52 protein-coding genes (2 of these 52 running past the window's edge) are annotated in these 56,313 nt (G+C 66.8%); 31 read left to right on the forward strand and 21 right to left on the reverse strand.

Annotation, left to right across the window (positions count from 1 at the left end):
• From ABIC94_RS15110 to thiL, 8 genes are all read left to right on the forward strand, one after another.
• A protein-coding gene (locus tag ABIC94_RS15110) for a two-partner secretion domain-containing protein (protein ID WP_354373818.1) crosses the window boundary here: on the forward strand, positions 1–7,693 show its 3' portion. The gene continues 1,304 nt to the left of window position 1, outside the view; the window shows 7,693 of its 8,997 coding nt (coding positions 1,305–8,997); the start codon falls outside the window, past its left edge; the stop codon is at positions 7,691–7,693.
• Between the two features lie 2 nt (positions 7,694–7,695).
• Complete coding sequence (locus ABIC94_RS15115; RefSeq protein WP_354373819.1) at positions 7,696–7,932, forward strand: hypothetical protein; 237 nt, start codon at positions 7,696–7,698, stop codon at positions 7,930–7,932.
• 186 nt (positions 7,933–8,118) lie between these two features.
• Positions 8,119–8,427 carry a hypothetical protein gene (locus ABIC94_RS15120; RefSeq protein ID WP_354373820.1) on the forward strand — a complete coding sequence of 103 codons (309 nt, stop codon included), beginning with the start codon at positions 8,119–8,121 and terminating at the stop codon, positions 8,425–8,427.
• A gap of 119 nt (positions 8,428–8,546) precedes the next feature.
• A complete protein-coding gene (locus ABIC94_RS15125) occupies positions 8,547–9,149 on the forward strand; it encodes a hypothetical protein (protein ID WP_354373821.1) in 603 nt (200 codons plus the stop codon).
• A 41-nt stretch (positions 9,150–9,190) separates the two neighbouring features.
• Positions 9,191–10,948, forward strand: a complete 1,758-nt coding sequence (locus ABIC94_RS15130) for a ShlB/FhaC/HecB family hemolysin secretion/activation protein (protein ID WP_354373963.1) — start codon at positions 9,191–9,193, stop codon at positions 10,946–10,948.
• Between the two features lie 111 nt (positions 10,949–11,059).
• Positions 11,060–11,425: a hypothetical protein gene (locus tag ABIC94_RS15135; RefSeq protein WP_354373822.1), complete on the forward strand. Its 366-nt coding sequence runs from the start codon at positions 11,060–11,062 to the stop codon at positions 11,423–11,425.
• A 99-nt stretch (positions 11,426–11,524) separates the two neighbouring features.
• Positions 11,525–12,478 (forward strand): hypothetical protein, encoded by a 954-nt coding sequence (locus tag ABIC94_RS15140; RefSeq protein WP_354373823.1) that lies wholly within the window; start codon positions 11,525–11,527, stop codon positions 12,476–12,478.
• Between the two features lie 172 nt (positions 12,479–12,650).
• Positions 12,651–13,610 carry a thiamine-phosphate kinase gene (gene thiL, locus ABIC94_RS15145; RefSeq protein WP_354373824.1) on the forward strand — a complete coding sequence of 320 codons (960 nt, stop codon included), beginning with the start codon at positions 12,651–12,653 and terminating at the stop codon, positions 13,608–13,610.
• Here the strand turns inward: thiL and ABIC94_RS15150 are convergent, their stop codons facing one another.
• Entirely contained in the window at positions 13,611–14,321 is a 711-nt protein-coding gene (locus ABIC94_RS15150; protein ID WP_354373825.1) for a DUF3053 domain-containing protein, read from the reverse strand. It lies immediately after the preceding gene.
• 77 nt (positions 14,322–14,398) lie between these two features.
• Positions 14,399–15,262: a LysR family transcriptional regulator gene (locus ABIC94_RS15155; protein WP_354373826.1), complete on the reverse strand. Its 864-nt coding sequence runs from the start codon at positions 15,260–15,262 to the stop codon at positions 14,399–14,401.
• Between the two features lie 134 nt (positions 15,263–15,396).
• Between ABIC94_RS15155 and ABIC94_RS15160 the strand changes: the two genes are divergently transcribed.
• Together ABIC94_RS15160 and ABIC94_RS15165 are read left to right on the forward strand one after the other, a co-directional pair.
• Positions 15,397–16,410 carry a Bug family tripartite tricarboxylate transporter substrate binding protein gene (locus ABIC94_RS15160; protein ID WP_354373827.1) on the forward strand — a complete coding sequence of 338 codons (1,014 nt, stop codon included), beginning with the start codon at positions 15,397–15,399 and terminating at the stop codon, positions 16,408–16,410.
• Between the two features lie 14 nt (positions 16,411–16,424).
• Positions 16,425–18,128, forward strand: a complete 1,704-nt coding sequence (locus ABIC94_RS15165; RefSeq protein ID WP_354373828.1) for an FAD-dependent oxidoreductase — start codon at positions 16,425–16,427, stop codon at positions 18,126–18,128.
• Between the two features lie 39 nt (positions 18,129–18,167).
• On the opposite strand, the gene ABIC94_RS15170 is transcribed toward ABIC94_RS15165, so the two are convergent.
• Positions 18,168–19,637: an MFS transporter gene (locus ABIC94_RS15170; protein WP_354373829.1), complete on the reverse strand. Its 1,470-nt coding sequence runs from the start codon at positions 19,635–19,637 to the stop codon at positions 18,168–18,170.
• A gap of 133 nt (positions 19,638–19,770) precedes the next feature.
• Here ABIC94_RS15170 and ABIC94_RS15175 point away from each other — a divergent pair, with 133 nt between their 5' ends.
• Genes ABIC94_RS15175 through ABIC94_RS15190 form a run of 4 tightly spaced genes read left to right on the forward strand, consistent with a single transcriptional unit; the run spans position 19,771 to position 21,744 of the window.
• Positions 19,771–20,352, forward strand: coding sequence for a phosphatidylglycerophosphatase A family protein (locus ABIC94_RS15175; protein ID WP_354373830.1), 582 nt, complete (start codon positions 19,771–19,773; stop codon positions 20,350–20,352).
• 5 nt (positions 20,353–20,357) lie between these two features.
• The gene (locus tag ABIC94_RS15180; protein ID WP_436318020.1) at positions 20,358–20,876 is read left to right on the forward strand and encodes a CinA family protein; all 519 of its coding nucleotides are present in this window, start codon (positions 20,358–20,360) and stop codon (positions 20,874–20,876) included.
• 56 nt (positions 20,877–20,932) lie between these two features.
• Positions 20,933–21,439: a nuclear transport factor 2 family protein gene (locus ABIC94_RS15185; protein WP_354373832.1), complete on the forward strand. Its 507-nt coding sequence runs from the start codon at positions 20,933–20,935 to the stop codon at positions 21,437–21,439.
• Positions 21,436–21,744 carry a GNAT family N-acetyltransferase gene (locus tag ABIC94_RS15190; RefSeq protein ID WP_354373833.1) on the forward strand — a complete coding sequence of 103 codons (309 nt, stop codon included), beginning with the start codon at positions 21,436–21,438 and terminating at the stop codon, positions 21,742–21,744. Before ABIC94_RS15185 ends, ABIC94_RS15190 begins: the two co-directional genes overlap by 4 nt.
• On the opposite strand, the gene ABIC94_RS15195 is transcribed toward ABIC94_RS15190, so the two are convergent.
• Positions 21,734–22,921 carry an MFS transporter gene (locus tag ABIC94_RS15195; RefSeq protein ID WP_354373964.1) on the reverse strand — a complete coding sequence of 396 codons (1,188 nt, stop codon included), beginning with the start codon at positions 22,919–22,921 and terminating at the stop codon, positions 21,734–21,736. The two genes, ABIC94_RS15190 and ABIC94_RS15195, sit on opposite strands and share 11 nt — an antisense overlap.
• Positions 22,922–22,967: 46 nt before the next feature.
• A complete protein-coding gene (locus ABIC94_RS15200; protein WP_354373834.1) occupies positions 22,968–23,750 on the reverse strand; it encodes a UPF0149 family protein in 783 nt (260 codons plus the stop codon).
• Positions 23,751–23,806: 56 nt separating this feature from the next.
• Here ABIC94_RS15200 and ABIC94_RS15205 point away from each other — a divergent pair, with 56 nt between their 5' ends.
• Positions 23,807–25,504: an FMN-binding glutamate synthase family protein gene (locus ABIC94_RS15205; RefSeq protein WP_354373835.1), complete on the forward strand. Its 1,698-nt coding sequence runs from the start codon at positions 23,807–23,809 to the stop codon at positions 25,502–25,504.
• Positions 25,501–26,418, forward strand: coding sequence for a hypothetical protein (locus tag ABIC94_RS15210; RefSeq protein ID WP_354373836.1), 918 nt, complete (start codon positions 25,501–25,503; stop codon positions 26,416–26,418). Before ABIC94_RS15205 ends, ABIC94_RS15210 begins: the two co-directional genes overlap by 4 nt.
• Here ABIC94_RS15210 and ABIC94_RS15215 read toward each other — a convergent pair.
• Positions 26,415–26,819 (reverse strand): putative toxin-antitoxin system toxin component, PIN family, encoded by a 405-nt coding sequence (locus ABIC94_RS15215; protein WP_354373837.1) that lies wholly within the window; start codon positions 26,817–26,819, stop codon positions 26,415–26,417. The two genes, ABIC94_RS15210 and ABIC94_RS15215, sit on opposite strands and share 4 nt — an antisense overlap.
• Positions 26,820–26,980: 161 nt before the next feature.
• On the opposite strand from ABIC94_RS15215, the gene ABIC94_RS15220 reads away from it, so the two are divergent.
• The gene (locus ABIC94_RS15220) at positions 26,981–27,406 is read left to right on the forward strand and encodes a surface-adhesin E family protein (protein ID WP_354373838.1); all 426 of its coding nucleotides are present in this window, start codon (positions 26,981–26,983) and stop codon (positions 27,404–27,406) included.
• An 18-nt stretch (positions 27,407–27,424) separates the two neighbouring features.
• Here the strand turns inward: ABIC94_RS15220 and ABIC94_RS15225 are convergent, their stop codons facing one another.
• Positions 27,425–28,678: a THUMP domain-containing class I SAM-dependent RNA methyltransferase gene (locus tag ABIC94_RS15225; RefSeq protein WP_354373839.1), complete on the reverse strand. Its 1,254-nt coding sequence runs from the start codon at positions 28,676–28,678 to the stop codon at positions 27,425–27,427.
• 106 nt (positions 28,679–28,784) lie between these two features.
• Here ABIC94_RS15225 and ABIC94_RS15230 point away from each other — a divergent pair, with 106 nt between their 5' ends.
• Positions 28,785–29,429 carry a LysE family translocator gene (locus ABIC94_RS15230; protein ID WP_354373840.1) on the forward strand — a complete coding sequence of 215 codons (645 nt, stop codon included), beginning with the start codon at positions 28,785–28,787 and terminating at the stop codon, positions 29,427–29,429.
• A gap of 64 nt (positions 29,430–29,493) precedes the next feature.
• On the opposite strand, the gene rpoN is transcribed toward ABIC94_RS15230, so the two are convergent.
• From rpoN to argS, 6 genes are all read right to left on the reverse strand, one after another.
• A complete protein-coding gene (gene rpoN, locus ABIC94_RS15235; RefSeq protein ID WP_354373841.1) occupies positions 29,494–31,092 on the reverse strand; it encodes an RNA polymerase factor sigma-54 in 1,599 nt (532 codons plus the stop codon).
• Positions 31,093–31,109: 17 nt separating this feature from the next.
• Positions 31,110–31,904, reverse strand: coding sequence for an LPS export ABC transporter ATP-binding protein (gene lptB, locus ABIC94_RS15240; protein ID WP_354373842.1), 795 nt, complete (start codon positions 31,902–31,904; stop codon positions 31,110–31,112).
• Positions 31,901–32,629 (reverse strand): lipopolysaccharide transport periplasmic protein LptA, encoded by a 729-nt coding sequence (lptA, locus tag ABIC94_RS15245; RefSeq protein ID WP_354373843.1) that lies wholly within the window; start codon positions 32,627–32,629, stop codon positions 31,901–31,903. The genes lptB and lptA overlap by 4 nt, the downstream gene beginning before the upstream one ends.
• A gap of 191 nt (positions 32,630–32,820) precedes the next feature.
• Positions 32,821–33,468: a thiol:disulfide interchange protein DsbA/DsbL gene (locus tag ABIC94_RS15250; protein ID WP_354373844.1), complete on the reverse strand. Its 648-nt coding sequence runs from the start codon at positions 33,466–33,468 to the stop codon at positions 32,821–32,823.
• A gap of 167 nt (positions 33,469–33,635) precedes the next feature.
• Positions 33,636–34,388 carry an SPOR domain-containing protein gene (locus ABIC94_RS15255; RefSeq protein ID WP_354373845.1) on the reverse strand — a complete coding sequence of 251 codons (753 nt, stop codon included), beginning with the start codon at positions 34,386–34,388 and terminating at the stop codon, positions 33,636–33,638.
• A 7-nt stretch (positions 34,389–34,395) separates the two neighbouring features.
• Complete coding sequence (argS, locus tag ABIC94_RS15260; protein ID WP_354373846.1) at positions 34,396–36,081, reverse strand: arginine--tRNA ligase; 1,686 nt, start codon at positions 36,079–36,081, stop codon at positions 34,396–34,398.
• Between the two features lie 130 nt (positions 36,082–36,211).
• Between argS and ABIC94_RS15265 the strand changes: the two genes are divergently transcribed.
• Complete coding sequence (locus ABIC94_RS15265; RefSeq protein ID WP_354373847.1) at positions 36,212–36,592, forward strand: PsiF family protein; 381 nt, start codon at positions 36,212–36,214, stop codon at positions 36,590–36,592.
• Between the two features lie 97 nt (positions 36,593–36,689).
• Here ABIC94_RS15265 and ABIC94_RS15270 read toward each other — a convergent pair whose 3' ends face one another.
• The 5 genes from ABIC94_RS15270 to ABIC94_RS15290 form a co-directional block, all read right to left on the reverse strand.
• The gene (locus ABIC94_RS15270) at positions 36,690–38,753 is read right to left on the reverse strand and encodes a fused MFS/spermidine synthase (protein ID WP_354373848.1); all 2,064 of its coding nucleotides are present in this window, start codon (positions 38,751–38,753) and stop codon (positions 36,690–36,692) included.
• Between the two features lie 6 nt (positions 38,754–38,759).
• The gene (locus ABIC94_RS15275; protein WP_354373849.1) at positions 38,760–39,212 is read right to left on the reverse strand and encodes a DUF2214 family protein; all 453 of its coding nucleotides are present in this window, start codon (positions 39,210–39,212) and stop codon (positions 38,760–38,762) included.
• 64 nt (positions 39,213–39,276) lie between these two features.
• Positions 39,277–40,221 carry a LysR family transcriptional regulator gene (locus ABIC94_RS15280; protein ID WP_354373850.1) on the reverse strand — a complete coding sequence of 315 codons (945 nt, stop codon included), beginning with the start codon at positions 40,219–40,221 and terminating at the stop codon, positions 39,277–39,279.
• Between the two features lie 40 nt (positions 40,222–40,261).
• A complete protein-coding gene (locus ABIC94_RS15285) occupies positions 40,262–41,452 on the reverse strand; it encodes a CaiB/BaiF CoA transferase family protein (protein WP_354373851.1) in 1,191 nt (396 codons plus the stop codon).
• Positions 41,445–42,386 (reverse strand): hydroxymethylglutaryl-CoA lyase, encoded by a 942-nt coding sequence (locus ABIC94_RS15290; protein ID WP_354373852.1) that lies wholly within the window; start codon positions 42,384–42,386, stop codon positions 41,445–41,447. The genes ABIC94_RS15285 and ABIC94_RS15290 overlap by 8 nt, the downstream gene beginning before the upstream one ends.
• Positions 42,387–42,511: 125 nt before the next feature.
• On the opposite strand from ABIC94_RS15290, the gene ABIC94_RS15295 reads away from it, so the two are divergent.
• From ABIC94_RS15295 to ABIC94_RS15310, 4 genes are all read left to right on the forward strand, one after another.
• The gene (locus ABIC94_RS15295; protein ID WP_354373853.1) at positions 42,512–43,252 is read left to right on the forward strand and encodes an IclR family transcriptional regulator; all 741 of its coding nucleotides are present in this window, start codon (positions 42,512–42,514) and stop codon (positions 43,250–43,252) included.
• Between the two features lie 188 nt (positions 43,253–43,440).
• Positions 43,441–45,615 (forward strand): malate synthase G, encoded by a 2,175-nt coding sequence (locus ABIC94_RS15300; protein ID WP_354373854.1) that lies wholly within the window; start codon positions 43,441–43,443, stop codon positions 45,613–45,615.
• A 229-nt stretch (positions 45,616–45,844) separates the two neighbouring features.
• Complete coding sequence (locus ABIC94_RS15305) at positions 45,845–46,147, forward strand: proteophosphoglycan ppg4 (protein WP_354373855.1); 303 nt, start codon at positions 45,845–45,847, stop codon at positions 46,145–46,147.
• Positions 46,131–46,814, forward strand: coding sequence for a L,D-transpeptidase (locus ABIC94_RS15310; RefSeq protein ID WP_354373856.1), 684 nt, complete (start codon positions 46,131–46,133; stop codon positions 46,812–46,814). Before ABIC94_RS15305 ends, ABIC94_RS15310 begins: the two co-directional genes overlap by 17 nt.
• A 13-nt stretch (positions 46,815–46,827) precedes the next feature.
• On the opposite strand, the gene ABIC94_RS15315 is transcribed toward ABIC94_RS15310, so the two are convergent.
• On the reverse strand, positions 46,828–47,046 hold the full coding sequence (locus ABIC94_RS15315; RefSeq protein WP_354373857.1) for a hypothetical protein: 219 nt from the start codon (positions 47,044–47,046) through the stop codon (positions 46,828–46,830).
• Positions 47,047–47,443: 397 nt separating this feature from the next.
• On the opposite strand from ABIC94_RS15315, the gene ABIC94_RS15320 reads away from it, so the two are divergent.
• A complete protein-coding gene (locus ABIC94_RS15320; protein ID WP_436318022.1) occupies positions 47,444–48,016 on the forward strand; it encodes a fasciclin domain-containing protein in 573 nt (190 codons plus the stop codon).
• Between the two features lie 30 nt (positions 48,017–48,046).
• Here the strand turns inward: ABIC94_RS15320 and ABIC94_RS15325 are convergent, their stop codons facing one another.
• Positions 48,047–48,982, reverse strand: a complete 936-nt coding sequence (locus ABIC94_RS15325; RefSeq protein ID WP_354373858.1) for a LysR substrate-binding domain-containing protein — start codon at positions 48,980–48,982, stop codon at positions 48,047–48,049.
• An 82-nt stretch (positions 48,983–49,064) separates the two neighbouring features.
• Here ABIC94_RS15325 and ABIC94_RS15330 point away from each other — a divergent pair, with 82 nt between their 5' ends.
• From ABIC94_RS15330 to ABIC94_RS15355, 6 genes are all read left to right on the forward strand, one after another.
• Positions 49,065–49,388, forward strand: a complete 324-nt coding sequence (locus ABIC94_RS15330; protein WP_354373859.1) for a DUF2917 domain-containing protein — start codon at positions 49,065–49,067, stop codon at positions 49,386–49,388.
• A gap of 130 nt (positions 49,389–49,518) precedes the next feature.
• On the forward strand, positions 49,519–50,697 hold the full coding sequence (locus ABIC94_RS15335; RefSeq protein WP_354373860.1) for an acetyl-CoA C-acetyltransferase: 1,179 nt from the start codon (positions 49,519–49,521) through the stop codon (positions 50,695–50,697).
• On the forward strand, positions 50,697–51,500 hold the full coding sequence (locus ABIC94_RS15340; protein WP_354373861.1) for an enoyl-CoA hydratase-related protein: 804 nt from the start codon (positions 50,697–50,699) through the stop codon (positions 51,498–51,500). The genes ABIC94_RS15335 and ABIC94_RS15340 overlap by 1 nt, the downstream gene beginning before the upstream one ends.
• A 4-nt stretch (positions 51,501–51,504) precedes the next feature.
• On the forward strand, positions 51,505–52,668 hold the full coding sequence (locus ABIC94_RS15345) for an acyl-CoA dehydrogenase family protein (RefSeq protein ID WP_354373862.1): 1,164 nt from the start codon (positions 51,505–51,507) through the stop codon (positions 52,666–52,668).
• Between the two features lie 65 nt (positions 52,669–52,733).
• Entirely contained in the window at positions 52,734–53,990 is a 1,257-nt protein-coding gene (locus tag ABIC94_RS15350; RefSeq protein WP_354373863.1) for a 6-phosphofructokinase, read from the forward strand.
• A 5-nt stretch (positions 53,991–53,995) separates the two neighbouring features.
• A complete protein-coding gene (locus ABIC94_RS15355) occupies positions 53,996–54,226 on the forward strand; it encodes a cysteine-rich CWC family protein (RefSeq protein ID WP_436318024.1) in 231 nt (76 codons plus the stop codon).
• Here the strand turns inward: ABIC94_RS15355 and ABIC94_RS15360 are convergent.
• Entirely contained in the window at positions 54,217–55,554 is a 1,338-nt protein-coding gene (locus ABIC94_RS15360) for a zinc-binding metallopeptidase family protein (RefSeq protein WP_354373864.1), read from the reverse strand. The genes ABIC94_RS15355 and ABIC94_RS15360 overlap by 10 nt on opposite strands.
• Before the next feature lie 132 nt (positions 55,555–55,686).
• On the opposite strand from ABIC94_RS15360, the gene ABIC94_RS15365 reads away from it, so the two are divergent.
• On the forward strand, positions 55,687–56,313 hold the beginning of the coding sequence (locus tag ABIC94_RS15365) for an MFS transporter (protein WP_354373865.1). Its footprint extends 858 nt past the window's final position; 627 of the gene's 1,485 nt are visible here — the first part of the coding sequence; it begins with the start codon at positions 55,687–55,689; its stop codon lies beyond the right edge, outside the window.

Raw genomic sequence — 56,313 nt, forward strand, 5'->3', positions numbered from 1 at the left:
GCGCATCACTGCCGCCGGTACCATTTTGAACGACGGCGGCAAGATCTACGCCGGCGGCCCCATCACGCTGCAAAGCGCCAACCTGATCAACAACGGCGGTACGTTGAGCGTCGCCAGCATGGCGGTGAGCCAGCCGACCTTCGACAACCACGGCGGCACGCTGAACGTCAGCAACGGCTTCAGCGCGAACGTCGAGCGCTTCGACAACACCGGCGGTACGCTCAATGCGGGCAGCCTGAACATCGTCACCACAGGCGATCTGATCAACGTCGATGGCAAGCTGACCAGCGCCACCGACGCCACCCTGGCGGTGGGCGGCCAGGCCGACAACACGCGCGGGACGATCTCGAGCGCGGGTGCGCTGATGGCCAATGTGGCGGGCGCGGTGAACAACACCGCCGGCACGCTGGCCTCGAACCAGAGCCTGACCGTCACCGGCCAGTCCCTGAACAACAGCCAGGGCACGATCCAGTCGGCCGGCGGCAACGTCCAGGCCACCATCGGCCAGCAGCTGTTGAATACCGACGGTCACATTGCGAGCGGTGCGAACCTCACCATCCAGACCGGCAGCCTCGAGGGCACCAAGGGATCGCTGCAAAGCACGGGTGATCTGAAGGTCACGGCGGCTCAAGGGTTGACCTCCACAGGCACCAACGCCGCCGGCGGCAACGCCACGCTGCAAGGCGCCTCGGTTGATCTCTCGGGCAGCCAGACCGGCGCCACCCACATCGCCATCACGGCCACGCAGGGCAACGTCACCACCAGCGGCGCGACCGTGGTCACGCCCGGCACGCTCGCCATCACCGCCAACAGCAACCCAGCGCAAACCCTCGTCAACGCGGCCGGGCAACTCAACGCCGGCCAACTGCAGATCAACGTCTCGAACCTCGCCAACACCAATGGCGGGGAGATCGTGCAGACCGGCACGGGGGCGACGGTCATCGCCACCAGCGGCACCCTGAACAACGACGGTGGCCGCATCGCGAGCAACGGCCAGAACCTCACGCTGCAAGGCGCAACCATCACCAACGCAGCCGGCAAGATCGAGCATGCCGGCACCGGCACGCTCGCCATCGCGGGCGGCAGCTACAGCGGCATCGATGGCCAGATCACGACCAACGGTGCATTGACGGTCGCCATATCGGGCGCCTTCAGCCAGGATGGTGCCAAGGCCGCGATCAGCGCCAAGCAGATCACCATCGACGCCGGGTCGCTCGGCAACCGCGCCGGCGCCCAGATCGTGCAGACCGGCGCCGATGTCACGCGCATCACGGTGGTGGGCGCCATGGACAACAGCGGCGGGACGCTGGCCAGCAACGGCAACACGACCATCGCGGCCGGCAGCCTGGCCAACCAGGGCGGCACCATTCGGGCTGCCGAGACCTCCGACCTCGGCCTGGCCGTGGGCGGCTTGCTCGACAACAGCAACCAGGGCGTGATCGGCGCGGGCGGCAGCACCACCATCGTGACCGGCAGCCTGAACAACAACGCCGGCAGCGTGACGGCGGCCGGCGACCTGAGCGCCACCATCGGCGGCACGGCCTCGAACGTGGGCGGCACCCTGGCGGCCAACGGCAACACGACGTTGACGGCCGCCAGCCTGGACAACAGCGGCGGCACGACCGCGGCCGTCACCGGCAACCTGAATGTCACGACCTCCGGTGCGACGACGAACAACAGCGGCACCTTGCAGGCCGGCGGCGCGACCACCTTGAGCAATGGCGGCCTGGTCAACCAGTCGGGCAAAGTCTTCGGCAACAGCCTAGTGGTGGACACGCGCGGCAATGCACTGGACAACAGCGCGAAGGGCACGTTGGCAGCGACCACCACCGTCGACGTGAGGTCCGGTGCGCTGAACAACGACACAGGCCTGCTGCAAAGCGGCACCGCCATGACCATCAATACGAATGGTCAGGTGCTCACCAACACCAACGCGACCGGCTACACCAACGGCCAGGGCGGCATCACCAGCGGCGACACGCTCAGCCTGACCACCGGCGCGGTCAACAACAGCGCTGGCTTCATCGGCGCGAAGAACGCATTGGTCGCCGACACGCAGGGCTTCTCCAACACGGGTGGAGGCCAGGTGCTCGGACAGTCCACGGTGGCGATCGATACCAACGGAGCAGGCTACGACAACAGCGGCGGCCAGACCTTGGCCATGGGTGACCTGGGTATCAATGCCGGCAGCATCACAAACACCAGCGGCCTGATCCGCTCGGCGGCCACGACGACCCTGAACGCCGGCAGCGTCACTAACACCAATACCCTCGGCACCAACCAAGGCATCGAGGGCCAGAACGTCGCCATCGGCGCGGGGAACCTTGACAACACCTCGGGCGCCATCCGTGCCGACGTCAACGCCACTCTCACCAGCGGCGGCACCGTCAACAACACGAATGGACTGATCTCTGCCGGCAACGAACTTGGCATCCTCGATCCGAATCGCGCCAACCCCGGCGCCAAGACACTGAACCTGGTGAACACCGGCGGCACGCTGGTCGCCGACAAGAGCCTGCAGATCGATGCCGCGACCTTCAGCGGCGACGGCCGGGCCGTCTCGGGCCAGGACCTGGGCATTGCGCTCACGCAGGACATCGTGAACAACGGCGAGGTGGCCGCCAATGGCAACCTGACCTACACCACCACCGGCAACTTCACGAACAACGGCAAGCTGCTCGCGGGCCAGACGCTCACGGTGGGCGGCAACAACGTCGACAATACGGCCAATGCGGAGATGTCGGGAACGGATACGGTCGTCAACGCCAGCGGCACGCTGACCAACCGCGGTCTGATCGACAGCACGGGGAAGACCCAGATCAATGCAGGCACGCTGAACAACATCGGCACGGGCCGCATCTATGGCGATGCGATTTCCATCGCCGCCGGCACACTCAACAACGACGCCGAGACGGTCAATGACGCGAGCGGCACCGGCGTGACCAAGGCCGGCACCATCGCCGCACGCGACACCCTGGACATTGGCGCAGGCACCATCAACAACCGCGAGCACGCGCTGCTCTTCAGCGCCGGCGACATGTTCATCGGCGGGGCGCTCGATGCCAATCGCTATGTCACCGGCAAAGGCGGCACGCTGAACAACGAGAGCGCCAGCATCGAAGCCCTGGGGAACATGTCCATTGCGATGGGCAGCATCAACAACATCGACACGCATCTGAAGGTTGCGACCACCAGCAACACGGTGCTGACGCCCAGCATCATCACGATGGACGGCAAATCGTGGGCCCCCTACGATGCCCAGGGCAATCTCATCACATGGGGCGATCCCAGTACGCGGCTGGTCTACCACAAGGCCGCTGACGGCACTATCAGCATCATCGGCAAGGGCTGGACCAATGCGGTCACCAACGTCACGATTACCGAAGACTCGGTAGTTCCCGGGACGGCCGATCCGGCGCGCATCGTCGCCGGCGGCAACATGCGCCTCGACGGTCATGTCTACAACCGCGACAGCCAGATCATGGCGGGTGGCGAGCTGGATGCGCCGGACGTGGACAACCAGGCGACGCCAGGCAAGCGAGATACCACGGTGAGCGCCATATGGATTGGCTACAACCCCAATCGCCCCGGCGAAGCGCCGGAAGCTCCGATCTACATCCTTCCGACGACGACGACCGCCACCTACAAGCTCACGGATTACCAGCCACAAGAGCATCTCAATGCCACCCAGGGCTACAACGCCGGCGTTGCCCCCGTGGGCGGCGCCACGGGCAGCGCGGGTGGCACCGGCGCGGTGGGCGGCAAGGGCCAAGCCAGCATCGTGGAAGTGGCGGCGAACGTTGGTGGCGTGGCGCAAACTTCGGGCACCGCAGCAGGCGCGGCCGGCGGTGCACAGGGCGCAGGCACCCAGACCGTCCCCATGGTCGTGCGCACCAGCGTACCGAACACGAGCATTCCCAATGCCAGCCTGTTCAACATCCATGCGGGTCCGGGCCGCTACCTGATCGAGACCGACCCGCGGTTCGCGAACTATCGCCAGTGGCTCAGCAGCGATTACCTGCTGAACAACCTCGGCCAGGATCCGAACAACATCCTCAAGCGCCTGGGCGACGGCTTCTACGAGCAGAAGCTCATCCGCGAGCAGGTGGCGCAGCTCACGGGCTACCGCTACCTGGACGGGTTCAACAACGACGAAGACCAGTACACCGCGCTGATGAACGCCGGCGTGACCTTCGCCAAGGAATACGGTCTGCGTCCTGGCGTCGGCCTGAGTGCGGCGCAGATGGCGCAACTCACCAGCGACATCGTGTGGCTGGTGGAGCAGACGGTGACCTTGCCGGACGGCAGCACCCAAAAGGTTCTGGTTCCGCAGGTCTATGTTCGGGTGCGGCCCGGCGACATCAATGGCAACGGCGCGGTGCTCAGTGCCGACACGCTCAAGATCAAGGGCACAGGCGACCTCGTCAATACCGGCACCATCGCGGGACGCAGCCTGGTGAAGATCGATGCCGACAACATCCACAACCTGGGCGGTCGCATCAGCGGCGGCAGCGTGGACCTGAAAGCCACCACCGACGTGAACAACATCGGCGGCACCATCGATGCCCGCGACAGCCTGACGATCGAAGCCGGGCGCGACATCAACGTGCGCACCACCACGCAGACGAACGGATTCATCACGAATGTCGACCGCGTTGCGGGCCTGTATGTGACGAACCCGGGCGGCACGCTGGTGGCCAGCGCGGGGCACGATGTCAACCTGATCGGCGCAATTGTCGCGAATCAAGGAACAGGAAGTTTCACTTCGATTCAGGCGAAGAACGACATCAACCTCGGCACCGTCACCGAGCGGCGCGGCTCCGTCGGCATCGGCGCCAGTACGTCGCTGGCGACGGCGAGTTCCACGGAGCTGGGCAGCACGATTGCGACCAACGGCACCACGCTGCTGTCAGCCGGCCGCGATGTCAATGCACGACAAGCCACCGTGGATGCGGGCGAGGGCTTGCTCAGTGTGCGCGCCGGTCGCGACATCAACATCGCCTCGGGCCAGGCCACCGTGGCCGGCAACTATTCTGCGCAATGGTCTGACAAAGGCACCTTCAGCCGCACCGACAACAAGTTCTCGGGAAGCTTCGACAGCAGCACGAGCGTGGGCAGCAGCTTCTCCGGCGGAACCGTGCTCATGGGCGCCGGAAGAGACATCCTTATCGAAGGCTCGAGCGTCAGCGGCACCCAGGGGGTTGCGATCAGTGCGGGCAGGGACTTGGCGGTGGTCGAGGGCCGCAACACCTCGAACGCCAGCGCCGAGTTCGACAAAGACAAGCGGGGCATCGGAGGCATCGGAGCGGCATTCGGCACGGCGCTACTCGGCACCCCACCCATGCCCATACTGCCTTACGGCAAGAGCAGCACCATCGGCGCCGAAATCCACTCGGACACGGCCTCGGCCAGCAAGATCAGCAGCAGCCAGGGAGGCGTGTTGCTGCAGGGGGGCAACAGCGTCTTCCTCCAGGGCGTGCAGGTCGACGCGGCCAAGGACATCAACATCAAGGGCGGCAATGTCGTCATCCAGGCCGCGACCAACAGCAGCTCGGTCACGGGATCGACCGGCTTCCGCACCAAGGGCATCGAGCCGGGCCAGATCCTGTGGCACGACCCGAGCACGGGCATCAATGCGCGCAAGACCACCGAGACCACGGTCGAAGACAGCACGCTGACGCGCACCACCCTCAACGGGGCGAATGTGTCGATCGAAGCCGTCGAGACGCTGGCGATGGCCGGCACCACGGTCAACACCCCCGGCACCCTGACCCTGAGCGCCGACAACCTCATCCTCGGCACCCAGACCACCGAGCACAGCACGCAGACCACCAGCCAGGGCCGCGACCTGGCTTATCAAAAGTTCAAGGACAAAGGGCAGAGCGACCAGACCACGAACTACAACCAGTTCAATGTGGGCAATCTCGCGGTCAATGCGAACCGCGTGCAGGCCGGGTTGGGGGCGCTCGACAGCGTCGAGGCGCTCGCCAAGCAGCCGGGCATGGGTTGGGTGCAGCAGATCACCAACGATCCGAAACTCAGCGGCAAGATCGACTGGCAGCGCGTCGAAGAGGCGCACAAGAAGTGGGACCACGACCAGCAGGGCTTGACGCCGGAGGGGGCGGCCATCGTGACGATCGTGGTGGCGTACTTCACTGCGGGGGCGGCTTCCGAGCTCGGGGCCGCTGCCGGCGGCGCGGCGGGTGACACTGCCGCGATGGCCGTCGGTCAGGGCGTTGTCATCGAAGGCTCTGTCTTCGCAGCGGGCAGCACCGTTGGGGCAGGCGTCGGAACCTTCGTCAGCGGGGCCGTCACGGCCGGCCTGACGACGCTTGCGACGCAAGCGTCCATTGCGCTCATCAACAACCAGGGCGACATTGGCGGCGCATTGCACGATTTGGGCAGCAGCGCGAACGTGCACAGCCTGCTGACGGCCATCATCACGGGCGGCGTGCTGAGCGGGCTCAGCATGAATCCGTCTGGGCTGCCGACGGTGGACGGTGGCACGCAGGGTGTCATGGCACAACTGCAACAGAACCTGACGGCAGGCGCTGCAAGAGCAGTCATCGGCACGGCAATCAATGGCGGCAGCTTCGAAGACAACCTGAGGGAAGGGCTGAAAGGCGCAATTCTGGACACGATTGCCGCGCAAAGCGCGAACTGGATTGGTCAGAATGGCCCTCAAGGTGAAGCGTCGCTCAATGCATTTACCGCGGAAGTGGCGCATGCGGTCGCTGGCTGTGCAATCGGCGCAGCAAGGGGCGGAGGCACTGCGGGGGAAGGATGCGCCGCCGGAGCGCTGGGCGCTGTCGTCGGCCACCTTGCGGCTCAGTTCATCGATCCCAATGCCGTTGGCGGCAATCAGACCGTACAGTTCGCAAATATGATGTCTGGTATCGCAGCTGCGATTACGGGCCAGGATGCGAACAGCATCAATATTGCAGCCGGCGCGGGTGCCAACGCGGCAGCGAACAACTGGCTCCAGCCCAAAGAAGCGGAACTCAGGCGCCAAGCCGCGCAAGCTTGTAGCAGCAGTCCTGCGACGAATGCAAAGGCGTGTGGAATCGTCCAGGCCTTGAACCAACTCGATGCCGCCCGTGAAGCGGGAAACAACGGCACGCTCTACAAAGGGGTGTCAAGCGGCCTGATCGCGCTCTTGATGTCGCCGGTAACGGTGCCCGTAGAGTTGATCAACAGCCTCTCGGAAAATGGGGGCTCAGAGACCGCCATTGCCATCCTCAAAGGCATCGCCCTATTGCCGACGAACATCGCTCTGGGCCTGAAGAGTGACAACTCAGAGGTGCAAGGGAGGGCATTGGTTGATGCGTTGGCAACTAGTGTCGGTGTTGCCGCATTGACTCGCGCAGGCTTTGTAGCTTGGGAGGGCGCCGCGAGTGATGCATGGGCGCTAAGCGCTGCCAGTCAGCCATTTCGCGAGACTGGCCTGTCTCAAGCCGCTCGTGCTTGGGACAAACACGATCTCTCGAGGCCCGGAGGTACGTACCCTCCGCTGACCGGCAATACGGCGGCCAAGAACGAGGCCGCTGCTCAGTTCGTAGTTTCTGTACTAAAAAATCCTGATGTCAAGGTTACTGCTTTAAGCAGAGGGGGAACGGAGTATCGTCTGCCAAATGGGCAAGGATTCAGAGTGGAGCCCAACGGACAATTTAACTTGGTCGATCCAAAGAGGTAAAAATGAAGTTTGAGAACTTAGAGACGGTATTTTCAAGTGCCCCCTTGGAATATGATAATTTGACCATCGAAATTTTACTGAATGGCGAGCCTATCGCTCGCATTGACAGGGAGGAAGGGCTCGAAGCATTGAAGGTGGAGTTGTTGGGAACTGATGAAAAACTCCAGGTCCGAGTTTCTCTGGATGCATTAATTGCAGCGCTGCAAGATGCGAGAGAAGGGATTTTGAGTCGAGTTTAATTTTTATGAAGAGGGTTGGGCTTTCTTTTGGATTGGGGATTATTGCCCTTGAGAGCTTGATTGCACGCGGGCGCGCTGTTCTCAGCGCTTAACTTAGCCATTCTTCTGAGAATTGATATAAGCCTTCAAAATCCAGTGCCAGCTGTTCGAAGTGTACCCAGCATAGCTCCTCCAAGAAAAATGAAAATGATGAGTTACCTCATGTATGGTTACGCCAATGGGATTCAGTCTGCAAAATTAAAAATAGAATCTGCCTTCCAAGTGCATTTCGAAGAGCGGCATAGCTCCTATTGGGGGAATTATTTCCTCTATGGAAGCGTCAGTCAGTTGCTTTTGGAGATCAAGAAAAATATTGATCAGATTGACGGAGAGGCTCTGGAGCGTCAATTTCCTCAGTATCCAACCCTTCTCTATATTTCCGCGCCGGACGATTTCTCTGTAATTGCCAATAAATTACCTCACGAATTTCTACTGCTAAGAAAAGAGATCTTTTGATAGGCCTAGGCCTACTGACTCAGCGCTAGGGGTTTCCTCGACGACGCAGGAGGGGCTGGCCGCGCTTGAAACAGCCCAGTTATGAACCCGGACAAAACCGGAACTACAACAAGAGAACCATGAAGCTGTCACACATTTCCCCTCACCGCATCGCTGCGAGCGCCGCCCTCGCGGCAGGCCTCCTCCTCTTGTCCGGCTGCGCCACCAAGCTGACCCAGCCCATCACCGGCTACACCTGCTGCAACCTGCGCCCCGACTACGGCTGGGTCTCCAGCACCAACATGCTGGGCGGCCCCATCGTGCCGTTCGGCGAACCGGCGGTGCTCGACACCATGAAGCGGGACCGCTACCTCTACGGCACCATCGGCAGCGACTACGTCTCGCTGCGCGACGACACATCGCGCAGCAGGGACGACATGCTGCGCTGGGCGCGCCAGATCGTGGTGTCCGCCGACCCCAAGCTGACGCTCGCCAGCTGGAGTCCCGAGGTGCAGAAGGCCGTCTACTCCGCCAAGGTCATGGTCGGCATGACCCGACCCCAGGTACTGATGGCGCTGAGCTATCCCTCGCGCAACGACACCAAGGACCTGAACACCAATACCTGGCGCTACTGGACGGTGCAGGAAGACGAGCCGGTCGATGTGCTCTTCGGCGCCGACGGTACGGTCAGCGGCTTCTCGGGCAAGCCGTCGGCGGTTCGCACGGTCGAATTCCGGCGCTGATCACCATGGTGCATTCCTCGGTCGTGCCTCGGCGCACGCGCATGGCGCTGGCCGTGGCCCTCGCCGCTTCTCCGTTGTGGGCGGTCGCGCAGCAAACGCCGACGACGCCTCAAGCCTTCGTCGAACAACAACGCCAGCAGGAACGCGAACGCGCCCTGCGCGAGCAGAACGAGCGCACCGTCGACCAGCGCCCACAGGCGGCCCCGCCTGCCCCTGTGGCACGCATTCCCGAGTCCGAGTCGCCGTGCTTCCGTATCGACCGCGTGCTGCTGGTCGGCGAGCAGGCCGAGGCCTTCCAGTGGGCTGTCTCCGATCTGTCCGGGCCTGCTGGTGATGATTCCCCCCTCGGCCGCTGCCTGGGCACCGCAGGCGTGAACGTGGTGCTCGCCCGCGCCCAGCAGGCGGCGATCGCGCGCGGCTTCGTCACCACCCGGGTGCTGGCCGCGCCGCAGGATCTCGCCACCGGTACCCTGACCCTCTCGCTGGTGCCCGGGCGCATCGCGGCCATCCGCCTGACGCCCGATTCTTCGGCCACGCTGCTGGGCAGCGGCGCCTTGCTGGGCTCCGCCATTCCCGCCCGGCCGGGCGACCTGCTGAACCTGCGCGACATCGAGCAGGGGCTGGAGAACTTGAAGCGCGCCCCCACGGCCGAGGCCGACATCCAGATCGAGCCCTCGACCGCGCCCAATGCCAGGCCGGGCGACAGCGACCTGGTGGTCAAGTACGTGCAGGCCAAGAAGTGGCGCGTGGCCCTGAGCCTGGACGACAGCGGCACCGAGGCCACCGGCCGCTACCAGGCCGGCGCCACGGTGTCGGTGGACAACCCCTTCGGGCTGAACGACCTGTTCTACCTGAGCGCCAACCACAGCATCAACAACCATTTCCTGTCGGAGCCGAGCTACGGCACCGAAGGTCAGACGGTGCACTACTCGCTGCCGTACGGGTACTGGATGCTGGGGTTCACGGCCTCGAACAGCCAGTACCACCAGAGCGTGGAGAGTTTCAACGGGCCCATCACCTACGCCGGCAAGTCCAACAATGCCGAGGTCAAGCTCTCGCGCCTGCTGTACCGCGACCAGAGCCGCAAGACGACGCTGGCGCTCAAGGGCTTCCGCAGGGAGTCGCGCAGCCTCATCGAAGACACGGAAGTGCCGGTGCAGCGCCAAGTGGTCGGTGGCTGGGAGCTCGGCCTGAACCACAAGGAGTTCATCGGCGAGGCCACGCTGGAGGGCACGCTGGCGTTCAAGCACGGCACGGGCGGCTTCGGCGCCAGGACCTCGCCGCAAGAGATCTACCACCGCGACAACCCCGCCGAGCCGCTGGACGGCACGTCGCGGATGAAGCTGTACACGGCCGAGGTGAGCCTGAATGCGCCGTTCAAGCTGGGCGAACAGAAGCTGCGCTATTCGGGCTTGATCCGCGCGCAGTGGAACCGCACGCCGCTGATGTCGCAGGACCGGTTCGCCATCGGCGGGCGCTACACGGTGCGCGGCTTCGACGGCGAGACGAGCCTGATGGGCGAGCGGGGCTGGCTGATTCGCAATGACATCGGGTGGGCCATCCCCACGGGTTCAGGGCAGAGCGGGGCGGAGCTGTATGTCGGCGCCGACTACGGGCATGTGGGCGGGCGCTCGACGGTGGACTTGCTGGGCCGGAGTCTCGCGGGTGCGGTGGTCGGGGTGCGGGGGCAGTGGAGCAAGTTGAGCTATGACTTCTTCATGGGCGCGCCGATCAGCAAGCCCGAGGGGTATCGCACGGCCAGGACCACCTTTGGGTTCAATCTCAATGCGAGCTTTTGAACCTCAAAAGGAATTAGGAAAGATCAAGAAAGTGCCTGCCACACCCCACCGATTCATCTGGCGCTTCTGAACGCCGGCATCCGATCACAACAACTGTTTGAACAAAACACCATGCATCCATTGCTCGCCAAAACCTTCGGCGGATTGACCCCCGCTTACTACTTCCGTCAGTTCGTGTTCGGCCTGTGCTTTGCGGCATTCTTCGTTTTCTTTGCCAGCCGCTCACCCCACATCATGTCGCTCGGGATGGCGGTCTTCCTGGTCGCGAACACGTTTCTCTACCCCTATTCGCGCTTCGTCTACGAGGGCGTGATCAATTTCCTGCTGGGCGCGAACACGTTCTATGTGAACGCCATCTTCATGCTCTTCGTCAAATTGTTCACGATGCTGGTGTGCTGGACCTTCGCCATCTTCATCGCGCCCGTCGGCCTGATCTATCTGTACGTTCATCACAGCAGGGCGACGCGTCAGAGCTGAACAGACTGCCACTTCATTCGCAGCCATAGCCCCATGCCCAAAGGAACCGCGAATCCGCCATCTCTTCGTTGTCTTGTGCGCTCGTCCGACGGATGGTGGGTGCAGCTGTCGCGCAACGGCATCGAGCACCGCCACCTGTTCAAGTTCGGGGCGATCCGCAGCGAACCCGAGGCGCTGGCCCTGGCCCAGGCCCGGCGCGACCATCTCATGCAGGAACATCCGCAGATTCCCCGTTGGCGCACCATCGAACGCGCGATCTGCAACGGCAAGCTTGGCGGTGTCACCTACGTCGCGGGGCCGGACAAGCCGTCCAGCTGCTGGTGCGCCGAAACCCCGATGGTGGATGGCACGCTCATCCGCGAGACCTTCAGCATCGCGCGCTTTTCGAGGGCAGCCAAGCAGCTGGCCATTGCCGAACGCGAGCGGCAGTTGAACTTGATGGTCGCAGGCTTCGCCGTGAAAGCCGAGCTGGATGCGGCGAGCAACCGCTTGGGCAACGGCCAGAACGACGCCGCCATGTACGGCATCGTTCGCCACAAGACCTATTGGCTGGTCAAGCTGGAACGCAGCCGGCAACGTTTCAGCAAGACATTCTCGTTCGCGAAGCTTGGCGGCGTTCAAGACGCATTGGCGCAGGCGCAGGCCTGGCGCGATGACGTCGTCCGGCAGCACCCGCCGGTCATGCGCCAGCAAAGAGCCAACAAGTTACGCAGCAACAACAAGACAGGCATTGTGGGCGTCACTTGCGTGTTGGGACCCGACGGCCGGCCGCGCCAATGGTCGGCGCACACCTACATCGGGCCCGGCAAGCTCCTGCAGAAGACGTTCAGCGTCTACCGCCATGGCGAGGATGCGCAGACGCTGGCCATCGCCGAGCGGCAGAAGCAGCTGGAACAAATGGAGGGCCGGGCGCGGTTGCATCCGGTCGAAGAGCAGGTGCGCAGTTCTTCTACAAGAAGGGCATCGCAGCAGTCCACCAGGACCGATGGCCGGTCGAGCGACGGTGCGCTCGGGCGCTCGGGCGGTGAGCGCAGAAGCCGCCGACAAGCATGAAGCCTGCCCCGCAACGCAGAAGATGCCTGACCTGAGATATCCGAGTACCCATCTCTAGCGCGGCCCACGCGGCACGCTATTTCAGTTCCAGGCCCGGTCGTAACCAAGGCATGCCTCGCGCAAGCAGGCCCGTCATGCCTCTGAGGGGTGCTGCAGCGCTTATGCTCGCCCCATGGGTGAATTCGACCTGATCGCACGCTACTTCAAGCGCCCCGCCAAGCGCTCTCCGCTCGGCGTGGGCGACGACTGCGCCTTGCTCGCGCCCGCGCCGGGCATGCAGCTGGCCGTGTCCTCCGACATGCTGGTCGAAGGCCGGCACTTTCTCTCGACGGTCGATGCGGCGCGGCTCGGCCACAAGGCGCTGGCGGTGAACCTCAGCGATCTCGCGGCGTGCGGTGCCAAGCCGCTGGCCTTCACGCTCGCGCTGGCGCTGCCCGGGGTCGACGAACCCTGGCTCGAAGGCTTTTCGCGCGGCCTCTTCGCGCTGGCCGATGCGCACGGCTGCGAACTCGTGGGCGGCGACACCACGCGCGGCCCGCTCAACATCTGCATCACCGTGTTCGGCGAAGTGCCGGCCGGCGCGGCGCTGCTGCGCTCGGGCGCGCGCGCCGGCGACGACATCTGGGTCAGCGGCACGCTCGGCGATGCGCGGCTGGCGCTCGAGGTGTTTCGCGGCACGCTCGCATTGCCCGCCGATGTCTTCGAGCAGGCGCGACTGCGCATGGAGCAGCCCACGCCGCGCGTGGCGCTGGGCCAGGCGCTGCGCGGCACCGCCTCAGCGGCGGTGGATGTGAGCGACGGCCTTGTCGGCGACCTGGGCCACATCCTCGCGTCGAGCCGGGTGGGCGCAACGCTCGATGCCGACGCGGCCACGAGCGTGGTGGCCGCCGCCGCAACGGCGGGTCTGGGCCGCGAAACGCTGCGCACCTGCGCGCTCTCGGGCGGCGACGACTACGAACTGGTTTTTACCGCGGCGCCCTCGGCGCGGGCCGCGGTCGAGCAAGCCGGCCAGGAGAGCGCCACGCGCGTGACGCGCATCGGCCGCATCGACGCCGAAGGGGGCCTGCGCATCGTGGACGCGAGCGGTTCACCGGTTACGCAGCGATTCGGATCGTTCGACCACTTCGTCTGATCAGGATCCGCGGACCATCGTCTGCATCTTTGCCTGGGCGGCATTGATGGCCTTCGAATGGCCGTTGAGGTCCTGCAGCATCTTGTTGAGCTGTGCCTGCACCGCAGGGTCGGTCACTGTCACGGTCGAGCCGGAGACCTGGATCTTCGACTTGTTCTGCTCGATGAAGTCGCCCACCGCGAGCGCGCCAGCGAACACGGTGTCGAGTGCGGGGAACACTTCCTTGAAGGTGGCCGCCGGAGCCGACACGGTCTTTTCGTACGCCTTGTCGTAGACCTGCTTCAGGTCGTCGGGCTGCTTGAGCTTGGCATGCGCGGCGTCGGCCTTGGCAAGCTCCTGATCCAGCGCGGTACGCAGGCCGCCCAGGCCGTCTTTCGCGGCCTTGAGGTCGTCGCGCCGCGACGAGAGATCGGCAATCGAGCGCAGCGCGCCCTTGGCCATCACCTGGCCCATCGGCTGGCTGACCGACTTGTTCATGCCTTCGTTGAAGTCGGCAATCACCGCGTAGTGCTGCGCATAGTCGCCGAAGGAGGCTTTCTCGTCGGCAGTGGGCGTGGGCACGCGCAGGCCCGGCTTGTCGAGCACGCGGGTCTGCAGGAAGCCGATGAACGCGGTGCGCTGCTCGGCCTCCTTGTTGCCGCACGCCGCGAGCAGGAAGCCGAACGCGAGGCACAGACACAACGCGTTGAAACGGACCAGGTTTTTTTTCATGATGAATAGGCTTTCGCGCTTGAATGAGCCGCCAAGCATACGGCCGACCGATCCGGCCGGTCAGTACGGAAAAAGGCCTAGAGCGATTGCTTCAGCACGTCGATGAAGCTGCGCGCCGCCGCCGACAGCGAATGCCCGCGCTTGGTGACCACCGAGATGTCGCGCGACAAGCGCGGCGCGCTGAGCAGCTTGATCACCAGCGACGGATCGTTCGCCGCGCGGGCGAAGGCCGAGGGCATGATCGACGGGCCCATGCCGGCGGCGGTCATCCACAGCGCCGTTGAAAGGAACGACACCTCGTTCACCACGTCGAGCACCACGCCGCCCTCGGCCGCAGCGCCGTCGATCAGCGGCCGCACACCATAGCCGGGCCGCACGGTGATGACGGGGTAGCGTCCGAGGTCGGCCCAGCGGACCACGCGGGCCTTGGCCAGCGGGTGGTCGGTGCGGCACACCAGCGCGAGATGGTCGCGCATCAGCCGCTGCGTCTCGACCTCGGCGCCGGGCCGCTCGGGCGTGCCGATGCCGAAATCCACATGCTCGCCGAGGATGCGCGAAATGAACTGGTCGGGCGCGCAGTCGTTCACCAGCACGCGCACCTTGGGATGCTGCTTGGCAAACACGCGCATCGCATCGGGCAGAAGCAGCGACGCGACGGTCGGCGTAATGGCCAGCGTCACGCGCCCGCGCTCGAGCGTGGCCAGGTCACGGAAATCCGCGGAGAGCGAATCGACATCGCGCAACACGCGCTCGACGGTGGCGAGCATTTCTTCCGCCGCGGCGGTGGGCTTGAGCGAACGCGTGGTGCGGTCGAACAGGCGCGTGCCCAGCCCGTCCTCCAGCTGGCGGATCAGCATGCTCACCGCCGACTGCGTCACAAACAGCCTTTGCGCCGCCGCACTGAGCTGGCGCAATTGGTACACCGCGAGAAATGCACGCAATTGACGAAGCGTAGGACTGAAGTTTGCATTCATTAGAAAAGATGATATTTGATTCGGAATTCCTTGATTTACGGATAAATGCTGGCATCGTTCAATTCGCGTCAAACAAAACCAATATTCAAGGAGAGATTTCGATGACTGCAACGATGGCCCGCCGGGCACGCGCACTTCGACGGCAGCTGCTGCTGACCGCGGCCTGCGCACTTCTGGCCTGCGCTACCCAAGTGCAGGCCCAAGCCCCGGCCGGCGACTTCCCGAACAAACCGATCCGCGTCGTGGTGACCTTTCCGCCCGGCGGCAGCGCCGACGGCGTGGTGCGCATGCTGGTGCCGCGGCTGAACGAAAAGCTCGGCCAGCAGGTGGTCGTGGACAACCGCCCCGGCGCGGGCGGCAACGTGGGTCTTTCGCTGGTGGCCAAGGCACCCGCCGACGGCTACACGCTGGGCGTGGGCGCGGCCGGCGCGCTGTCGGCCAACACGAGCCTGTATCCGCAGATGCCCTTCGATCCGCTCAAGGACTTCAGGCCGGTGGGCATGCTCGCGGCCATTCCCTTCGTGATCGTCGGGCATCCCTCGGTGGCCGCAAAGACGCAGCGCGAGCTGATTGCACTTGCCAAGGCAAAGCCGGGCTCGCTCTCCATCGGCCATGGCGGCAATGGCACGGCCATGCATCTTTCGGCCGCGCTGTTCTCGCAGATGGCCGGCATCAAGCTGGTGGAGGTGCCCTATCGCGGCTCGGGGCCGGCGGCACTCGATGCATTGGCGGGGCAAGTCCCGCTCGCGGTGGTCGACCTGCCTTCGGCGCTGCAGCAGATCAAGGCGGGCAAGCTTGTCGCGTTCGCGGTGACGAGCCCCGAGCGCCTGCCCATGCTGCCCGACGTGCCGACCGTGGCCGAGGCGGGGCTGCCCGGCTACGACTCGACAGGCTGGTTCGGTGTGGTGGCGCCCGCGGGCACGCCGGCGCCGGTGGTGGCGCGGCTCAATGCCGAGATCAACGCCGCATTGGCGGACGAGCAGAACAAAACGGCAATGCGCAACCTCGGCGTGGAGCCCGCGCCGGGCACGTCGGAGGCCTTCGATGCGTACATCCGCGCCGAAACGAAGAAGTGGGCCCAGGTGATCCAGGACGCCCGCATCAAGCTCGACTGAAGGTTTCGAGAACCATGACAGACAAGACCCTCAACGCCGACGTGCTGATCGTCGGTGCCGGCCCGGTGGGCCTCACGCTGGCAATGGACCTGGCCGCGCACGGCGTCTCGGTCGTCCTTTGCGAGACCCGCCGCTTCGCCGAGCCGCCGAGCGTGAAGTGCAACCACGTGTCCTCGCGCACCATGGAGCAGTTCCGCCGCCTCGGCGTGGCGCAGAAGCTGCGTGACGCGGGGCTGCCCGCCGACTATCCCAACGACGTGGTGCTCCGCACCAGCGCAACGGGCACGGAGCTCGCGCGCATTCCCATTCCCTGCCGGCGCGACCGCTATACCGAAACCGAAGGGCCCGACGCGCGGTGGCCCACGCCCGAGCCGCCGCACCGCATCAACCAGATCTATCTGGAGCCGATTCTGCTCAGGCACGCGGCGGCGCTGCCCGGCGTGCAGTTGCTCAACCGGACCCAGTTCACCGCGTTCACGCAGGACGGCGAGGGCGTGAGCGTGACCGCCACCGATCTCGACAGCCACGCAACGCGCCACATCCGCTGCCGTTACATGGTGGGCTGCGACGGCGGCAGCTCCGCGGTGCGCAAGCAGATCGGCGCCAGGCTCGAGGGCACGGCGGTGATCCAGCGCGTGCAGTCGACCCTCATTCGCGCGCCGCAGCTGCGCGCGCTGATTCCGGGCAAGCCCGCGTGGTCCTGCTACGCGATGAACCCGCGCCGCTGCGGCACGATGTTTGCCATCGACGGGCAAGAAACCTGGCTGGTGCACAACCACCTGAACACCGACGAACCCGAGTTCGATTCGGTCGACCGCGACCAGTCGCTGCGTGAAATTCTGGGCGTGGGGCCCGATTTCTCCTACGAGATCGTCAGCAAGGAAGACTGGGTGGGGCGCCGTCTCGTGGCCAACCGTTTTCGCGAAGGCCGCGTGTTCCTCGCGGGCGATGCGGCGCACCTTTGGGTGCCCTATGCGGGATACGGCATGAACGCGGGTATTGCCGATGCGCTCAACCTCTCGTGGCTGCTCTCGGCCTGCGTGCAGGGCTGGGGCGACGACGGCATTCTCGATGCGTACGAAGCCGAGCGCCTGCCGATCACCGAACAGGTGTCGAACTTCGCGATGGAGCATGCGCAGAAGATGATTCGCGCGCGCCGCGCCGTGCCGCAGGACATCGAGGCACCCGGCCCCGAGGGCGATGCGCTGCGCGCGGAGATCGGACGCGAGGCCTACGACCTCAACGTGCAGCAGTTCTGCTGCGCGGGCCTGAACTTCGGCTACTTCTATACCGGTTCGCCGATCATCGTGGCCGATGGCGAGCACACGCCGCCGACCTATTCGATGGGCGGCTTCACGCCCTCCACCGTGCCGGGCTGCCGCGCGCCGCATTTCTGGCTGACCGACGGCCGTTCGCTCTACGACGCTTTCGGGCCGGGCTACACGCTGCTGCGCTTCGATCGCAGCGCGGACGTGTCGGCGCTCGAGCGCGCGGCGCGCGCCTACGACATGCCGCTGACCGTGGTCGACATCGACGCCGCGGAGGTACCGCCCGCGTACATGCACCGCCTGGTGCTGTGCCGCGCCGACCAGCACGTGGCCTGGCGCGGCGCCTATGTGCCGCCCGATGCCTACGAACTGGTGGCACAGCTGCGCGGGGAGAGGCGGCATCTGCAGAGCCGCAGGCGGCTGCTGAGATGGGAAGGTGTGGTGGCGTGATGGCCTGGACCGGGCTCGGCGCATCGCGCCCGCCGTTCTTCATCGATGGCGCGCGGCAGCAGCGAATCGGGCAATGAGCCATGCCGCCAGCGCTGGCGCGAGCGCAAAGCTCGCGAACAGCCAGACGGCGGCAGAGCGTGCGCCCGCCACGCCGCCCGGCGCGGTGAGGCCGCCCGCGTTCGCCACCAGCCCCGCCACCGCCGCACCCACCGCCAGGCCGTAGAGCTGCACGGTCGTGATCGAGGCCGAAGCCAGGCCTTCCTGCCCCGCGGGTGCAAGCGACATCACGCGCGTGACCAGGTGCGGCCAGCCGATGCCCACGCCCAGGCCGACGGCACCCAGTGCGACGGCGACAAGCAGCGTTTCGACGCCCGCGGCGAGCCGGCCATGCCCCGGCAACAGCACGGCCAGCACCACCAGCCCCAGCGTGCAGACCACCGGCCCGGCGCGCAGCATGCGGTCGGCTCCCGTACCGCTGCGCCCGGACGACAGCAGCGAACCGGCGCTCCAGCCGCCGGCCATCGCCGCCGTGAGATAGCCCGCCGACAACGGCGATTGGCCGTGCAGCAGCTGCAGGAAATACGGCACGAAGATTTCGGTGGTGGTGCCGATCATCAGCAGCACCACGCTGGCGTAGATGGCACCCATCGGCGCGCTCACCCTGTAGGCGCCGGTCGGCAGCAAGCGCACCGCGGCATGCCGGTCGATCCGGGTGGCGGCCACGCCGAGCCCAAGCCCCAGCGCCACGCCGACGGCCTGCCAGGCCAGCGCGGGTCCGAACTCGCTCGCCGCAATCACCAGCACCGACGCCGCAAGCAAACCGATCTGCAACGCGGGAATGCGCGGCATGTCGGCCGGACGCACGTGCCGCACGCCGGCGCCGGGCCGCAGCTGCACGGCGACCAACAAGGCCTGCACCGCCGCCAGCGGCAGCAAGGACCAGAAGGCCCAGCGCCAGTGCCCCGCCTGCGCAAACAGCCCGCCGACCGCCGGACCGCAGAGCGTGGCCACGCCCCACATCCCCGACACCAGTGCCACCGCGCGAGGCCACAGCCGCGGCGCAAACACCAGCTGGATCAACGCATAACTCAGCGCGGCGAGCATGCCGCCGCCCACTCCCTGCACCGTGCGGCCCGCGAGCAGCCAGGGCATGGCCGGTGCCAGGGCGCAACCCATCGAGCCCGCGGTGAATGCCGCCAGCGCCGCCAGGCATGCACCGCGCGGCCCCAGCATGGCGAGCAAGCGCACCGAGAGCGTGGCACCGACGATCGACCCCACCACGAACAGCGTGGTGCTCCATGCGTACCAGTCGAGCCCGCCGATTTCGTTCACCACCGAAGGCAGCACGGTGGTCACGATGTGCACATTCACGGCGTGAAGCGCGACGCCGCCCGTCAGCGCCAGGGCGCGCCAGCCGTTGCGGCCGCGGAAAAGGTCGCCCCAGGCGGTGGTGGACGGGTCGGAAATCGGCGAACCGGTATCGGCGGTGGAGGTGGGTGTGGCAGGCATTGGGCGGCGTCCGGGAAGGACGCGAATGTCGAAGCAAGGGCCTGATGCTAGGCTTCATTCTTGAATTAAACAAGATAACGCTTTGATAAATAGGGGCTTCGGCGTGACCGCGGATGCGCGACACTGCTGCCTGATGCAAGCCGTTCCTCCGCCTCCTCCTTCGTCTTCCTCATCGTCCGCCGGTCCCACTCCGCAGGGCGCGCCGCGCCGGCCCACGAGGGCATTCCTGTTCTCGCACCCGGCGCACTTCATCGCCCTGGGCTTCGGCTCGGGAATGCCGCGCGTGGCGCCCGGCACGGTCGGCACGCTCTGGGCCTGGGCGGCCTTTGCGGTCATGCAGCTGTGGTTCACGCCCGCCACCATCGGCTGGATCATCCTGGCTTCGCTGCCCATCGGCTGGTGGGCCTGCAGCGTCACCGCACGCGACATGGGCGTGGCCGACCCGGGCAGCATCGTGTGGGACGAGGTGGTCGCGTTCTGGATCGTGCTCTGGCTCGTCACGCCGGCCGGCCTGCTCGCGCAGGTCATCGCGTTCGGGCTGTTCCGCTTCTTCGATGCCGCCAAGCCGGGGCCGGTGGCCTGGGCCGACGCGCTGTTCAAGCAGCGCGATGCCACCGAAGTGCGCTGGTGGCGCGCGGGCTTCGGCATCATCCTCGACGACCTGGTGGCGGCGTTCTGCACGCTGCTGGTCATTGCGCTCTGGCGCGCATGGTGAACTTCATGGAACCGTCGACCCCATCGTCGAACTTTCTTGCAGACCAGGACACGCCCGCCCTGGTCGCGGCCACAGCCGGACTGCTGCTGAAAAAAGGCTGGATGCTCGCCACGGCCGAAAGCTGCACCGGCGGGCTCATTGCCGGCGCGTGCACCGAACTGGCAGGCTCCAGCGAATGGTTCGAGCGCGGCTTCGTCACTTATTCGAACGCGGCCAAGACCGAACTGCTGGGCGTCGACGCGGCGCTGATCGGAGCCCACGGCGCGGTCAGCGAACCGGTGGCGCGCGCCATGGCCGCGGGGGCCATCGCACACTCGAAGGCCCGCGCGGCGGTGGCGGTGACCGGCGTGGCCGGACCCACTGGCGGCAGCCCCGAGAAGCCGGTCGGCACCGTGTGGTTCGGCTGGTCGGTCGATGGACAGGTTCGCACCGAGCGCCGGCGCTTCGACGGCGACCGCGCCGCGGTGCGCGCGGCCACGGTGCACTACGCGCTGCAGACACTGGCGCACTTGCTGCAGGCCTGACTTCGTCGGCCGCATACTCCCGCCAGAAAACGCCAAGAAAGCCGCCAGGAAAACGAATGAACACCGACACCCGCATCCACACCAACACCGAAACCATCCAGCGCTTCTACGATGCCTTCGCCCGGCTCGACGCCGACACCATGGCCGCCTGCTATGCGCCCGATGCGGTCTTCGACGACGAGGTCTTTTCCCTGCGCGGGCAGCGAGAAGTCGGCGGCATGTGGAAGATGCTTTGCACCGTCACGCGGGGCAAAGGCGCCGACGTCTGGAAGCTCAGCTGCAGCAACGTGCAGGCCGACGCCACCGCGGGCCAGGCGCACTGGGACGCGCACTACCGCTTCAGTGCCACGAACCGCATCGTGGACAACAGCGTCGAGGCGCGCTTCACTTTCACGCCCGAAGGCCTCATCAAGACCCACCGCGACAGCTTCTCCTTCTGGACCTGGGCACGCCAGGCGCTCGGTACGCCGGGCCTGCTGATGGGCTGGACACCGATGCTGCGCAACAAGGTGCGCAAGACCGCCACCACCAACCTCGCCAACTTTCTTTCCCGCCAACCATGAGCGAAATCAACCTCACCAACAACGAAGCGCAGCACCGCTATGAAGCGGCGACGGAAGGCCGGCTTGCGGGCTTTGCCGAATACAACCTGCTGACCGACGCGATCATGTTCACGCACACCGAAGTGCTGCCCGACAACGAAGGCAAGGGCATCGGCTCGGCGCTCGCCAGGCACGTGCTCGACGATGCGCGCGCACGCGGGCTGCACGTGATTCCGGTGTGCCAGTTCATCGCGGGTTACATCCGCAAGCACCGCGAATACGCGGACCTGGTCCGGCCCGATATTCAGCGCGCGTTCAAGATTTGAGGGTGCCGGCCTTCGGCGCGGGCAACCACGCGAAGGCCACGACACCCAGCACCAGCAGTGCGGCGATGGTGGCCAGCACGGCCGTGAGCGGGTCGCCGCCGTGCGCCGCGGCCACCGATGCCGCGACGCCGGTGCCCCACTGCATGAGCGCAACGCCGAGGAACATCGCCATCGTGAAAACCGCCATGGCGCGGCCCGTGAGCGTGACCGGGTAGGCCACGCGCACGTCGGCGTATTGCCAGACGATGAAGCCCGAGAGCATGCCGATCAGCACCATGCCGCCGATGTCCAGCCAGGCCGAGTGCGTGAAGGCGATGAGTGCGAACAGCGCCGCATAGCCGAGCGCGCAGATCACGATCCAGCGGCGCCGCGCGGCGCCGTCGCGATCGAGGCGGCCGAACAATGGCGCACCGAAGAGCGAGATGACCGACACCGCCAGCGCCACGTTGCCGCTCTGCACCAGCGAATAGCCGTGGCGCTCCATCATGAGCGGCCCGAGCCAGAGCCCGCGCAGCGAAATGAAAGCGGCATACGTCACCGCGCCGAGCACCACGATGCCGAGCGTGTGCGGCATGGCGAGCAACGCGCCGAACTGGCGGATGGCCTCGGGAATGGACTCGTTCGCCTTCGGCACGGCCGACGCGGGCTCGTGCACCCAGCGCCAGATGGCGAGCCACGCCAGCGCCGAGGCCACGGCCAGCACCAGAAAGCCCGCGCGCCACGAATACGCCTGCACCAGCCATGCGAGCGGCGTGCCGGTGGCCAGCATGCCGAGCCCGCCGATGGCGAGCACCAGGCCTGAAACCGTGGCAAAGCGGGCCGCCGGGAAGTGCCGCGCGATGAACACGGTGCACACCAGAAAGGCCGGCGCGCAGCCGATGCCGATCAGCGCCTGCCCCGCCACCAGCACCAGGTAGCTCGACGACACCGCCGAGAGCAGCGCGCCCGCAATGGCGATCGGAAAGGCGACGAGCACCGTGCGCCGCACCCCGTGCAGGTCGATGCCGATGCCCATGAAGAGCTGCATCGCACCGAAGGCGAAATGGAAGGCGCCCGAGAAAATGCCGAGCGCCTGGGCCGACAGCCTGAAATCGGCCTGCAGCGGGCTCGCCATGATGGCGCCCACCGTTCGGAACGCCTGGCTCAACGCCACCCCGGCGCAAAGCGCCAGCACCATGACCCACGCGGCGCGCGGCGTCAGCGGTGCGGTGGCGCACCCGCTGCTAGGCACCGTGGCACTTCTTGTACTTTTTTCCGCTGCCGCAGGGGCACGGATCGTTGCGGCCGGGCGTAGCCTCCTTGCGGATTGTTTCCACCTTCGGTCCCATGCTCTTCCAGAGCTGGCGCAGGTCGTACACCGCCCAGATGGCGGCGCCGAAATCGTCCAGCCGCTGCTGGCTCACGCTCGGCGGGCCGTCGTCGCTGAACATCGAGAGCGTGGGCTTGGCCTTGTCGTCCTCGGTCAGCGCCACGATGTTGTCGAGCGCGTCGTCGAGCATCTGCGCGGCTTCCTTGTCGCGCGGCGCGGCCCAGTCTTCTGGCCAGTTTTCGACCGCGTACATGAAGCCCAGCGCCCAGACTTGCGCAAACGAGGGAATTTCCTCGCCCGCCACCTCCGCGCGCTCTTCCTCGGGCAGCGAGGCGATGGCGCCGCGGGTGTCGAGCACCTCGGGCTGCCAGCTGCGCTCGTCGTCGAGCGACTGCACGTCGGCGTCCAGGCCTTCCTCGATTTCAAGCCAGCGGCGCTTCCAGTTCCAGACGAACTCCATGTGCTGGGCCGGCACGAAGCCTTCGCCCAGCAGCACGGGCCAGTATTCGGAGGGCTCGATGGGCCGGCGGGTGCAGATCAGCGCGGCCATGAAGCCTTCGCAGAACTCCCACTGGGGAATTTCCTCGTCCTGCTCGCGCATGGCGTCGAGCGCATGGTCGAGGGCGTCGAAATCGTCGGGGCCGAGAGGGGCGGAAGCGGGCGCTGCGGCCTGGGGGGTGTCGTTGGTGGTCGTCATGGCAAGTTCGGGGCAGCCCTCTATGATGCAGCAGGCTCCGGCAGTCATTTCACCCCATGTCCACGATTATTCCGTTTCCGACGCGTTACAGCGCCTTTGCCCTGTGCGTGGCGGGCCTGGCCGCCAGCCTGGCCGCCGTGCTGCTGTCTCCGCACCTGTGGGCGGCCTGGGTGGCGCTGGCGGTTTTTGCGGCGCTCAGCGCGACCGGCGTGCACGACTTGCGGCAAACGCGCCACGCCATCCTGCGCAACTACCCGGTCATCGGCCACCTGCGCTTTCTGCTGGAATTCATCCGGCCAGAAATGCGGCAGTACTTCATCGAGAGCGATTCCGAGGCGGCACCGTTCTCGCGCGCGCAGCGCTCGCTGGTGTACCAGCGCGCCAAGGGCGACCCCGACAACCGCCCCTTCGGCACGCAGCTGAACGTGACCATTGCGGGCTACGAGTGGATCAACCACTCGATGCAGCCGACCAAGCTCGCGAACCACGATTTCCGCATCGTGATCGGCGGTACGCCGCAGCCGGCGGAGGCCAATCCCGCGCAGGTTTGCACCCAGCCTTACAGCGCCAGCGTATTCAACATCTCGGCCATGAGCTTTGGCGCGCTGTCGGCCAATGCGATCCTTGCGCTCAACCAGGGCGCAAAGATGGGCGGCTTTGCCCACGACACCGGCGAGGGCTCCATTTCGCAGCACCACCGCGTGCACGGCGGCGACCTGATCTGGGAAATCGGTTCGGGCTACTTCGGCTGCCGCAACGAGGACGGCACCTTCAATGCCGAGCGCTTCAGCGCCAACGCGCGCGATCCGCAGGTGAAGATGATCGAAATCAAGTTGAGCCAGGGCGCCAAGCCGGGGCACGGCGGCGTGCTTCCTGCCCCCAAGGTCACGCCCGAGATCGCGGCCGCGCGCGGCGTGCGGGTGGGCGTGGACTGCGTGTCGCCCTCCTCGCACAGCGCGTTCGGCACGCCCGTCGAGATGATGCATTTCATCGCCAGGCTGCGCGAGCTTTCGGGCGGCAAGCCGACTGGCTTCAAGTTCTGCCTCGGCCATCCGTGGGAGTGGTTCGCCATCGTCAAGGCCATGCAGGCGACCGGCATCACGCCCGACTTCATCGTGGTGGACGGCGCCGAGGGCGGCACGGGCGCCGCGCCGGTCGAGTTCAGCGACCACGTGGGCGCGCCGCTGCAGGAGGGCCTGCTGCTGGTGCACAACACGCTCATCGGCGTGAACCTGCGCCACCGCATCAAGTTGGGCTGCGCCGGCAAGGTGATCACGGCCTTCGACGTGGCCCGCATGATGGCGCTGGGTGCCGACTGGTGCAACGCGGCGCGTGGTTTCATGATGGCGCTGGGCTGCATCCAGGCGCAAAGCTGCCACACCGGCCACTGCCCCACGGGCGTGACCACGCAGGACCCGGTGCGCCAGCAGGCGCTGGTGGTGCCGACCAAGGCCGACCGCGTTCGCAACTTCCACCGCAGCACCCTCCACGCGCTGCAGGAGCTGGTGCAGGCCGCGGGCCTGGACCATCCGCAGCAGATCACCGCGCACCACATCGTGCGGCGCATCTCCGACACCGAGGTGCGCCTCTTGAGCAACCTGGTGATGCAGGTGCAGCCGGGCGCCCTTCTCGGCCCGCTCGACAAGCAGCACAACGTGTTCCGAACCTACTGGCCGTTGGCCAGCGCCGAGAGCTTCCAGCCCGTGACACAGGGGCCGCACGGCCTGGTGTCGAGTCTCGCGCTCGCTGCATGAACCCCTTGCGACGCGGTGCTTCGGCGCGATTGCACAGCGCCAAGGGTGCGGCCTCCGCGCCCGCGCCACTGGATGCGCAGCCGTTCGTGCCGGGGCCGGGCGACTACGCCGAGTTCCTGCGCGCCGCCTTGCCCAAGCAACAGAAGAACGTGGCCAGCCACCGCCTGGGCAGCGAACGCGTCTGGCTCAAGAAAGCCGGCCCGCGCCATGGCAAGTGGGGCTACCGCGTGATGGCGGCGGTCGCGCGCATGGCGCGGCTGGACATCATCAAGCCGGTGCCCAATCCGGGTGGCGAGGCGGCCATTGCCACCGAGGCCCGGCGCCTCCGGCAACTGGCGGCCGCCGGCCTGCGCGTGCCCGCGGTGCTGGCGCAACAACCCGACGGCCTGCTGATTTCCGACCTGGGCGAAAGCGGCCGCAACACCGTCGTGCTTCAGGAAAAGCTCGACCAGGCCGCCGCGGCCGGACCGGCCGCGCTGCTGGCCGTCTGGCGCGGGGGACTGGCCGCAATTGCCAAGGTGCACGTGCACGGCCAGCACCTGAGCCAGGCCTTCGACCGCAACCTGGTGCAATGCCCCGACGGAGTGATCGGCTACATCGACTTCGAGGACGACCCCTCCGAAGTCATGACGCTGGCCGAGTGCCAGGCACGCGACTGGCTCAGCTACCTGCACTCCACGGCCATGATGCTCGAGGCCGCCGCGCCCGAAGCCGCCGGGGTGCACTGGCACGCCGCGCTGGCCGAGGTGAGCGACGAAGTTCGCGCGCGCATTGCCGAGGCGGCGCGGCGCATGAAGTGGGCGCAGCGCCTGCCGGCCAGCCGCCGCTGGGGCCGCGACACGCAGCGCGTGCGAGCGGTGGCACGGCTGCTTGGGCAGTGGCACGGCGCCGGGCCGGCCTCCGCCAGCCGCTAGAGCGCCAGCACCGCCTGCACCACCACGCCTTGCGCGGCGAGCCGCTTGCGCATCGTCAGCACGGCCTGGTCCTTGCTGAGCAGCCGCGCACGCCTGGCGACCGCCAGGTCGATGAAGACCTGGTCGTCCGGGTCCTTGCAGACGCACGGGGCGCGCGGCGGCGTTTCAGCGACCAGGTGCACGCGGTCGTCGAACGCCGCCAGAACACTCTGCGGCGCCAGGCTCCTGCGCGCCAGGCGGGCCGCGATGAGGGGGTAGCCGAGCACCCGCGCAAGCTCGTTGCGCATGGAGGCAGTGGCCAGCCAGCGCAGCTCGCTGGCGGCCAGCGCGGCGGCCAGCGGCAGGCAGTCGGGGTTGTCGAACACCAGCAGGTCGAGGGCGATGTTGGTGTCGATGACCACGAAGGCTCCGGCCGCGGCGTTTGCCGCTTCTGGAGAAATGGAAATGTGTGCGTTTGGAATAACCCCGATGTTGCACCATGCGCCGCTGCAAGCGCAAACCGTGCCGTCCATTCACAATGCTGCTGCCCGGGCCGTGCGCGGCGCCTTTCAACCCTCCGACGATGAAACGACTTTCCCTGCTGCTGCTCGCCCTTTTTATCGGACCGCCTGCCCATGCGGAATGGCTCACCCTGACCGGCTCGGCGGGGGAAGCGGACAACACCTATGTGCAGGTCGATCCGACCAGCGTGGTAGTGGACGGAAGCAAGCGCCTGGTGGCGGTGCGGATCAGCCTGGCCGAGCCCCGCACCGGCGACGACGGCCTGAAGTTCCGGTCCGTCGCGGCGAAGGCGAGCATGGATTGCGAAGCGCGCAAGGCGCGCTATGTGAGCGCCACCTATTTCGGCCAGCCGAACTTCGTCGGGCCGCCGTTGGCTGTGCGCGAGTTCGATGAAACGGACGTCCGTCCGATGAATTTTGCCGGCCTGCCGGGCGACCTGGCCGTGCGGACGGTGAACGCCGCGTGCGGCGTGGGCACGGCGAAGTAGCCCGCCGCTTGGCCCTGGCTACTTCCGGGCCGAGCCGGCCACCATGTCGAAGCGGAACAGCCGGCACTCGATGGGCCCGTTCCACATCGGCACGCGGCGCGACTCCTTGAGCCGCATCTGTTTGGGCAGCTTCAGGTCGGGCGTGAGCACCCAGGCGGTCCAGCCGGCGTAGTTCTTCTTCCAATGCGTGGCGAGCTGCGGAAAGAACTCGCCGCCGTCGCCGTTTTCACCACCTTCGCCGCCTCCTTCTCCATGGCCGGCAGTCTGCGCGGCTTCGCGGGCGCCGAAGCGCGCGACACCGCCCACTTCGATCCGCTCGCCATAAGGCGGGTTGAGCATGATCACCCCGCCCTCGGCCGGCGGCATGCGCTGCAGCGCGTCGCCGCCGCGGAACTCGATGGCGTCGGCCACGCCGGCGCGCTCCGCGTTGCGTTCGGCAAAGTCGACCATGCGGTGCGAAACGTCGGAGCCGAAGATGGCAACTTCTTTCACGGATGCCGCCGATTCGGCTTCTTTCCTGATCGCGTCCCACACGTGCGCCTGGAACGGCAGCAGCTTCTCGAAGCCGAAGCGCCGCAGCCATCCGGCCGGAATGCCGCGCGCAATCTGCGCCGCCTCGATGGCGATGGTGCCGCTGCCGCAGCAGGGGTCGTACAGCGGCTCGTCGGCCACCGCGCCGGTTTCGGGGTTCCACCAGCCGCTGGCGGCCAGCATCGCAGCGGCCAGGGTTTCCTTCAGCGGCGCATCGCCCTTGTCCTGCCGCCAGCCGCGCTTGAAGAGCGGCTCGCCGCTGGTGTCGATGTAGAGCGTGCAGTGGTCGGTGGTCAGGTGGGCGAACACGCGGCAGTCGGGCCACTGCGTTTCGATGCTCGGGCGCACGCCGTTGGCCTTGGCACGGAAGCGGTCGGCAATGGCGTCCTTGATGCGCAGCGTGGCGAAATTCAGGCTCTGCAGCGGGCTGTGCTGCGCGGTGGTCTCGATCTTGAAGGTCTGCTTGGGCGTGAACCAGATCTCCCAGGCCACGCCGTTCGCGATGGCGTACAGGTCGTTCTCGCTGCGGTAAGGCGCATGGGCCACTTCGACCAGCACGCGCTGGGCGAGCCGGCTGTGCAGGTTGAGCTTGAGCGCGTCACGCCATTCGGCGCGCACTCGCACGCCGCCGCGCAGCGTGAGCAGGTCTTGCCCGACACGCCCGGTGAGCGCATGGACTTCCTGCGCAAGGAGTTCCTCGACGCCGGCGGCGCAAGGCAGGAAAAGAGAAAGATCGTTCACAAGGGGTTCGCCATCATCATCATCGGCCGCTGGGGAATGCCATTGTCGCCGCCCTCGCGGCAGGGCTCTATATAGTGGCTCGAATCAACGTACAGCCATCACAGTCATGAACGACATCACGGTTCCTCTCCTGGGCATTGCGGGCGCGATGATCGTCGGGGCCATGAGCCCCGGCCCGAGCTTCGTCATGGTCGCGCGCACTGCCGTCTCGTCGTCGCGCGGCGACGGGCTGGCCGCGGCGCTGGGCATGGGCGCCGGAGGCATCGTGTTCGCCATCGCCGCGCTGGTGGGGTTGCAGGCGGCGTTCCTCGCGGTTCCCGCGCTGTACCTTGCGGTGAAGCTGCTCGGCGGCGCCTACCTCGTCTATCTGGGCATCCGCATCTGGCGCGGCGCGCGCGAGCCGCTGCGCGTTGTTTCGCAGGAAGAGAATTCGCCCGGCCGCCGGGGCAATGGATGGCGCGCGTTCCTGCTGGGCATGGGCACGCAGGTCAGCAACCCGAAAACCGCTGTGGTCTACGCCAGCATCTTCGCGGCATTTCTGCCGCGCGAAGTGCCGATGGCGCTGGCGCTCGCGGTGCCGGCCGTGATCTTCTGCATCGAGACGGGCTGGTATTCGATCGTCGCGCTGGCGCTCTCGTCGGCGGCGCCGCGTTCGGCCTACCTGCGCTACAAGGCCTGGATCGACCGCGCGGCGGGCGGCGTGATGGTGCTGCTGGGCATCAAGCTGCTGTCCGGCGTGCGGGGCAGCTGAGCGGCGGCAGGCGCTGCTGCCGCTCCCCGCGGATACCCAGGCCCCAGGCGCGGGGTCGCCCGGCCTACAAGGCCTTGCGCAGGTTGGCCGGTGCGATGCGCAGGGCTTCGCGGTACTTGGCCACGGTGCGCCGCGCGCACTCGATGCCCTGCTCTTTCAGCATTTCGGAAATCTGGCTGTCCGACAGCGGCTTCTTGATGCTCTCGGAGCTCACGAACTGCTTGATCAACGCGCGCACCGCGGTGCTCGAGGCATTGCCGCCGGTCTCGGTGCCGAGCGCCGAGCCGAAGAAGTACTTGAGCTCGACCGTGCCGAACGGCGTGGACATGTACTTGGCGGTGGTCACGCGCGAGATGGTCGACTCGTGCAGGCCGAGCTCGTCGGCAATTTCGCGCAGCACCAGCGGCCGCATGGCGAGTTCGCCGTGCACGAAATAGCTCTTCTGCCGCTCGACGATGGCGTTGCTCACGCGCAGGATGGTGTCGAAGCGCTGCTGGATGTTCTTGATGAACCAGCGCGCCTCCTGCAGCCGCTGCGACAGCGCTTGGCTGCCCTCGCCCTTGTGCGACTTGAGCGCGCCGGCGTAGATGTCGTGCACGCGCAGGCGCGGCATGACCTCGGGGTTGAGCATGACGCGGAACTTGACGTTGGTGCCGCGGCCGATCTTGGTGACGATGACGTCGGGGATCACGATGTTGCGCTCGACGTCGACAAAACGGCGGCCCGGCTTGGGCTCCAGACGCGAAATGATCTGCAGCGCCGAGCGCACCAGGTCTTCGTTGGTGCGGGTGAGCGTGGCCAGGCGCTTGAAGTCGCGCCGCGCGAGCAGCTCCATCGGCTGCTTGCAGATGGCGATGGCGGTCTTGCGGACCAGCGCCTGTTCCTCGGTCTCGTCCTTGCTGGCCAGTGCGCGCAGTTGAATGCTCAGGCATTCGCCCAGGTCGCGCGCGCCGACACCGGCCGGCTCCAGGCTCTGCAGCAGGCCGAGCGCCACCTGGAAGTGATGGACCAGTTCGTCGAATTGGTCGTTGTCGTCGCCCGCGAGGCCCGAGGCCAGCGCGGGCAGCGAATCTTCGAGGTAGCCGTCGTCGTTGAGCGATTCGATCAAAAAGCGCAGCGCGGCAACGTCGTTTTCGTTGAGCCGGAGGCTGAGCGCCTGGCGGTGCAGAAAGGATTGCAGCGACTCCTGGCTGCGCGCGAGTTCGGTGGCGTCGGCGCGCTCGTCGTCGCCGAGGTTGTTCTGCCGCGCGGGGGCGTCGCTGCCCCACTCGCTGTCGTCCGGCGCCATGTCGACGGTGCCGTCGCCTTCCCAGTCAGGCTCGCGCTCGGCGATGTCGGCGGCGGGGCTGTCGGTGTCGCTGGTGGCAGCGGTGCCGGTCTCGGCCGTGGTGGTGGTCGCGCTGCTGGCCGGCGGCGAAGCGAATTCGCCTTCGCCGGCTTCGGCCGCTTCGTCGCGCGGCATGGGGGTGTCGATGGCGTCGAGCCCGAATTCCTCGCGCGCCGCCTCTTCCGCGGTGCGTTCGAGGAACGGGTTCTCGTCCAGCATCTGCTCGACCTCCTGGCTCAGTTCGAGCGTGGAGAGCTGCAGCAGCCGGATCGACTGCTGCAGCTGGGGCGTGAGCGCCAGATGCTGCGAAACGCGAAGGGACAGCCCTTGCTTCATGGAGACCGACTCCTCCCTTACATCCGGAAGTGTTCGCCCAGGTACACCCTGCGTACTTCGGCGTTGTCGACGATCTCCGAGGGCGTGCCTTGTGCCAGCACATGCCCGTCGCTGATGATGAACGCGTGATCGCAGATGCCCAGCGTTTCACGCACGTTGTGGTCGGTAATGAGCACGCCGATGCCGCGCTCCTTCAGAAAACTGATGATCCGCTGGATTTCGATCACCGCGATGGGGTCGATGCCGGCAAAGGGCTCGTCCAGCAGGATGAAGCGCGGCTGCGTGGCCAGTGCGCGGGCAATTTCGACCCGGCGCCGTTCGCCGCCCGAAAGCGCGAGCGCGGGGGAATCGCGAAGATGGTCCACCCGCAGGTCGGCCAGGAGCCCCGAGAGGCGCTCTTCGATGCGTTGCTTGGTCAGGGGCACCGGCTTGCCGTTGCCGTCGGGTTCGCGCTGGAGCTCGAGCACGGCGCGCACGTTTTCCTCGACGGTGAGCTTGCGGAAGATCGAGGCTTCCTGCGGCAGGTAGCTCAGGCCCATGCGGGCGCGCCGGTGAATCGGCATGTGCGCAATGGGCTCGCCGTCGATGGTGATCTCGCCCGCATCGGCCCGCACCAGGCCCACGATCATGTAGAACGAAGTGGTCTTGCCGGCACCGTTGGGCCCGAGAAGCCCCACGACTTCGCCCTTTTGCACGTCGAGCGAGACATCCTTGACGACCTTGCGGCTGCCGTAGCTTTTTTGCAGGCCGCGCACCACCAGGCGGCTGCCCGGGGTGCCGTCGGGGCTCTGGGTTCCAGCGGTTTCGATCACTTGCGCCCTTCCCCTTCGCCGCCGCCGAGCGTGGTGGTCGAGCGCAGGCCGGTTCCGGGTGCCGGCTGGGGCGCTGCCGGCGCGGCGGGCCGTCCGCCGGCGGCGGGGGCCGAAGCACCGGGTGCCGGCGCTGGCGCCGTGGCGGACTTAGGCGTGAGGATGGTCCTGACGCGTCCGCCCGAGGATGCATTCACCCCGGTATTCGGCGGCACGGTGGAGCCGTTGACCGTGTAGGTGTCGTTGCTCTGGTCGTAGACGATGAGCGCGCCGCTGCTTTCGTCGTTCGGCGTGGCGCCGAGCAGGCGGCGCATGACGGCGTTGCGGATGAACTTGACGTTGTCGGCGCGGCTGTCGTACTCGATGACTTCCGACTCGCCCTCGATCCACTCGTCGGGCGCGTTGCGCTTCTGCTTGTAATAGGCCCGCTTGCCCGGCGCCGCCGTGACCACGCCGTACTGGTAGCCCTCGGCATCCTGGCGCACGTCGATCCGCGCGCCGCGGATGATGATGGTGCCCTTGGTGACCAGCACGTTCCCGGTGAACACGCTGGTCTGCTTCAGGTCGTCGTAGCGCATGGCGTCCGACTCGATGTTCATCGGCTTGGTGCGGTCAGCGGTCTCGGCCAGGGCGCCCGAGGCGAGGCCGGCCAGCAACAGCGCGCCGATGGCGAACCGGCCGATGCGACGAAGAAGAGGGGTGGTGTTGGAGTAGGAGTGCAATGTCATAGAGGCACGAAACTTGCTCTGCATTGTATGCGGCGGATCGCGTCAGCCCAGCACGCGCCGATGAAAAAGCCCGCCAAAAGCGGGCTTGACATCCTATCCGGGAACATCGCGGAACCGGTTTCGCCGGCCCGCCGATTTGCCCCGCAAAGGGGTTGGCGCAGCGGCACACAGTACCGCGTTGCCCTTGCGGGTCAGCCCTTCTTGGCTTCGCCGATCAGGTAGTTGGTGACCTGAAGCGCCTTGGTCATGTTACCGGCAAGCTCGCCGTCCACATACCAGCGGCCGGCCACGGCCAGCGCCGGAACGCCGGCCACCTTGTAGGCTTCGGTCAGTTGCGTGGCGCGCTTCGCCTTGCTGGCCACGCTGAACGAGGTAAACACTTCCTTGAACTTGGCGCCGTCGAGGCCGTTGGCCGCGGCCCACGCGATGATGTTGGTATCGCCGTTGAGGTTCTGGCGCTGCTTGTGAATCGCATTGAAGATCTTCGGCTGGAATTCCTCGACCTTGCCCATGGCTTCGAGCGCGTAGTACAGGCGCTGCTTGGCTTCGACGTCGTTGCCCACGAAAGGCACCGGCACGCGGCGGAAAGCCACTTCCTTCGGGGCCGTCTTGAGCCAGGCGTCGAGCTGCGGCTCGAAATCGCTGCAATGCGGGCAGTTGTACGAGAAGAACTCGATCACCTCGACCTTGCCGGCGGATGCGTCGACCGGCACACGCTTGTCGAGCACCAGGTACTCGGTGCCGGCCTTGGGTGCGCGCGCCTGGGCGTGCGCCGTGTTGCCAGCCAGCGAAATCAGACCGAGCGAGGTGGCGGCCAGCGAAAAATCACGACGTTTCATTGAAAGAGTTCTCCTGTTGGGTACGGCAGACAGAGCCGGCGCGCCGCGCGGAGTTCCCGCATGCGGCATGCCCAAGACAATCTTGGCGGCGGCCCATGCCGCGCGGCGAAGCTTAAAGATTATTCATGACGGCTGCCCGGGAGGCCGCAGCCGCCTCAAGATGCACCTCAGCGCTGCACGCGGACGAGCGCCGATTCGAGGCCACCGCTGTCGAGGCGTTCTTTCAGGCGATCGGCGTCGTCCTTCTTGTTGAACGGACCCGCGCGCACCCGGTAGACCGTGCGGCCCGCCTGCTCGCGCTCGGTGACCCGGGCCTCGACGCCCATGAGCGACAGCTTGGCACGCTGGGCCTCGGCGTCGTCGGTGGTCCGGAAGGCACCGGCCTGCACGAAATACATGAACGGATCGGGACCTGACGACGGCGCCGCGCTGGTGCTGCTGCTGCTCGGCGCGGCGGAAGCTGTGGTGGTGCTGCCGCTGTTGCCGCCGGCGCGCGCACGGGCGAGATCGCCCAGCGGGTCGTTCGACGGCGGCAGGGAATTGGCTTCGGCCGGCACCGGCGCCGGGCGCGGGGGCTTGGGCGGGGCCACGACCACCGGGACCGGCGGCGCCGGCGGTGGTGTGCCCGGCGCCACGGCCGTGGTGTCGCCGCCGGCCGGAGCCACCGGGCCCGATGCAGCCGCGGGCGGCTTGGCGGGTGCGCCGGGCTTGCCCGCGAGCGGAGCATTCGGGTCCCAGTCGCGGTTCTTGCGGGCCTCGGCTTCGTCCTGCTCGGCGCCGCCGCGCTGGGTTTTGGTTACGAACGGAATCGGCACCTTGGTCACGTAGACCGCAATGCCCAGCGCGACACCCAACCCCAGCACCAGGCCGATGATGAGGCCGATGACGATGTTGCCGCGTTGTCTGGTTGTCTTCTTCATAGTGATTTCACATCTTGCTCGGCGCACTGACGCCGAGAATCGCGAGGCCATTGTGCAGCACCTGCGCAGTGGCGGCGACGAGCGCGAGCCGCGCCAGCTTTACCGGTTCTTCGTCGACCAGGATGCGCTCGGCGTCGTAGTAGCTGTGGTAGCTGGCGGCCAGTTCGCGCAAATAGAAAGTCACGTCGTGCGGGGCGAAATCCTTCGCCGCCGCCGTCAGCATGGCCGGGTACTTGGCGAGCAGCAGCATCAGCGCCTGCGCGGCCGGGCTTTCGAGCGGCGACAGGTCGACATTCTTCAGCGTGGCGGCGTCGCCGCCCCAGCCGGCCAGCACCGAGCAGATGCGCGCATGGGCGTATTGCACGTAGTACACCGGGTTGTCGTTGTTCTTCGTCACGGCCAGGTCGACATCGAAGGTGTATTCGGTGTCGGGCTTGCGGCTCAAAAGGAAGAAGCGCACGGCGTCGGTGCTGGTCCATTCGATGAGGTCGCGCAGCGTGACGTAACTGCCCGCGCGCTTGCTGATCTTGACCTCTTCGCCGCCCTTCATCACGCGCACCATGGTGTGCAGCACGTAGTCGGGGTAGCCCTCCGGAATGCCGACACCCGCGGCCTGCAGGCCGGCGCGCACGCGCGCGATGGTGCCGTGGTGGTCGGTGCCCTGGATGTTGACGACCTTGTGGAAGCCGCGCTCCCACTTGGCGATGTGATAGGCGACGTCGGGCACGAAGTACGTGTACGTACCGTCCTGCTTCTTCATCACGCGGTCCTTGTCGTCGCCGTAGTCGGTCGACTTGAGCCACAGCGCGCCATCCTGCTCGTAGGTCTTGCCGGCGGCCACGAGCTTGCGCACTGCCTCCTCGACGCGGCCGCTGGTGTAGAGGCTCGATTCGAGGTAGTAATTGTCGAAGCGCACGCGGAAGGCCTGCAGGTCGAGGTCTTGTTCACGGCGCAGGTAGGCCACGGCGAACTCGCGGATGGAATCGAGGTCTTCGATGTCGCCGCTCGCGGTGTATTCGCGGTCGTCCGACTTGACGGTTTTTTTCTGCTTGAAGTCTTCGGCGATGTCGGCGATGTAGTCGCCGTTGTAGGCCGGGGCCTTTTCGCCGCTCGGCCATTCGGGGTCGCCGGGCTTGAAACCGTGGGCGCGCAGCTGGGTGCTGTTGGCCAGCGTCTGGATCTGCACGCCGGCGTCGTTGTAATAGAACTCGCGCCAGACGGTGTCGCCCTGGGACGCCCGCAGGTTGCAGATGGCATCGCCGAGCGCGGCCTGGCGGCCGTGGCCGACGTGCAGCGGACCGGTCGGATTGGCCGAGACGAACTCGACCAGCACCTTTTCGCCGGTGGCCGGCTGCTGCCCGAAACCGCTGCCAGCGGACAGCACTTCGCGCACGATCTGCTGCTTGGCGGCGGTCTTCAGGCGGATGTTGAGAAAGCCGGGGCCTGCGATTTCGATGGCTTCGACCCAATGGCCGAAAACGGGGGTGGCGAGCAGCGCGGCGCTGAGCTCTTCGGCCAGTTCGCGCGGCTTGCGGCCGAGCGGCTTGGCGAGTTGCATGGCAGCCGTGCTGGCGAAATCGCCATGGGCAGCCACCTTGGGCGACTCGAACGCGGCTTTGGAGCCGGCGCCGGGCGAGAGGGATTCGAGCGTGTTCGCGAGCGCCGCGAGCAGCTCCTGTTTGACCAATAGCATCTGCGGATTTTACCGGGGGCAAACCCCGTCGGCGACGGCGATGGTCATCGGATGGGTGTCTTCGCCCGTTAGGATGGGCAGCCCCGGGGCGGGGCACCTGTCACAACCAACCTTGCAAGGACACATCACCATGAAGAAGCTCCTTTCCCTGGTCGCCCTGGGCGCCTGTCTTTCCTTCGGCGCCGCGCAGGCACAAGACAAGGCCCCAGCGCCCGTCGTCGTCGCTCCGGCTGCCACACCCGCGACGCCAGCCACCCCCGCCACGCCGGCGGCCAAGGCCCCCACCGCCCAGCAAAGCAAGATGACGACCTGCAACCAGGAAGCGGGCGACAAGAAGGGCGACGAGCGCAAGGCCTTCATGAAGAACTGCCTGAGCGCCAAGCCCGCCGTGACCGCCAAGCAGACCCAGCAGGAAAAGATGAAGAGCTGCAATGCCGACGACAAGGCCAAGACCCTGAAGGGCGACGCACGCAAGGCTTTCATGAAGGAATGCCTCAGCGCGAAGGCCTGACGCCCCCTCGACAACACCGGCGGCCCGCCAAAGGGCTCCGGTATTGCCGGAACAAGCCCCGCACGCGCTCCGCGCCGGCGGGGCTTTTTCATGGGCGCTACTTGAGCACGCTCAGGAGGTTGTTGAAATCGTCGGTCCAGGGGCGGGTGTTGGCCGGGAGCGCGATGGGCGAGGCCGCGGTGCGCAGGGGTTCGCGTGCCAGCACGGCCGGATCCCGCGCCACCAGCACCCAGTCGGTCGGGTCGAGCCACTTCGAAGCTACCGCGTCGTCGCTGACGAGCACGGCATGCAAGCCTTTCATCTCTGCGATTCGCGCCACCACCGGCGCCAACTCGAGATACCGGTTGGTCACGTGAAAGGCCACGACGCCACCCGGTTTCATGTGGCGCATGTAGACGTCCATGGCCTCGGCCGTGAGCAGGTGGACCGGCACCGCGTCGCCCGAGAAGGCGTCGACCGCGAGCAGGTCCAAGCCCTGCGGAGGCTCGCGCTCCAGCGCCAGCCGCGCATCGCCGAGCACCCGCTCGATGCGCGCGGGGCTGTCGCGCAGAAAGGTGAATTCGCTGTCCGCCAGTTCGAACACCTGCGGATTGATCTCGTAGATGCGATAGACGTCGCCGCTGCGGCCGTAGCTCGCAAGCGTGCCCGCGCCGAGGCCGATCAGGCCGACGCGGCGCGGCCCGCTCGGCGCGGCGGCCATGGCACGGCCGATGCCCGAGGTGGCGCCGTAATAGGTGGTGGGCTCGCGCCGCCTGAGCGGGTCGAGGAACTGTTCGCCATGCTTGATGGAACCATGCGACAGCAGCCGCACGTAGCTTGCGGGATCGGTGCGCCGAATGTCGAAGGTGATCAGCGCACCGTAGAAATTGCGCATCAGATGGCGCGAGTTGTCCGTATCGCTGCGAATCTGCACAACCAGAAAATAGGCGCAGCAGGCCGCCAAGGCCGCGCCCGAAACTCGCAACCAGGTGCGGTGGCGCAGAACCGCCACCGCCACGAGCGCCGTCAGCGCAAGCCCGATGCCCAGCTCGTAGTACGCGGGCAGCACATGCGGCGCGACCAGCCCGACCATGGCGCCGCCGATGGCGCCCCCCAGCGAAAGCATCAGGTAGAAGCGCGTGAGGTAGCGCGGCGCCGGCCGCAGCCTTGCGGTTTCTCCATGCAGGAACATGCACAGCACGAAGAGTCCGCCGACATAGATCGGAAGCCCCGTGCGCACATCGGAGCCGATGTGGTGCTGCAGGCCGAAGGCGCACAGCACCAGCACGCCCGCCGCCAGCGGCAGGAAAACGCCGCGCCGGTACCAGCGGTCGCTCTCGAAGCACAGCACAAAAGTGAACAGATAGAGCGAAAGCGGAAATATCCAGAGAAACGGAACCGCGGCGACGTTCTGGGTGATGTGGTTGGTCACGGCCAGCAACAGCCACGACGCCAGGGCCGGCAACGAGAGCCAGAGCAGGGCATCGGACCAGCGCGGCGGCTTGTCGTCAGGGATGGCCGCGGCCTGGCCTGAAGCCGATGTGGCCGATGCCGCCGATGCCGACGACGGCACGGCCTCCGGCCAGCGGTACGCCACGAGCAAGGTCGTGCCGGCGCAAAGCACCACGAACGCGCCATAGCCCCACGACCATCCCTGCGCCTGCTGCAGCAGCGAACTGCGCGGCTCGATCAGCACCGGATAGCTCAGGAGCGACAGCAGCGAGGCCAGGTTCGACAGCGAGAAATACCGGTACACCTGCGCGCCCCAGGGCGTGCGCGCCACCCACGACTGCACCAGCGGCCCGGTGGTCGAAAGAAGAAAGTATGGAAGGCCGATGGTCGCCAGCAGCAGGCCCAGGATCAACCATGTCGGGTCTTCGGCGCCCGTGGGCTTCCAGCGCGCGGCAACCACCAGCGGCAGGAACGCCAGGCTCGCGAGTAGAAGGCCCACGTGCAATGCGGCCTGCACCCGCACGCGAAGATGGCGCGTCACCCAGTCGGAATAGGCATAGCCCGCGAGCAGCACCGCCTGGAAGAACACCATGCAGATCGACCACACGGCGGCCGAGCCGCCGAACCAGGGCAGGATCTGCTTGGCGATGAGCGGCTGGACAAGAAACAGCAGGAACGCGCTGCTGAAGATGGTGCCGGCAAACAGAAGCTGGATGCCGGCGCGTTCCATGCGGGCTTACTTGCCGAAGCCGCGTGCGAGGAACACCGCCACCAGCGGAATCAGCGCGATCAGGTGGGCCTGCACCATCACCAGCTTGCGCGTTTTCCGGACGTCGTCTTCGGCCGGCAGCGTACCGTTGGCGCGCAGCGCCTTGCGCCAGCGGAAGTAGGTCAGTGTCGGAAAGATCGAAAGCACGCCGATGATGATGAACAACCCGAGCTTCACATGCAACAGCGGGTTGGTCCAATACCACGCCGTGCCCTTCACGCCCCACACCGTGCGGGCGATGCCGGTGGCGAGCACGGCAATGGCGGCCATGCCGTAGACCAGGTCGACCTTGGCGAGCCGCTCCACCACGGCGGCATTGAGCCACTGCACGCGGCACAGCGCGGCCTCGCTGGAGATGAACACCACCATCGTGAGGATGGCCAGCAAGTGCAGGTAGGCGAGGATGGCTTCGAGGGTCATCGGTGGCTTTCTTTTTTCAATGGGTTGCAAATGCTTGCGCATTGTGCCGTCGCTCGAGCGCGCTTTAGCCTCTTCCGCCCCAGAATTCGGGCCGCCCGTAGTGCTCCTTGAGGAAATCGAGCCACAGCCGCACCCGCAGCGGCAGGTGCTTGGTGCCCGTGAACACCGCGTAGATGCCGTTGGGCGGCGCGGCGAATTCGTCGAGCAGCGGCACCAGCAGGCCGGCGTCGATTTCGGCCTCGACCTCCCAGGTGCTGCGCCAGGCAATGCCGTGGCCAGCCAGGCACCAGTCGTGCAGCACCTGCCCGTCAGAACAATCGAGCGGGCCTTCGGGCCGCAGGTAGATCAGTTCCTCGCCGCCCTCCTCGGTCGGCCCCTGGGCGGTCCGCGGAACGTGGAACGCCCAGCCGCGCGTTTGCGAGGCATCGCTCGAGAGCGTGAGGCAGGCGAAGCGCGACAGCTCGCCCGGGTGCTTCGGCATGCCGTGGCGACGCACGAACTCCGGCGTGGCGACGCAGCGGCGCCGGTTGTCGGCCAGCCGCACGCTCACCAGCGACGAATCGGGCATGTCGCCCACGCGCACCGCGCAGTCGAAGCTCTCGCCGCGCACGTCGACCACGCGGTCGCTCAGGTTGAGCGAAATCGTGACCTCCGGATGCATGGCGTGGAAGCGCGGCACCAGCGGCGCCACGTGGCGGCGTCCGAAGCCGGCCGGCGCCGTGACGCGCAAGTGCCCGCTGGCCTTGATGCCGCCGGCGCTCACGCTGGCCTCGGCATTGGCGAACTCCGTCAGCAGGCGCTGGCAGTCCTCGAGAAAAGCGCTGCCTTCGTGCGTGAGCGTGATGCGCCGCGTGGTGCGCACCAAGAGCTTGACGCCCAGCCTGGCCTCCAGCGCATCGAGGCGCCGCCCCATGATCGCGGGCGCCACGCCCTCGGCTTTGGCCGCGGCCGTGAGACTGCCGCGGGTCGCCACCGAGACGAAGGATTCGAGTTGCTTCAGGCGGTCCATGGCGCCCGAACTATATATCCCGGGTTTATATATCCCGGGTTCAACCGGCAACGCCGGCCTGACGCGCCTCGAACGCGGCGATCTCTTCGTCGCTATAGCCCACCTCCCGCAGCAACTCGCCGGTGTGCTCGCCGATGCGCGGCGGCTGCAGGCGAATGCCCGGCCGCTCGCCGTCGAGCGTGAAGGGCATCAGCGGCACCTTGGCCATGTGGCCGTCGTTCATGCGCACCGGCGCGAGCCCGCCGGTGGCGTTCAGGTGCGGGTCGTCGAACAGCTCCTGCGGCTTGGTGATGGGCGCGAAAGGCAACTCGTTCTTCTCGAACACCGCACTGAGCTCGGCCGCGCTGTAGCCGGCGAGGTGCGAACGCAGGATGGGCATCATCCATTCGCGCGCATTGACGCGGTCGTTGTTGCTCTTCAGGCGCGGGTCGGCCAGCATTTCTTCGAGGCCGAAGGCCTTGCAGAAAATGGCCCATTGCTTGTCGCTGACGGCGGCGAGGAAGATCTGCTCGCCGTCCTTCACCGTGAACACGTCGTACACGGCCCAGGCCGAGATGCGGCTGGGCATCGGGTCGGCAGCCTTGCCCGTGGCGGCGAACTGCATCATGTGCTGCGCGACCAGGAACACGTTGTTCTCGAACAGCGCGGACTGCACCTCGCAGCCCTTGCCGGTGAGCTCGCGCTGGCGCAGTGCGGCCATGGCGCCGATGGCGCCGAACATGCCGCCCATGATGTCGTTCACGCTGGTGCCCGCGCGCAGCGGGTCGCCGGCGCGGCCGGTCATGTAGGCCAGGCCGCCCATCATCTGCACCACCTCGTCGAGCGCGGTCCGGTGGTCGTAAGGGCCGGGCAGGAAGCCCTTGTGGCTCACGTAGATGAGGCGCGGGTTGAGCTTGGCGAGCGCCTCGTAGTCGAGCCCCAGCTTCTTCATGGTGCCGGGCTTGAAGTTCTCGCTCACGATGTCGGCCGTGGCAACGAGGCGCAGCGCGGCCTCCACGCCCCCGGGCGTCTTGAGGTCGAGCGCAATGCTCTTCTTGTTGCGGTTGAAGGTCGGAAAGAAGCCCGAGCCCGAACCGAGCAGGCGGCGCGTGTTGTCGCCTTCGAGCGGCTCGACCTTGATGACCTCGGCGCCCAGGTCGGCCAGCAGCAGGCCGCAGGTGGGGCCCATCACCATGTGGGTGAACTCGACGACGCGGATGCCGGCGTACGGCAGGGGTTGGGATTCAGGCATGTGCGGTGGTTTCCTGTTGGACGACAAAGCCCTTGGGCAAGCCAGCCTCGGGCGTCATGCCGTAGACCGGTTCGCCGGGCAGGCCGGCCATGAGCGGCGCGCGCGCCGCGATGAGTTTTTCAATGTCGATGCCGGTGCGAACGCCCATGGCTTCGAACATGAAGACGAGGTCTTCGGTGACCGCATTGCCCGAGGCGCCGGGCGCATAGGGGCAGCCGCCGAGGCCGCCGAGCGAGGCGTCGAAGGTGCGCACGCCCTCGTCCCACGCCGCGAGGCAGTTCGCGATGCCGAGGCCGCGCGTGTTGTGCATGTGGGCGGCGCCGGCGTGCGTGCCGAGTTCGGCGCGCAGGCGCCTGAAGAGCCGGCGCACCTGTGCGGGGTTGGCGTAGCCGACGGTGTCCGAGAGGCCCGCTTCTTCCGCGCCGGCCTCGATGCACTGCGCCGCGAGGCGGATCACGTCGTCTTCCGGCACCAGCCCCTGCAGCGTGCAGCCGAAGGCGGTGGAGATGCCGGCCTCGAGCCTCACATGCGGCGCCATCGCGCGGCGCAGTTCGGAGATGGCGCGCACTTCCTCGACCATCTCGGTCGGCGTCTTGCGCACGTTGGCAAGCGAGTGCGCCACGCTGGCCGAAACCGGCATCGTGAGCTTGTGCACGCCCGCTTCGAGCGCCGCCTGCGCGCCCTTGCGGTTGGGCACCAGCGCCATCACGGTGAGGCCGGGCAAGCTGATGGCGTGGCGCACCACCTCGGCGGCGTCGGCCATCTGCGGCAGCAGCCTGGCGGGCACGAAGGAGGCGACCTCGATCTCGCGCACGCCGGCCGCGTGGAGCGCGTCGATCCAGCGCAGCTTGTAGTCCGTGGGCATGGTGGCCTTGACCGACTGCAGGCCGTCGCGCGGGCCGACCTCGCTGATGAGGACGTCGGGGGGTGTCATCGGTTTCGTCTCCTTGGAGCGATCGGGCGGTGTGGCACCGACCGCTTGACAGTTCTATCTTGCAGAACTAAATTCCGTTAAACAGAATTAAACCGCCAAACGACTTTCCCTGTCAAGCCAACGCCATGCCCCGCAAAGCCCAGACCGAATCGGTTTCAGACCTCAATGCCGCGCCCGGCGGCGCCGCCGCGGTCGACCGCGCGCTGAGCCTGCTTTCGGCATTCCAGCCCGGCGACGAGGCACTGTCGCTCGCGCAGTTTGCCGAGCGCACGCAGCTCTACAAGAGCACGGTGCTGCGGCTGCTCGCGTCGCTCGAACATGCGCGGCTGATCCGCCGGCAGGACGACGGACGCTATGCGCTCGGCGCGGAAATCGCGCGGCTGCACGGCCTCTATGCGGCCTCGCTTTCGCTCGACCGCATCGTGCTGCCGGTTTTGCGCGCGCTGGCCGCGGCCACGGGCGAAAGCGCGGCGTACCACGTGCGGCAAGAGCAGGGCGAAAGCTGGGTGCGGCTGTGCCAGTTCCGCGTCGACTCGTCGCATGTGGTGCGCGACCATGTGCGAGCGGGCGACCTGCTGCCCAACGACCGCGGCGCGGGCGCGCGCGTGCTGATCGCCTTCGGCCCCGAAGCCGGGCGTCCGCGCGGCGCCAGGGAGCGCAAGCTGTACGACACCGTTCGCGCGCAGGGCTACTGCGCGCTGGTGGGCGACCGCACGGCCGAGCTGGCCGGTATTTCGGCGCCGGTGTTCCACGCCGACGGCGGTCTGGCCGCGGCGGTCACGCTGACCATGCCGGCGCACCGCTACGACGCGCGCTACATCGAGCCGGTGTGCGCCGCGGCCCGCGAACTCAGCGGAATGATCTGAAACGCCATGGATCGGGCGCCGAAGCCCGCCATTACCCTCATTTTTGTCACTGATAAATCACGCTTTCGGCTCTTACTTGCCAGCAAAGTATCGAATAAAGTCGTCGTATGGAACAAGGGCGCAGCCCGGTTCCGACAGACACCGCCTCTCATTACGCTCAGCGATTGCATCGCTCTCAGGAGAAAAACATGACCCTTCGCACCACCGCCCACGGACTCCAGGTTGCGACCGAACTCCATCGCTTCATCGAAGACAAGGTTCTGCCCGCCAGCGGCGTGGCCAGCGACGTCTTCTGGAAGGGCTTCGACGCCATCGTGAGCGACCTCGCACCGAAGAACATCGCACTGCTGGCCGAACGCGACCGCCTGCAGACCGAACTCGATGCCTGGCACAAGGCCCACCCCGGCCCGATCGCCGACATGCCGGCCTACCGCGCCTTCCTCGAAAAAATCGGCTACCTGCTGCCGCAGCCCAAAGGCGCGAAGGCCACGACCGCGAATGTCGACTCCGAACTCGCGCTGCAGGCCGGTCCGCAATTGGTGGTGCCCATCCTGAACGCCCGCTACGCACTCAACGCGGCCAACGCGCGCTGGGGCTCGTTGTACGACGCGCTCTACGGCACCGATGCCATTCCCGAAACCGACGGCGCCGAAAAAGGCAAGGGCTACAACCCCGTGCGCGGCGCCAAGGTCATCGCATTCGCGCGCGAGGTGCTCGACCAGGCCGCGCCGCTCGAAAACGGTTCGCACAAGATGGCGACCGGCTACAGCGTGAAAGACGGGCAGCTGCACATCGCACTGCAAAGCAGCAGCACCACGCTGCGCGACCCGGCCGCCTTCGTCGGCTACCAGGGGGATGCAGCCTCGCCGTCGTCGGTGCTGCTGAAGCACAACGGCATTCACCTGGACATCCGCATCGACCGCAGCACGCCCATCGGCAAGGGCGACGCGGCCGGCGTGAGCGACCTGGTGCTCGAATCCGCGCTCTCGACCATCCTGGATCTCGAAGACTCGGTGGCCGTGGTCGATGCGGCCGACAAGGTGATCGCGTATTCGAACTGGCTCGGCATCGTGCAGGGCACGCTCACCGAAGAAGTCGCCAAGGGCGGCAAGACCTTCACGCGCGGCCTCAACCCCGACCGCGAATACACCGGCGCCGACGGCAAGCCCGTGAAGCTGCACGGCCGCTCGCTCATGTTCCTGCGCAACGTGGGCCACCTGATGACCAACCCCGCCGTGCTGTACGCCGGCGGCAAGGAAATCCCCGAAGGCATTCTCGATGCCGTGGTGACCACCACCATCGCGATGATCGACCTGAAGCGCAAGGGCAACTCGCGCACCGGCAGCATCTACATCGTCAAGCCCAAGATGCACGGCCCGGCCGAAGTGGCCTTTGCCAGCGAGCTGTTCGGCCGCGTCGAGCAGCTGCTCGGCCTGCCCGCCAACACCGTGAAGCTCGGCATCATGGACGAAGAGCGCCGCACCAGCGTCAACCTCAAGGCCTGCATCGCCGAGGCCGCCGCGCGCGTGGCCTTCATCAACACCGGCTTCCTCGACCGCACCGGCGACGAGATGCACACCGCCATGCAGGGCGGCCCGATGATCCGCAAGGGCGACATGAAGTCCAGCGCGTGGATCGGCGCTTATGAAAAGAACAACGTGCTGGTCGGCCTTTCGTGCGGCCTGCGCGGCAAGGCGCAGATCGGCAAGGGCATGTGGGCCATGCCCGACCTGATGGCTGCCATGCTCGAGCAGAAGATCGCGCATCCCAAGGCCGGCGCCAACACCGCCTGGGTGCCCTCGCCCACCGCCGCCACGCTGCATGCGCTGCACTACCACCAGGTGAGCGTCACGGCGGTGCAGCAGGAGTTGGAGAAGATCGACGCCGATGCGGAACGCGACAACATCCTCAACGCGCTGCTGCAGGCGCCCATCGCGGCCGAAGCCAAGTGGACCGATGCCGAGAAGCAGCAGGAAATCGACAACAACGTGCAGGGCATCCTCGGCTACGTGGTGCGCTGGATCGACCAGGGCGTGGGCTGCTCCAAGGTGCCCGACATCCACAACGTGGGCCTGATGGAAGACCGCGCCACGCTGCGCATCTCCAGCCAGCACATCGCCAACTGGCTGCTGCACGGCGTGGTGACCAAGGCGCAGGTCGACGAGACCTTCCAGCGCATGGCCAAGGTGGTCGACGAGCAGAACGCCGGCGATCCGGTGTACCAGCCGATGGCCGGCAACTTCGCGACCTCGGCCGCCTACAAGGCCGCGCAAGACCTGGTGTTCAAGGGTATCGAGCAGCCGAGCGGCTACACCGAGCCGCTGCTGCATGCCTGGCGGCTGAAGGTGAAGGCTGGCGCCTGAAGGTGAAAGCGGGCGCCTGAAGCGCCTGCGCTTTTTTGGCGGCGCACGGCCCTCGGCCGCGTCGGCCCAAGACTTCGGCCGTGCAAGCCGATCACGCCGGCGCACCACGCCCGTCGTCCTACAGCTGACCGCGCGGCCCACCGACCGCGCGGGCGTGTACCGGGGCTAGTTTGAGCATCGGTTGCTCCATCGAGCGATCGATTCACTCATTCCATCCAAGGAGATACTCATGACCCATTCGATCAAGATGGCCATGGCCGCCATTGCCCTCACCAGCGCCGCCGGTTTCGCCATTGCCCAGGGCACTCCGCCGAACACCAGCTCGCCGAATCCAGCGACCGCTGCCGGCCAGCAGTCGCAGCAGAACACCCCGATGGGCACCACCGGCACTCCCGCCACCAACCAAGGCACGATGTCGGGCTCGGCCGGCGCCACCACGACGAACCAGGCGACAACGTCGCCTAGCACGGACATGACGAACCAAGGTGGTTCGCAGGGTTCGATGCGCGTGGCACGTGCCGACCGCAACTGATCGCGCGATGCCGATCGGCTCGCATGGCCGCGGTCGCGGCCTCGCCACCGCCATCGCGGCACTCGCTGCGCTGCTGATCGCGGCACCGCCGGCGCACTCATCGCCGGCGGTTTCCGGCGACACCGAAACCGTGGCCGGCTGGGTGAGCGCGACCGGCGACAACCAGGGCACGCCGTTCGCGATCGTCGACAAGAAAGCCGCCGTGGTCCACATCTTCGATGCGGACGGCAAGCGGCGGGGGTCCTCGCCCATCCTGCTGGGGCTTGCAAAGGGCGATCACTCGGTACCCGGCATCGGCGAGCGCCAGATGGCCGACATCCGCGACGACGAGCGCACCACGCCCGCGGGCCGCTTCGTCAGCGAGCCGGGCCGCAATCTTTCGGGTGAGGACATCGTCTGGGTCGACTACGACGCAGCCGTCTCGATGCACCGGATTCGCGCGACCAACAAGGCCGAGCGCCGGCTGGAACGCCTGGCCACGCCGACCCCGGCGGACAACCGCATCTCCTATGGCTGCATCAACGTGCCCGCCGCTTTTTACGACGCGCACGTGAAGCCGTCATTCGGCACCGCGAAGGCCGTGATCTACGTGCTGCCGGAAACGAGGCCGGCAAGCACGCTGTTCGAAACTTCGACCGCCAAGTCCCCGGCGCTCCAGGCGCGCTGATCCTTTCGGCGCCTCAGTCCTCCCGCCCGAGGCTGCGCGCGGCCTTCTGCAATGCCACCTTCTGCGCACGCCGCTCCGCGCGATGCGTGCGCAAGTGGCGGCCCGCATTCTGATTCGCCTCACCTCGCGCTATGGCAGCCAGAACGGGGTTGCGGGGTGCCGCGCTCGGCACCGAAAAATAAAACCGGCCCAGACGCTTCTGGTCGTCGCGGGCCTTTCGTTGAGCACTCATGTGCGCACACTCCAAAAACAAAAAAGCCCCGGCGAATGGCTGCGCGGGGCCTTTGTCGATGGGCCTCGGCGGATGCATGGATGCACGTCCGGCCGGGGCGGTCGGTGTGCGGGTCAGGTGTTCAGAAAACGGTTCATTGAATTGAGTTGTCGCCCGGGAGGTTGGTCGTCGCCAGGCGCGAATAAAAACTGTTGCTGAAAAAGGAAGGCGGATTCTGGCGAGCGCGCGTGCCGCGCGCAAGTGCCGCGTGCGCGGATGTGGCGCAAAAGCCGACGCGGCTTCGTTCGCGAATCCAATTGCGCATCTGCGCCGTATTGCTCTCAAGCGCATCGCGCCTCCGAGCTGTTGGCGGTTTCCACAGATGTCTTTCCAGAACCACTCTTACCAGGAGCCTTCAATGAAAAAACTCGTGATCGCAGTCGGCGTTTCAGTTTTGCTCGGCGCTTGCGCGGGCGGCATGGGCGTGAGCGGCAGCAACGCCACGCCGTCGAACCCGATGGTGGGCGGTGCCGCGATGTACCCGACGAAGGACATCGTCGACAACGCCGTGAATTCGAAGGACCACACCACGCTGGTCGCCGCAGTAAAGGCCGCAGACCTGGTGGGCACGCTCAAGAGCCCCGGTCCGTTCACCGTGTTCGCGCCGACGAACGCGGCTTTCGCGGCACTGCCGGCCGGTACGGTCGACACGCTGCTGAAGACGGAGAACAAGCCCACGCTCACCAAGGTGCTGACCTACCACGTGGTGCCCGGCCGAATGGACGGCGCCGCGCTCATGAGCGCCATCAAGGCGGGCGGAGGCAAGGCCACGCTCAAGACCGCGAGCGGCGGCACGCTGACCGCGACCATGAGCGGAAGCAGCGTGATGGTGAGCGACGCAAAGGGCGGCACGGCGACAGTGACCATTGCCAACGTCTACCAGTCGAACGGCGTGATCCACGTGGTCGACAAGGTGCTGCTGCCGGGTTGATCTTTCCCCCGCAGGTGCGGCAGCGGGCCTTCAGGTCCGCTGCGCCGCCTCGGCTTCTTCACGCAGCCATTGCGCGAACTCCTGCGCATCGCGGTTGCCCGCGGCGCGCCGCGAGGCTTCGATGAAGTAGCCGCGATGCGAGGCCGCGCCCTCGCCGAGCGGCGCCACGAGCCGGCCGGCCTGCACCAGCTCGCCGAGCAACGGCAGTCGGCCGATCACCACGCCCTGCCCCGCCACCGCGGCGGCCACCGCATCGGCGTATTGCGTGAAGCGCAGCGTGCTCTTCATGCGCAGGTCTTCGAGTCCCATCACCTTGAGCCAGGGTTCCCAATCGGCGGTGGGGGCTTCGCTGTGGTCCGGGTATTCGACGGTGAGCAGCGTGAGGTTCGCGAAGTCCGCCGGCGTGCGCAGGGAAGCGGCGAGTTGCGGCGAACACAGCGGGATCACCGATTCCTCGAACAGCGCCGGGCCGATGCCGCGGCCGATCGGCACGAAGCGCACCGCGAGGTCGATGCGGCTGCTCTCGAGGTCGAGCACGTCGAGCGTGGCCGACACGCGCACGTCGACTTGCGGATGACTGCCGGTGAAGCGCGCCAGCTTCGGAATGAGCCAGAGCGATGCGAAGCCGGGCGTGCTGGTGATCGCCACCTGCCGCGGCGCGGAGCTCGCGCGCACCCGCGCCGTGGCATCGCGCAGGCGCTCCAGGCTGTCGTGCACGGCCCGCTGCATGACGCCGCCCGCTTCGGTGAGCGCCAGCGCACGATGCCGGCGCTCGAACAGCAGCACGCCCAGGCTGGCTTCGAGCTGCTGGATCTGCCGGCTCACGGCCGACTGCGTGAGGTGCAGTTCACCCGCCGCCAGCGTGAAGCTCAGCCGCCGGGCCGCGGCCTCGAAGCTGCGCAGCAGTTCGAGCGGCGGAAGCTCGCCGCCCACCGTTCCAAGGGCTTTCGCATTCTCTGGAGGCATGCAACGAGTTCCAAATTACCGCGTGTAAGGAAGGGGATGACTCACTATATTCATTCGTATCACGAATGCAATGGAGCTTGCCATGAGCACCCGAACATCTTCTTCTTCCCGCTTCCACGTCAGCCTGCCGACCCGTTCGATCTTTGCGGTGCCCGACGGCGCCGGAGTGGGCATCGAATGCCGCAGCGGCTCGGTCTGGGTGACGCTCGACCACGACCCACGCGACATCGTGCTCGCGCCGGGCGACCGTTTCGAGGGCACCGATCACCGGCGCGTGCTGGTGTCGGCGCTGGAGTCGTCGTGCATCACCGTCTCCCACGCGCAGCCGGCCGCCATGCCGCTGCCCGCGCCGGTGCGCCGCCCGTCGCCTTGGCGACTGCCTTCTCTCGGGTTGTCCCCGGCTTGACCTGAGCGCCCCCGGCATCGAACCTCGATGCCATGGACTTCCCAAGCACTGAACGCCGCCGTTGTGACGGGCGGCTTTTTTGCGTTGGGCGTCCGGTTCCCACTGTTTTCTTTTCGAGAAGGACATGACCATGGCAGAGGCATACATCGTGGCCGCGGCACGCACGGCCGGCGGCCGTCGCGGCGGCAAGCTCGCAGGCTGGCATCCGGCCGACCTGGCGGCGCAGATGATCGACGCGCTGGTGGCGAAGAGCGGCATCGACCCGGCAGCGGTGGAGGACGTGATCCTCGGCTGCGTGAGCCAGGTGGGCGAACAGGCGACCAACATCGCGCGCAACGCGGTGCTGGCGTCGAAGCTGCCCGAATCGGTACCGGGCACCTCGGTCGACCGGCAGTGCGGCTCGTCGCAGCAGGCGCTGCACTTCGCGGCGCAGGCCGTGATGTCGGGCAGCATGGACGCGGTGATTGCGGGCGGCGTCGAAAGCATGACGCGCGTGCCGATGTTCACGCCCAACGCGCTGCCGGCCAAGGCCGGCCTGGGCACCTACATGAGCCCGGCCATGAAGCAGCGCTACCCGGGCGTGGAGTTCAGCCAGTTCACCGGCGCCGAGATGATCGCCAAGAACTACGGCATCGAGAAAGACGCACTCGACCGCTATGCGCTCGAAAGCCATCGCCGCGCCATGGCCGCGAGCCGCGAGGGGGCCTTCAACGACGAAATCGTGCCCATCGAGATCCTGCTGGCCGACGGCGCGCGCAGCGGCGAACGGCACATGGTGGATGAAGGCATCCGCTTCGACGCCACGCTGGAGGGCATCGCGGGCGTGAAGCTGATTGCCGAAGGCGGGCGCTGCACCGCCGCCACCGCAAGCCAGATCTGCGACGGCGCGAGCGGCGTGCTGGTGGTGAACGAACGCGGCCTGAAGGCGCTGGGCGTGAAGCCGCTCGCGCGCATCCACCACATGAGCGTGATGGGGCACGACCCGGTGATCATGCTGGAAGCCCCGCTGCCCGCCACGCAGCGCGCGCTGCAAAAGGCCGGCATGCGCATCGAGGACATCGACCTCTATGAAGTGAACGAAGCCTTCGCGCCCATCCCCATCGCCTGGCTGCAGGCGCTCGGCGCCGATCCGGCGCGGCTCAACGTGAACGGCGGCGCGATTGCGCTCGGCCATCCGCTGGGCGCCTCGGGCACCAAGCTCATGACCACGCTGATTCATGCGCTCGGCCGGCGCGGCAAGCGCTACGGGCTGCAGACGATGTGCGAAGGCGGCGGCATGGCCAACGTCACCATCGTGGAAAGGCTCTGATGACCACGCAGCCCTACGTGCTCTATGAGCTCGCCGACGGCGTCGCCACGCTCACGCTGAACCTGCCGGCCAAGCTGAATCCGATTGCGCGCGACCTGCAGGTCGAACTGCGCGACACGCTGGAGCGCATTCGCGACGACCGCGCGGTGCGCGCCGTGATCCTGACGGGCGCCGGCAAAGCCTTTTGCGTGGGCGCCGATCTCAGCGCCATGACACCCGGCGAGGAAGGCAAGTCGCTCGGCGACCAGACAGCCGAATGGATGCAGTCGCTGAGCAACCCGCTGATCGAAACATTGCGCACGCTGCCTGTGCCGGTGGTGGCCGCGGTCAATGGTGCCGCGGCGGGTGCGGGTGTCGGCCTGGCGCTGGCGGCCGATGTGACGATTGCGGCGCGCAGCGCCTACTTCTACCTGTCCTTTCTGCCCAAGCTCGGCATCGTGCCGGACCTGGGCTGCACCTGGGCCATTCCGCGGCGCGCCGGCAAGGCGCGTGCCATGGGCATGGCGCTGCTCGACGAGCGCCTGAGCGCGGGGCGCGCGGTGCAGTGGGGCCTGATCTGGGCCTGCGCCGACGACGAACAGCTGCTCGAGGAAGCGCGCGCCATTGCGCAGCGGCTCGCCCGCCTGCCGGCGCATGCAGTGGTCGAAGCACGCGCAGCCTTCGAAGCCTCGGAGCGCCACACGCTGGCCGAACAGCTGCACTACGAAAGCGAGCGCCAGCGGGAACTGATCGACCGCCCCACCTTCCGCGAAGGCGTGAGCGCCTTCCTGCAGAAGCGCCCCCCGGTCTTCGAGAGCCGGTGACATCATGATCGAACGCACACTTTTCAGCGCCGACCACGAGGCCTTTCGCGACAGCTTCCGCCGCTTCATGGACAAGGAGATCGCGCCTTTCCACGAGGCGTGGGAAGAACAAGGCTACGTGGACCGCGCCGTGTGGTCCAAGGCCGGCGAGAACGGCTTTCTCTGCATGGCGCTGCCCGAGGAATACGGCGGCGCAGGCGCCGACCTGCTCTATTCGGTGATCCAGTTCGAGGAGCTCTGGGCGCGCGGCTTCACGGGCATCGGCTTCGGGCTGCATAGCGAGATCGTGGCGCCGTACCTCCTGCGCTACGGCACCGAGGCACAGAAGCAGCACTACCTGCCCAGGCTCGCGAGCGGCGAGATGGTCGGCGCCATCGCGATGAGCGAGCCCGGCGCGGGCAGCGACCTGCAGGCGGTCAAGACCAGTGCCATTCGGCAGCCCGACGGCAGCTACGTGCTCAACGGCAGCAAGACCTTCATCACCAACGGCTGGCATGCCGACGTGGTGATCGTGGTCGCCAAGACCGATCCGGCCGCGGGCGCGAAGGGCACCAGCCTGTTCCTCGTCGAGCGCGGCATGCCGGGCTTCGAGAAGGGCAAGCGGCTCAAGAAACTGGGGCTGAAAGCGCAAGACACCTCGGAACTGTTCTTCAACGACGTGCGGCTGCCGGCCGATGCGCTGCTCGGCGATGCCGCGCAACTGAACCGCGGCTTCGTCTGCCTGATGGAGCAGCTGCCGTGGGAGCGGCTGCAGATTGCGATCAGTGCGGTGGCCGCGTCGCAGGCCGCCATCGACCAGACCGTGGCCTACGTGAAAGACCGCAAGGTGTTCGGCCAGCCGGTCGGCAGCTACCAGAACACGCGCTATACGCTGGCCGAACTGCAGACCGAAGTGCAGGTGGCGCAGGTGTTCGTCGACAAATGCATCGAGCTGCTGATGGCCGAAAAGCTCGATACCGCCACCGCCAGCATGGCCAAGTACTGGACCACCGACCTGCAGTGCAAGGTGATGGACGAGTGCGTGCAACTGCACGGCGGCTACGGCTTCATGTGGGAGTACCCGATCACGCGGGCGTACGCCGATGCGCGGGTGCAGCGCATCTACGGCGGCACGAACGAGATCATGAAGGAAGTGATCACGCGCGCGCTGGGCCTGGGCGGGCGCTGAAACCGGCCGGAACCGGCCTGAACCGACCACTGGCGCCCGACTTGAGCCTGCGGGAGAATGGCCGCATGCCCATCCTCAACGCCTTCTACGCCCAATCGGGCGGCGTCACCTCGGTCATCAACGCGTCGGCCTGCGGCGTGATCGAGACGGCACGAAAACACCCGGACCGCATCGGCAAGCTCTATGCCGGGCGCAACGGCATCATCGGCGCGCTGACCGAGGAGCTGATCGACACCGGCGCCGAACCGGCCGAGGCCATTGCGGCGCTGCGCACCACGCCCGCGGGCGCGTTCGGCTCATGCCGCTACAAGCTCAAGTCGCTCGAGAAGAACCGGCGCGAATACGAGCGGCTCATCGAAGTGTTCAAGGCCCACGGCATCGGCTATTTCTTCTACAACGGCGGCGGCGACTCGGCCGACACCTGCTTCAAGGTGAGCCAGCTGTCGCAGTCGCTCGGCTACCCGCTGCAGGCCATCCATGTGCCCAAGACCATCGACAACGACCTGCCGCTGACCGACTGCTGCCCGGGCTTCGGCTCGGTGGCCAAGTACGTGGCGGTGTCGACCCTCGAAGCCTCGTTCGACGTGCGCTCGATGGCGGCCACTTCCACCAAGGTGTTCGTGCTCGAGGTGATGGGGCGGCATGCCGGGTGGATTGCCGCGGCGGGCGGGCTTGCTGCGGACCACGGCATTCCGGTGGTGGTGCTGTTCCCCGAAATCGAGTTCGACAAGGCGCGCTTTATCGCGCGGGTCGACGAGCTGGTGAAGCAGCACGGCTACTGCTCGGTGGTGGTGTCCGAAGGCTGCCACTACCCCGACGGCACCTTCCTGGCCGAGCAAGGCACGCGCGACGCGTTCGGCCATGCACAACTCGGCGGCGCCGCGCCGGTGGTGGCGCAGATGGTCAAGGATGCGCTGGGCCACAAGTTCCACTGGGCGGTGGCCGACTACCTGCAGCGCGCGGCACGGCACATTGCCTCGGCCACCGATGTGCGACAGGCCTACGAACTGGGGCAGCGCGCGGTCGAACTCGCGCTGGAAGGCCGCAACGCGGTGATGCCGACCATCGAACGCACCTCCGATGCGCCGTATACCTACCGCATCGGCAGTGCGCCGCTCGAAGCGGTGGCGAACGTCGAAAAGCCGATGCCGCGCGACTTCATTTCGGACGACGGCTACGGCATTACCGACAAGTGCAGGCTCTACCTGCTCCCGCTGATCGAGGGCGAGGACTACCCCGCCTACCGCAACGGCCTGCCGGTGTACGCCACGCTGCGGAACGTGGCCGTGGCGAAGAAGCTGCCGGCCTTCGCGCTCGCCTGACGACCATGGCAGCTGTCCTGGACACGATCGACGCGACGCGCTGCCCGCTGTGCGGCGAACAGAACCGCTGCGCCATGGAAGTCGCGCGCGAAACCGGCGAACCGCAACCACCCTGCTGGTGCATGGCGACGGATTTTCGCAATGCCCCGCTGGCAGCGCTGCCGCCGGAATCGCGCGGCAAGGCCTGCATCTGCGCCCGCTGCGCAGCGGGAACGCCCGCTTCGCCTCAGGACTGAGCCGCGTTCTGCCCCTGGCTTTGCGTCTGTGACTGCGCCGGCGCAGGCTCTGGCGCCGTTGCGGCGCCTGTCGATGCCGTGCCGTCGCGTTGCTCCGTGATCACGCAATGGATGAACTGGAGCTTGCCGACGGCCACGCGCGGCAGCACAAAAGGATAGTAGTCAGGCTGCCCCATGCTGCGCGAGAGCTCGTTGAGCACGTTGGTGAGCAGCACCCAGCCGTTGAGGAAGTCCAGGAACTTGGCGGCACCGGGATGCCCGGGCTGCCAGAGGTCGTCCGTGGTGAACAAATCGCTTGCAAGCTCGACGTTGGTGGCGTCCACGCCAAAGCTCATGGCCGTGTCGACGGTGTCGGCCATGTGCAGGTAGTGCGCCCAGGTTTCAGCCCAGTCTTCCCACGGATGCATGCTCGCGTAGCTGCTCACGAAGCGGTTCGCCCAATCGGCCGGAGGCCCTTGCTCGTAGTGCCGCTGGAGCGCCGCGGTGTAGTCGTCGCGCTCGTCGCCAAAGAGCGCGCGGAACTCGTCGAGCCACGGCGTGGGCTGCACCAGCAGGTCCCAGTAGTAATGGCCGATCTCGTGGCGGAAGTGCCCCAGCAGGGTTCGATACGGCTCCCGCATTTCGGCCCGGATGCGCTCGCGCACGGCATCTTCGGCTTCCTCGGCGTTGAGGGTGATCACGCCGTGCTCATGGCCGGTCATCACATGCGGGCTGCCCGGCATGTTGCTGAGAAAGTCGAAAGCCAGGCCGTGCGCCGGATCGGCGTGGCGGCTCACCACCGGCAGCCCGAGCGCCAGCAGTTGCGAAATGAGCCGGCGCTTCGCATGCTCGAGCTTGCGCCAGAGTTCGCCGTTGCTTTCCACCGAAAGGTCTGGAATCGTGCGGTTGACGCTGCATGCCAGGCAGTAGCCGGGCGCGAGGCCGTCGGTACTGAACGAAGGCTCGTCGCCCTCGCGCGGGGCCGGCACCATCCAGTTGCAGCTGGCGGCGGTCATGAGGTTCGCGCAGCGGCGATACCTCTTGCCATCCGGATCACCGAACACGGTGAAGGTGTCGAGCCCGGCATGCCCGTCCTCCGCTTCACCCTGGGGCTCGTCCTGGGCGGGCGCCAGCGGCACGACGCCGAGACGATCGATCACATACCCGAGCGGCGTGCGGCAGGCCAGGCACTGGCTGTTGCGCAGGAACACGGGACGGCCGCACTGGCAGCGGTAGGCGCGGCTGACCGTCGGCGCGGCCAGCTCGGCCGCGAGGTTGGGTGCCGCGTCCGCGGTGTGCGGATCGGGCGCATCAGCTTGATCGTCGGGTTGATCGGATTGGGGGTCCATGTCGTTTTTTGATTCTCGAAAGCAGGCGGGACAGCGGGTGCATTGTGCGACCGGCGCATCTGCACCCCGCTCGCGCAAAGACCGATATGCTTGTAGGACGACGGACCCGCACCGAAAGCCGGCCGCCGCCTCATGACCCCCACTCCCCCGCCTGAAGCCGCACCGCCGGCCCCGCCCACCCTCGGCACCATGCGCGAACGCTACGGTCCGCGCTACCGCTGGTTCCTGCTGCTTTCAGTCATGGTGGGCGTGATGGCGTCGATCATGTCGTCGACCATCGTCAACGTGGCGATTCCGGGCATGAGCCACCACTTCTCGCTCGGCCAGGAGCGGGCGCAATGGGTGAGCTCGGGTTTCATGGTGGCCATGACCGTTTCGATGCTGACCACGCCCTGGCTGCTGTCGCGCTACGGCTACCGGCGCACCTACGTCGGCACCATGGTGCTGCTGCTCGCGGGCGGCGTGGCGGGCGGCCTGGCCAACAACTTCACGCTGGTGCTGCTGGCGCGCGTGGCCGAAGGGCTTGCGGCCGGCGTGGTGCAGCCCATTCCGGCCATCATCATCCTGCGCGCCTTCGAGCCGCACGAGCAGGGGCGTGCCAGCGGCATCTTCGGCATGGGCGTGGTGCTGGCCCCGGCCATCGGCCCGAGCATCGGCGGCGTGCTGGTCGACCTGTTCGGCTGGCGCTCCATCTTCTTCATGGTGGTGCCGTTCTGCCTGGCCTCGCTCTGGCTGGCCTACAAGTTCGTGCCCACCACG

The sequence above is a fragment of the Variovorax paradoxus genome (assembly GCF_040544635.1).
Taxonomy (GTDB): Bacteria; Pseudomonadota; Gammaproteobacteria; order Burkholderiales; family Burkholderiaceae_C; genus Variovorax; species Variovorax paradoxus_R.

What these genes read in the sequence shown, in the direction of transcription:
- ABIC94_RS15115 (WP_354373819.1), top strand. Translation starts at nt 7,696, where the DNA reads ATGAAGTTTGAGAACTTAGAGACGGTATTTTCAAGTGCCCCCTTGGAA.
- ABIC94_RS15120 (WP_354373820.1), top strand. Translation starts at nt 8,119, where the DNA reads ATGATGAGTTACCTCATGTATGGTTACGCCAATGGGATTCAGTCTGCA.
- ABIC94_RS15125 (WP_354373821.1), top strand. Translation starts at nt 8,547, where the DNA reads ATGAAGCTGTCACACATTTCCCCTCACCGCATCGCTGCGAGCGCCGCC.
- ABIC94_RS15130 (WP_354373963.1), top strand. Translation starts at nt 9,191, where the DNA reads ATGGCGCTGGCCGTGGCCCTCGCCGCTTCTCCGTTGTGGGCGGTCGCG.
- ABIC94_RS15135 (WP_354373822.1), top strand. Translation starts at nt 11,060, where the DNA reads ATGCATCCATTGCTCGCCAAAACCTTCGGCGGATTGACCCCCGCTTAC.
- thiL (WP_354373824.1), top strand. Translation starts at nt 12,651, where the DNA reads ATGGGTGAATTCGACCTGATCGCACGCTACTTCAAGCGCCCCGCCAAG.
- ABIC94_RS15150 (WP_354373825.1), bottom strand. Translation starts at nt 14,321, where the DNA reads ATGAAAAAAAACCTGGTCCGTTTCAACGCGTTGTGTCTGTGCCTCGCG.
- ABIC94_RS15160 (WP_354373827.1), top strand. Translation starts at nt 15,397, where the DNA reads ATGACTGCAACGATGGCCCGCCGGGCACGCGCACTTCGACGGCAGCTG.
- ABIC94_RS15165 (WP_354373828.1), top strand. Translation starts at nt 16,425, where the DNA reads ATGACAGACAAGACCCTCAACGCCGACGTGCTGATCGTCGGTGCCGGC.
- ABIC94_RS15170 (WP_354373829.1), bottom strand. Translation starts at nt 19,637, where the DNA reads ATGCCTGCCACACCCACCTCCACCGCCGATACCGGTTCGCCGATTTCC.
- ABIC94_RS15175 (WP_354373830.1), top strand. Translation starts at nt 19,771, where the DNA reads ATGCAAGCCGTTCCTCCGCCTCCTCCTTCGTCTTCCTCATCGTCCGCC.
- ABIC94_RS15180 (WP_436318020.1), top strand. Translation starts at nt 20,358, where the DNA reads ATGGAACCGTCGACCCCATCGTCGAACTTTCTTGCAGACCAGGACACG.
- ABIC94_RS15185 (WP_354373832.1), top strand. Translation starts at nt 20,933, where the DNA reads ATGAACACCGACACCCGCATCCACACCAACACCGAAACCATCCAGCGC.
- ABIC94_RS15190 (WP_354373833.1), top strand. Translation starts at nt 21,436, where the DNA reads ATGAGCGAAATCAACCTCACCAACAACGAAGCGCAGCACCGCTATGAA.
- ABIC94_RS15195 (WP_354373964.1), bottom strand. Translation starts at nt 22,921, where the DNA reads ATGGTGCTGGCGCTTTGCGCCGGGGTGGCGTTGAGCCAGGCGTTCCGA.
- ABIC94_RS15200 (WP_354373834.1), bottom strand. Translation starts at nt 23,750, where the DNA reads ATGACGACCACCAACGACACCCCCCAGGCCGCAGCGCCCGCTTCCGCC.
- ABIC94_RS15205 (WP_354373835.1), top strand. Translation starts at nt 23,807, where the DNA reads ATGTCCACGATTATTCCGTTTCCGACGCGTTACAGCGCCTTTGCCCTG.
- ABIC94_RS15210 (WP_354373836.1), top strand. Translation starts at nt 25,501, where the DNA reads ATGAACCCCTTGCGACGCGGTGCTTCGGCGCGATTGCACAGCGCCAAG.
- ABIC94_RS15220 (WP_354373838.1), top strand. Translation starts at nt 26,981, where the DNA reads ATGAAACGACTTTCCCTGCTGCTGCTCGCCCTTTTTATCGGACCGCCT.
- ABIC94_RS15230 (WP_354373840.1), top strand. Translation starts at nt 28,785, where the DNA reads ATGAACGACATCACGGTTCCTCTCCTGGGCATTGCGGGCGCGATGATC.
- rpoN (WP_354373841.1), bottom strand. Translation starts at nt 31,092, where the DNA reads ATGAAGCAAGGGCTGTCCCTTCGCGTTTCGCAGCATCTGGCGCTCACG.
- lptA (WP_354373843.1), bottom strand. Translation starts at nt 32,629, where the DNA reads ATGACATTGCACTCCTACTCCAACACCACCCCTCTTCTTCGTCGCATC.
- ABIC94_RS15250 (WP_354373844.1), bottom strand. Translation starts at nt 33,468, where the DNA reads ATGAAACGTCGTGATTTTTCGCTGGCCGCCACCTCGCTCGGTCTGATT.
- ABIC94_RS15255 (WP_354373845.1), bottom strand. Translation starts at nt 34,388, where the DNA reads ATGAAGAAGACAACCAGACAACGCGGCAACATCGTCATCGGCCTCATC.
- argS (WP_354373846.1), bottom strand. Translation starts at nt 36,081, where the DNA reads ATGCTATTGGTCAAACAGGAGCTGCTCGCGGCGCTCGCGAACACGCTC.
- ABIC94_RS15265 (WP_354373847.1), top strand. Translation starts at nt 36,212, where the DNA reads ATGAAGAAGCTCCTTTCCCTGGTCGCCCTGGGCGCCTGTCTTTCCTTC.
- ABIC94_RS15270 (WP_354373848.1), bottom strand. Translation starts at nt 38,753, where the DNA reads ATGGAACGCGCCGGCATCCAGCTTCTGTTTGCCGGCACCATCTTCAGC.
- ABIC94_RS15275 (WP_354373849.1), bottom strand. Translation starts at nt 39,212, where the DNA reads ATGACCCTCGAAGCCATCCTCGCCTACCTGCACTTGCTGGCCATCCTC.
- ABIC94_RS15280 (WP_354373850.1), bottom strand. Translation starts at nt 40,221, where the DNA reads ATGGACCGCCTGAAGCAACTCGAATCCTTCGTCTCGGTGGCGACCCGC.
- ABIC94_RS15285 (WP_354373851.1), bottom strand. Translation starts at nt 41,452, where the DNA reads ATGCCTGAATCCCAACCCCTGCCGTACGCCGGCATCCGCGTCGTCGAG.
- ABIC94_RS15290 (WP_354373852.1), bottom strand. Translation starts at nt 42,386, where the DNA reads ATGACACCCCCCGACGTCCTCATCAGCGAGGTCGGCCCGCGCGACGGC.
- ABIC94_RS15295 (WP_354373853.1), top strand. Translation starts at nt 42,512, where the DNA reads ATGCCCCGCAAAGCCCAGACCGAATCGGTTTCAGACCTCAATGCCGCG.
- ABIC94_RS15300 (WP_354373854.1), top strand. Translation starts at nt 43,441, where the DNA reads ATGACCCTTCGCACCACCGCCCACGGACTCCAGGTTGCGACCGAACTC.
- ABIC94_RS15305 (WP_354373855.1), top strand. Translation starts at nt 45,845, where the DNA reads ATGACCCATTCGATCAAGATGGCCATGGCCGCCATTGCCCTCACCAGC.
- ABIC94_RS15315 (WP_354373857.1), bottom strand. Translation starts at nt 47,046, where the DNA reads ATGAGTGCTCAACGAAAGGCCCGCGACGACCAGAAGCGTCTGGGCCGG.
- ABIC94_RS15320 (WP_436318022.1), top strand. Translation starts at nt 47,444, where the DNA reads ATGAAAAAACTCGTGATCGCAGTCGGCGTTTCAGTTTTGCTCGGCGCT.
- ABIC94_RS15325 (WP_354373858.1), bottom strand. Translation starts at nt 48,982, where the DNA reads ATGCCTCCAGAGAATGCGAAAGCCCTTGGAACGGTGGGCGGCGAGCTT.
- ABIC94_RS15330 (WP_354373859.1), top strand. Translation starts at nt 49,065, where the DNA reads ATGAGCACCCGAACATCTTCTTCTTCCCGCTTCCACGTCAGCCTGCCG.
- ABIC94_RS15335 (WP_354373860.1), top strand. Translation starts at nt 49,519, where the DNA reads ATGGCAGAGGCATACATCGTGGCCGCGGCACGCACGGCCGGCGGCCGT.
- ABIC94_RS15340 (WP_354373861.1), top strand. Translation starts at nt 50,697, where the DNA reads ATGACCACGCAGCCCTACGTGCTCTATGAGCTCGCCGACGGCGTCGCC.
- ABIC94_RS15345 (WP_354373862.1), top strand. Translation starts at nt 51,505, where the DNA reads ATGATCGAACGCACACTTTTCAGCGCCGACCACGAGGCCTTTCGCGAC.
- ABIC94_RS15350 (WP_354373863.1), top strand. Translation starts at nt 52,734, where the DNA reads ATGCCCATCCTCAACGCCTTCTACGCCCAATCGGGCGGCGTCACCTCG.
- ABIC94_RS15355 (WP_436318024.1), top strand. Translation starts at nt 53,996, where the DNA reads ATGGCAGCTGTCCTGGACACGATCGACGCGACGCGCTGCCCGCTGTGC.
- ABIC94_RS15360 (WP_354373864.1), bottom strand. Translation starts at nt 55,554, where the DNA reads ATGGACCCCCAATCCGATCAACCCGACGATCAAGCTGATGCGCCCGAT.